At 73.4% G+C, this 43,600-nt stretch carries 43 protein-coding genes; 29 read left to right on the top strand and 14 right to left on the bottom strand.

Going from position 1 to position 43,600, the window contains the following annotated elements; translation table 11 throughout:
- Nucleotides 1-51 precede the first annotated feature (51 nt).
- From ACWGB8_RS19635 to ACWGB8_RS19625, 3 genes are all read right to left on the bottom strand, one after another.
- Nucleotides 52-267 carry an acyl-CoA carboxylase epsilon subunit gene (locus ACWGB8_RS19635; RefSeq protein ID WP_452214781.1) on the bottom strand — a complete coding sequence of 72 codons (216 nt, stop codon included), beginning with the start codon at nt 265-267 and terminating at the stop codon, nt 52-54.
- A gap of 57 nt (nt 268-324) precedes the next feature.
- Nucleotides 325-1,926: an acyl-CoA carboxylase subunit beta gene (locus ACWGB8_RS19630; RefSeq protein WP_452214780.1), complete on the bottom strand. Its 1,602-nt coding sequence runs from the start codon at nt 1,924-1,926 to the stop codon at nt 325-327.
- A 440-nt stretch (nt 1,927-2,366) separates the two neighbouring features.
- The gene (locus ACWGB8_RS19625) at nt 2,367-2,759 is read right to left on the bottom strand and encodes a PLDc N-terminal domain-containing protein (RefSeq protein ID WP_452214779.1); all 393 of its coding nucleotides are present in this window, start codon (nt 2,757-2,759) and stop codon (nt 2,367-2,369) included.
- 100 nt (nt 2,760-2,859) lie between these two features.
- Between ACWGB8_RS19625 and ACWGB8_RS19620 the strand changes: the two genes are divergently transcribed.
- Nucleotides 2,860-4,311, top strand: a complete 1,452-nt coding sequence (locus tag ACWGB8_RS19620; RefSeq protein WP_452214778.1) for a menaquinone biosynthesis decarboxylase — start codon at nt 2,860-2,862, stop codon at nt 4,309-4,311.
- On the top strand, nt 4,308-5,213 hold the full coding sequence (gene mqnP / locus ACWGB8_RS19615) for a menaquinone biosynthesis prenyltransferase MqnP (protein WP_452214777.1): 906 nt from the start codon (nt 4,308-4,310) through the stop codon (nt 5,211-5,213). Before ACWGB8_RS19620 ends, mqnP begins: the two co-directional genes overlap by 4 nt.
- An 81-nt stretch (nt 5,214-5,294) precedes the next feature.
- Here mqnP and ACWGB8_RS19610 read toward each other — a convergent pair whose 3' ends face one another.
- Complete coding sequence (locus ACWGB8_RS19610; RefSeq protein WP_452214776.1) at nt 5,295-5,960, bottom strand: DUF998 domain-containing protein; 666 nt, start codon at nt 5,958-5,960, stop codon at nt 5,295-5,297.
- A 314-nt stretch (nt 5,961-6,274) separates the two neighbouring features.
- Here ACWGB8_RS19610 and ACWGB8_RS19605 point away from each other — a divergent pair, with 314 nt between their 5' ends.
- The 6 genes from ACWGB8_RS19605 to ACWGB8_RS19580 all read left to right on the top strand — a co-directional run bounded on the left by ACWGB8_RS19605 (nt 6,275) and on the right by ACWGB8_RS19580 (nt 9,876).
- A complete protein-coding gene (locus ACWGB8_RS19605; protein WP_452214775.1) occupies nt 6,275-6,565 on the top strand; it encodes a hypothetical protein in 291 nt (96 codons plus the stop codon).
- Entirely contained in the window at nt 6,562-6,954 is a 393-nt protein-coding gene (locus ACWGB8_RS19600) for a hypothetical protein (protein WP_452214774.1), read from the top strand. The genes ACWGB8_RS19605 and ACWGB8_RS19600 overlap by 4 nt, the downstream gene beginning before the upstream one ends.
- Before the next feature lie 146 nt (nt 6,955-7,100).
- On the top strand, nt 7,101-7,934 hold the full coding sequence (locus ACWGB8_RS19595; protein ID WP_452214773.1) for a helix-turn-helix domain-containing protein: 834 nt from the start codon (nt 7,101-7,103) through the stop codon (nt 7,932-7,934).
- Entirely contained in the window at nt 7,921-8,118 is a 198-nt protein-coding gene (locus ACWGB8_RS19590) for a DUF397 domain-containing protein (protein WP_452214772.1), read from the top strand. The genes ACWGB8_RS19595 and ACWGB8_RS19590 overlap by 14 nt, the downstream gene beginning before the upstream one ends.
- Nucleotides 8,119-8,189: 71 nt before the next feature.
- The gene (locus ACWGB8_RS19585; protein WP_452214771.1) at nt 8,190-8,780 is read left to right on the top strand and encodes a hypothetical protein; all 591 of its coding nucleotides are present in this window, start codon (nt 8,190-8,192) and stop codon (nt 8,778-8,780) included.
- Between the two features lie 160 nt (nt 8,781-8,940).
- Nucleotides 8,941-9,876, top strand: coding sequence for a hypothetical protein (locus ACWGB8_RS19580; protein ID WP_452214770.1), 936 nt, complete (start codon nt 8,941-8,943; stop codon nt 9,874-9,876).
- A gap of 152 nt (nt 9,877-10,028) precedes the next feature.
- Here ACWGB8_RS19580 and ACWGB8_RS19575 read toward each other — a convergent pair whose 3' ends face one another.
- Nucleotides 10,029-10,679, bottom strand: a complete 651-nt coding sequence (locus ACWGB8_RS19575; RefSeq protein WP_452214769.1) for a hypothetical protein — start codon at nt 10,677-10,679, stop codon at nt 10,029-10,031.
- A 51-nt stretch (nt 10,680-10,730) separates the two neighbouring features.
- On the opposite strand from ACWGB8_RS19575, the gene ACWGB8_RS19570 reads away from it, so the two are divergent.
- Both ACWGB8_RS19570 and ACWGB8_RS19565 read left to right on the top strand, forming a co-directional pair.
- Nucleotides 10,731-11,099, top strand: coding sequence for a VOC family protein (locus ACWGB8_RS19570; RefSeq protein WP_452214768.1), 369 nt, complete (start codon nt 10,731-10,733; stop codon nt 11,097-11,099).
- 97 nt (nt 11,100-11,196) lie between these two features.
- A complete protein-coding gene (locus ACWGB8_RS19565) occupies nt 11,197-11,619 on the top strand; it encodes a hypothetical protein (RefSeq protein ID WP_452214767.1) in 423 nt (140 codons plus the stop codon).
- A 17-nt stretch (nt 11,620-11,636) separates the two neighbouring features.
- Here the strand turns inward: ACWGB8_RS19565 and ACWGB8_RS19560 are convergent, their stop codons facing one another.
- The 5 genes from ACWGB8_RS19560 to ACWGB8_RS19540 form a co-directional block, all read right to left on the bottom strand.
- The gene (locus tag ACWGB8_RS19560; RefSeq protein ID WP_452214766.1) at nt 11,637-12,401 is read right to left on the bottom strand and encodes a helix-turn-helix domain-containing protein; all 765 of its coding nucleotides are present in this window, start codon (nt 12,399-12,401) and stop codon (nt 11,637-11,639) included.
- Between the two features lie 53 nt (nt 12,402-12,454).
- Nucleotides 12,455-12,985 carry a GNAT family N-acetyltransferase gene (locus ACWGB8_RS19555; protein WP_452214765.1) on the bottom strand — a complete coding sequence of 177 codons (531 nt, stop codon included), beginning with the start codon at nt 12,983-12,985 and terminating at the stop codon, nt 12,455-12,457.
- Nucleotides 12,986-13,144: 159 nt separating this feature from the next.
- The gene (locus ACWGB8_RS19550) at nt 13,145-15,304 is read right to left on the bottom strand and encodes a hypothetical protein (protein ID WP_452214764.1); all 2,160 of its coding nucleotides are present in this window, start codon (nt 15,302-15,304) and stop codon (nt 13,145-13,147) included.
- 253 nt (nt 15,305-15,557) lie between these two features.
- A complete protein-coding gene (locus ACWGB8_RS19545; RefSeq protein WP_452214763.1) occupies nt 15,558-16,268 on the bottom strand; it encodes an MOSC domain-containing protein in 711 nt (236 codons plus the stop codon).
- Between the two features lie 149 nt (nt 16,269-16,417).
- Complete coding sequence (locus ACWGB8_RS19540) at nt 16,418-17,164, bottom strand: cyclase family protein (protein ID WP_452214762.1); 747 nt, start codon at nt 17,162-17,164, stop codon at nt 16,418-16,420.
- A 165-nt stretch (nt 17,165-17,329) separates the two neighbouring features.
- Here ACWGB8_RS19540 and ACWGB8_RS19535 point away from each other — a divergent pair, with 165 nt between their 5' ends.
- From ACWGB8_RS19535 to ACWGB8_RS19510, 6 genes are all read left to right on the top strand, one after another.
- Nucleotides 17,330-18,016, top strand: coding sequence for a UbiX family flavin prenyltransferase (locus ACWGB8_RS19535; RefSeq protein WP_452214761.1), 687 nt, complete (start codon nt 17,330-17,332; stop codon nt 18,014-18,016).
- A 119-nt stretch (nt 18,017-18,135) separates the two neighbouring features.
- On the top strand, nt 18,136-18,597 hold the full coding sequence (locus tag ACWGB8_RS19530) for an Lrp/AsnC family transcriptional regulator (protein ID WP_452214760.1): 462 nt from the start codon (nt 18,136-18,138) through the stop codon (nt 18,595-18,597).
- Between the two features lie 5 nt (nt 18,598-18,602).
- Nucleotides 18,603-19,565: a threonine ammonia-lyase gene (locus tag ACWGB8_RS19525; protein WP_452214759.1), complete on the top strand. Its 963-nt coding sequence runs from the start codon at nt 18,603-18,605 to the stop codon at nt 19,563-19,565.
- Nucleotides 19,566-19,617: 52 nt separating this feature from the next.
- Entirely contained in the window at nt 19,618-20,781 is a 1,164-nt protein-coding gene (gene mqnE / locus ACWGB8_RS19520) for an aminofutalosine synthase MqnE (RefSeq protein ID WP_452214758.1), read from the top strand.
- A gap of 115 nt (nt 20,782-20,896) precedes the next feature.
- A complete protein-coding gene (locus tag ACWGB8_RS19515) occupies nt 20,897-22,114 on the top strand; it encodes a L,D-transpeptidase family protein (protein WP_452214757.1) in 1,218 nt (405 codons plus the stop codon).
- Between the two features lie 121 nt (nt 22,115-22,235).
- Nucleotides 22,236-23,180: a beta-ketoacyl-ACP synthase III gene (locus ACWGB8_RS19510; RefSeq protein ID WP_452214756.1), complete on the top strand. Its 945-nt coding sequence runs from the start codon at nt 22,236-22,238 to the stop codon at nt 23,178-23,180.
- Between the two features lie 274 nt (nt 23,181-23,454).
- On the opposite strand, the gene ACWGB8_RS19505 is transcribed toward ACWGB8_RS19510, so the two are convergent.
- Nucleotides 23,455-24,102: a TetR family transcriptional regulator gene (locus ACWGB8_RS19505; RefSeq protein ID WP_452214755.1), complete on the bottom strand. Its 648-nt coding sequence runs from the start codon at nt 24,100-24,102 to the stop codon at nt 23,455-23,457.
- A 426-nt stretch (nt 24,103-24,528) separates the two neighbouring features.
- Here ACWGB8_RS19505 and ACWGB8_RS19500 point away from each other — a divergent pair, with 426 nt between their 5' ends.
- Nucleotides 24,529-26,937, top strand: a complete 2,409-nt coding sequence (locus tag ACWGB8_RS19500) for an outer membrane protein assembly factor BamB family protein (protein WP_452214754.1) — start codon at nt 24,529-24,531, stop codon at nt 26,935-26,937.
- An 82-nt stretch (nt 26,938-27,019) separates the two neighbouring features.
- On the opposite strand, the gene galE is transcribed toward ACWGB8_RS19500, so the two are convergent.
- Together galE and ACWGB8_RS19490 are read right to left on the bottom strand one after the other, a co-directional pair.
- On the bottom strand, nt 27,020-28,003 hold the full coding sequence (galE, locus tag ACWGB8_RS19495; protein WP_452214753.1) for a UDP-glucose 4-epimerase GalE: 984 nt from the start codon (nt 28,001-28,003) through the stop codon (nt 27,020-27,022).
- A 395-nt stretch (nt 28,004-28,398) separates the two neighbouring features.
- Complete coding sequence (locus ACWGB8_RS19490; protein ID WP_452214752.1) at nt 28,399-29,607, bottom strand: sensor histidine kinase; 1,209 nt, start codon at nt 29,605-29,607, stop codon at nt 28,399-28,401.
- Nucleotides 29,608-29,882: 275 nt separating this feature from the next.
- Here ACWGB8_RS19490 and ACWGB8_RS19485 point away from each other — a divergent pair, with 275 nt between their 5' ends.
- The 11 genes from ACWGB8_RS19485 (at nt 29,883) to htpX (ending at nt 41,112) form a co-directional block, all read left to right on the top strand.
- Nucleotides 29,883-30,299, top strand: a complete 417-nt coding sequence (locus ACWGB8_RS19485; protein ID WP_452214751.1) for an NADH-quinone oxidoreductase subunit A — start codon at nt 29,883-29,885, stop codon at nt 30,297-30,299.
- Nucleotides 30,290-30,973 (top strand): NADH-quinone oxidoreductase subunit B, encoded by a 684-nt coding sequence (locus ACWGB8_RS19480; RefSeq protein ID WP_452214750.1) that lies wholly within the window; start codon nt 30,290-30,292, stop codon nt 30,971-30,973. Before ACWGB8_RS19485 ends, ACWGB8_RS19480 begins: the two co-directional genes overlap by 10 nt.
- Entirely contained in the window at nt 30,970-32,103 is a 1,134-nt protein-coding gene (locus ACWGB8_RS19475; protein WP_452214749.1) for an NADH-quinone oxidoreductase subunit C, read from the top strand. The genes ACWGB8_RS19480 and ACWGB8_RS19475 overlap by 4 nt, the downstream gene beginning before the upstream one ends.
- Nucleotides 32,100-33,059: an NADH-quinone oxidoreductase subunit NuoH gene (gene nuoH, locus ACWGB8_RS19470; RefSeq protein WP_452214748.1), complete on the top strand. Its 960-nt coding sequence runs from the start codon at nt 32,100-32,102 to the stop codon at nt 33,057-33,059. Before ACWGB8_RS19475 ends, nuoH begins: the two co-directional genes overlap by 4 nt.
- Complete coding sequence (locus tag ACWGB8_RS19465; RefSeq protein WP_452214747.1) at nt 33,056-33,655, top strand: NuoI/complex I 23 kDa subunit family protein; 600 nt, start codon at nt 33,056-33,058, stop codon at nt 33,653-33,655. Before nuoH ends, ACWGB8_RS19465 begins: the two co-directional genes overlap by 4 nt.
- Nucleotides 33,652-34,431: an NADH-quinone oxidoreductase subunit J family protein gene (locus ACWGB8_RS19460; protein ID WP_452214746.1), complete on the top strand. Its 780-nt coding sequence runs from the start codon at nt 33,652-33,654 to the stop codon at nt 34,429-34,431. The genes ACWGB8_RS19465 and ACWGB8_RS19460 overlap by 4 nt, the downstream gene beginning before the upstream one ends.
- Nucleotides 34,431-34,799 carry an NADH-quinone oxidoreductase subunit NuoK gene (gene nuoK / locus ACWGB8_RS19455; protein ID WP_452214745.1) on the top strand — a complete coding sequence of 123 codons (369 nt, stop codon included), beginning with the start codon at nt 34,431-34,433 and terminating at the stop codon, nt 34,797-34,799. Before ACWGB8_RS19460 ends, nuoK begins: the two co-directional genes overlap by 1 nt.
- Complete coding sequence (locus ACWGB8_RS19450) at nt 34,796-36,778, top strand: NADH-quinone oxidoreductase subunit 5 family protein (protein ID WP_452214744.1); 1,983 nt, start codon at nt 34,796-34,798, stop codon at nt 36,776-36,778. Before nuoK ends, ACWGB8_RS19450 begins: the two co-directional genes overlap by 4 nt.
- Before the next feature lie 72 nt (nt 36,779-36,850).
- Nucleotides 36,851-38,455 (top strand): complex I subunit 4 family protein, encoded by a 1,605-nt coding sequence (locus tag ACWGB8_RS19445; protein WP_452214743.1) that lies wholly within the window; start codon nt 36,851-36,853, stop codon nt 38,453-38,455.
- Nucleotides 38,456-38,529: 74 nt separating this feature from the next.
- Nucleotides 38,530-40,077, top strand: a complete 1,548-nt coding sequence (locus tag ACWGB8_RS19440; protein WP_452214742.1) for an NADH-quinone oxidoreductase subunit N — start codon at nt 38,530-38,532, stop codon at nt 40,075-40,077.
- 171 nt (nt 40,078-40,248) lie between these two features.
- Nucleotides 40,249-41,112, top strand: coding sequence for a zinc metalloprotease HtpX (gene htpX / locus ACWGB8_RS19435; RefSeq protein WP_452214741.1), 864 nt, complete (start codon nt 40,249-40,251; stop codon nt 41,110-41,112).
- A gap of 32 nt (nt 41,113-41,144) precedes the next feature.
- Here htpX and ACWGB8_RS19430 read toward each other — a convergent pair whose 3' ends face one another.
- Nucleotides 41,145-42,605: an aminotransferase-like domain-containing protein gene (locus ACWGB8_RS19430; RefSeq protein WP_452214740.1), complete on the bottom strand. Its 1,461-nt coding sequence runs from the start codon at nt 42,603-42,605 to the stop codon at nt 41,145-41,147.
- Here ACWGB8_RS19430 and ACWGB8_RS19425 point away from each other — a divergent pair.
- Complete coding sequence (locus ACWGB8_RS19425) at nt 42,604-43,545, top strand: DMT family transporter (protein ID WP_452214739.1); 942 nt, start codon at nt 42,604-42,606, stop codon at nt 43,543-43,545. The two genes, ACWGB8_RS19430 and ACWGB8_RS19425, sit on opposite strands and share 2 nt — an antisense overlap.
- The last annotated feature ends 55 nt before the right edge of the window (nt 43,546-43,600 follow it).

Here is a 43,600-nt window from a genome sequence, read left to right as displayed (position 1 = left end):
CGGCCGGCCACCCCGGGGGTGGCCGGCCGTACGCCGGGTGGCGCGCGCCGGTCAGGCGGCCTGCTGCCAGCTGAACGGGGAGAAGTACGCCGGACGGCGCTCCAGACGCTGCCAGTTGGCGATCGGCTCGATCGGGGCGGCTGCGGCGGCGGCCAGCTGGGCGGCGGCGGCGCGGGCCGCCAGGACGGCGGTCAGGGCGGCGAGTTCCTCGTCGCTCAGCGAGCCGCGGACGATGCGGACGAGCGGTTGGTGCGCGGAGTCGGTCATGGCCTTCGGTTTCTCCCCCGGTGTCGTATGCGGTGAGCGTGCGGCTGGACTGCGGTGCTACATCGGCGGGTTGCCGTGCTTGCGGCTGGGCAGGTCGGCGTGCTTGGTGCGCAGCATCGCGAGCGCGGAGGCCAGCACCTGCCGGGTCTCGGCCGGGTCGATGACGTCGTCCACGAGACCGCGCTCGGCCGCGTAGTACGGGTGCATCAGCTCGGTCTTGTACTCCTTGATCTTCTGGGCCCGCATGGCGTCGGGGTCCTCGGCGCCGTTGATGTCGCGGCGGAAGATCACGTTGGCGGCGCCCTCGGCGCCCATGACGGCGATCTCGTTGGTCGGCCAGGCGTACGAGAGGTCGGCGCCGATGGAGCGGGAGTCCATCACGATGTACGCGCCGCCGTACGCCTTGCGCAGGATCAGCTGGATGCGCGGCACGGTGGCGTTGCAGTACGCGTACAGCAGCTTGGCGCCGTGCCGGATGATGCCGTCGTGCTCCTGGTCGACGCCGGGCAGGAAGCCGGGCACGTCGAGCATGGTGACCAGCGGGATGTTGAAGGCGTCGCACATCTGGACGAAGCGCGCGGCCTTCTCGCTGGCGTTGATGTCGAGGACGCCGGCCAGCGACTGCGGCTGGTTGGCGATGATGCCGGTGACGTGGCCGTCGATCCGGGCGAGCACGCAGAGCACGTTGGTGGCCCAGCGCTCGTGGACCTCGAGGTACTCGCCGTGGTCGACGATCTCCTCGATCACCTTGCGCATGTCGTACGGGCGGTTGCCGTCGGCGGGCACCAGGTCGAGCAGCTCGTCGTTGCGGCGCTCGACCGGGTCGTCGCTGACGACGGACGGCGGCATCTCGCGGTTGTTCTGCGGCAGCAGCGAGAGGAGGTAGCGGACCTCCTCGATGCAGGACTGCTCGTCGTCGTAGGCGAAGTGGGCCACGCCGGAGACGCCGGAGTGGACGTCGGCGCCGCCGAGCCCGTTCTGGGTGATCTTCTCGCCGGTGACGGCCTGCACGACGTCCGGGCCGGTGATGAACATCTGCGAGGTCTCGCGGACCATGAAGATGAAGTCGGTGAGCGCGGGCGAGTACGCGGCGCCGCCGGCGCACGGGCCGAGCATCACGGAGATCTGCGGGATGACGCCGGAGGCCCGGGTGTTGCGCTGGAAGATGCCGCCGTAGCCGGCCAGGGCGGTGACGCCCTCCTGGATGCGGGCGCCGGCGCCGTCGTTGAGGGAGACCAGCGGGGCACCGGCCGCGATGGCCATGTCCATGATCTTGTGGATCTTCTGCGCGTGGGCCTCGCCGAGCGCGCCGCCGAAGATCCGGAAGTCGTGCGCGTAGGTGAAGACCGTCCGGCCGTGCACGGTGCCCCAGCCGACGATGACGCCGTCGGTGTGCGGCTTCTTGGCCTCCAGGCCGAAGCCGGTGGCGCGGTGCCGGCGCAGCGGCTCGACCTCGTGGAAGGAGCCCTCGTCGAGCAGCAGCTCGATGCGCTCGCGGGCGGTCAGCTTGCCCTTGGCGTGCTGGGCCTCGGTGGCCTTCTCGCTCGGTCCGCGGCGGACCTGCTCGCGGAGCTCGTGGAGCTCGGCGACCCGCCCGCGGGCGTCGGCCGGGATCTCGGGGATCTGGTCGCCGACCGGCGCCTCATGCACAACCGTCATCTCGAACCACTCCAAGGGTGAGGGAACTGTCCGACAGCCAACGTCTGGTGCTCTGCCCCCGGCTGCGAATCACTTCTTCACTTATGACTGTACGAGGGGCTGCCTGCTGGATTCGGCGTCGATTCCGTACAAGGTCGGGTTCGTTTACCTGTGAGGGCTGCACAGAATCCGCCCCTCGCCGCCCTGTGCGGACGGTTGCTGTTCGAATACTCAGTGCGACCGATCAGATGGTTGTCCTATTCCTGAAGGCGTTGGAAATGTGCAGGTCAGAGGTGGTTCACCGGAGGCTACCCGGCGGCCCCGGAGTCCGGCTCGGGTCCGACTTGAGCCGACCGTGACCGCGCCGATGCAGACCGGAGAGCGCCCGGTTCTCGTAGGGAAGCACCAAAAATGGCGCAGCCCACCTGGATGGTTCCAGGTGGGCTGTCCGGGGGAGGGGGTCAGCTCTTGCGGCCGTCTTCCGGCTCGTCCCCGCCCCGCAGCTCCTCCTCGCGGCGGCGCAGATCCGCCTCCCACTGCTTGAGCATCTCCTCGTGCTGCTTGTCGTCCTTCTTCAACGACGCCAGGAACTCCGGGTCGTCGTCCGGCGCCAGCGGGCGGCCCTGCGGGCGCCCGTACCCCGGCGCGCCGCCCTCGCCGGCCGGACGGACGGCGCCCCGCTGCTTGCCCGCCGCCAGCCAGGCGATCGAGCCGACCAGCGGGAACAGCAGCACGATGATCACCCAGACCACCTTGGGCAGGTGCTTCACCTCGTCCTCGGGGGTGGTCAGGCAGTCGATGAACGCCCACACCCACAGGGCGAGCGGGAGCACGACGGTCAGAATCCTCAGCACGGCAGCGATCTCCCCCGGGCGGCGGCGGGTTTCTGGGCGAAGGTGGTTTCACAGGGCCCCTTGACCGGGCCAGGCTATCGGGTGCCGGATACTGACAGGCATGGCATACGACGATCTCCGCTCGTTCCTGCGGGCACTCGACCGTGAAGGCGACCTCAAGCGCATCAAGGCGGAGGTGGACCCCCACCTGGAGATCGGCGAGATCGTCGACCGGGTGCAGAAGGCCAAGGGCCCGGCCCTGCTCTTCGAGAACGTCAAGGGCTCGGACATGCCGCTGGCGATGAACGTCTTCGGCACCGAGCGCCGGCTCGCCAAGGCCCTGGGCCTGAAGGGCCCCGAGGAGATCTCCGACAAGATCTCCGGCCTGCTGCGGCCGGAACTGCCGCACGGCTTCACCGGCTTCCGGGACGCCTTCGGCAAGCTCGCCTCGATGGCGCACGTGCCGCCGAAGCAGGTCAAGGACGCGCCCGTGCACGAGGTCGTGCTCACCGGCGACGACGTCGACCTGGACCGGCTGCCCGCCCTCTTCACCTGGCCGCAGGACGGCGGTGCGTTCTTCAACCTGGGCCTGACCCACACGAAGGACCCCGACACCGGCATCCGCAACCTCGGCCTGTACCGCCTCCAGCGGCACGACAAGCGGACCATCGGCATGCACTGGCAGATCCACAAGGACAGCCGCAACCACTACGCGGTCGCCGCCAAGCGCGGCGAGCGGCTGCCCGTCGCGATCGCCTTCGGCTGCCCGCCCGCCGTCACCTACGCCGCCACCGCCCCGCTGCCGGGCGACATCGACGAGTACCTCTTCGCCGGGTTCGTCGCCGGCGAGCGGGTGCGCATGGTCGACTGCAAGACCGTCCCGCTGCAGGTGCCGGCCGACGCCGAGGTCGTCCTGGAGGGCTGGCTGGAGCCCGGCGAGATGCTGCCGGAGGGCCCGTTCGGCGACCACACCGGCTTCTACACCCCGCAGGAGCCGTTCCCGGCCCTGACGATCGACTGCGTGACAATGCGCCGCCGCCCGATCCTGCAGTCCATCGTGGTCGGCCGCCCGCCGACGGAGGACGGCCCGCTCGGCAAGTTCACCGAGCGCTTCTTCCTGCCGCTGCTGAAGATCATCATCCCGGACATCGTCGACTACGACCTGCCCGAGGCCGGCGGCTTCCACAACTGCGTGATCGTCTCGATCGACAAGAAGTACCCCAAGCACGCCCAGAAGACGATGCACGCCATCTGGGGCGCCCACATGATGTCGCTGACCAAGCTGATCATCGTGGTCGACGCCGACTGCGACGTGCACGACTACCAGGAAGTCGCCTGGCGGGCCTTCGGCAACGTCGACTACAGCCGGGACCTCACCGTCGTCGAAGGCCCCGTCGACCACCTCGACCACGCCTCCTACCAGCAGTTCTGGGGCGGCAAGGCCGGAATCGACGCCACCCGCAAGCTCCCCGAGGAGGGCTACACCCGCGACGGCGGCTGGCCCGAGATGGTCGAGTCCGACCCGGCCACCGCCGCCCTGGTCGACAGCCGCTGGAAGGAGTACGGGCTGTGAGCACCGCGGCAGCCCTCCCCGAGGTACCCCCGGGGAAGGTCAAGTCCTTCCTGAAGCTGGTGATGATCGAGCACTCGGTCTTCGCCCTGCCCTTCGCCTACATCGCCGCCCTCACCGCGATGTTCCTCGCCGACGAGCGGGTGCACTGGGGCGAACTGTTCCTCGTCACCGTCTGCATGGTCGGCCTGCGGACCTTCGCGATGGCCGCCAACCGGATCATCGACCGCGAGCTCGACGCCCGGAACCCGCGCACCGCCGGCCGCGAACTGGTCACCGGCGCCGTCTCCCTGAAGACCGCGTACACCGGCTCCGCCGTCGCCCTCGTCGTCTTCGTCGGCGCGGCGGCCCTGCTCAACCCGCTCTGCCTGGCCCTCGCCCCCGTCGCCGTCGTCCCGATGGTCGTCTACCCCTACGGCAAGCGGTTCACCGACTTCCCGCAGGCGATCCTCGGCCTCGCCCAGGCCATGGGCCCGATCGGCGCCTGGCTCGCCGTCACCGGCACCTGGTCCTGGGACGCGGTCGTGCTCGGCCTCGCCGTCGGCATCTGGATCGGCGGCTTCGACCTCATCTACGCCTGCCAGGACGCCGAGTCCGACCGGGCCGAGGGAGTGCGCTCGGTGCCGGCCCGCTTCGGCATCCCCGCCGCCGTGTGGGGCGCCCGCGGCTGCCACGTCCTCACCACGCTGCTGCTCGGCTGGTACGCCGTCCGCACCGGGGCCGGGCCCGCCTTCTGGGTCGGGCTCGCGGTCGTCGCCGGGGCCTTCCTGTACGAGCACAGCATCGTGAAGCCGCACGACCTGTCCCGGCTCAACCGGGCGTTCTTCTCCACCAACGGGTTCGTCGGCATCTCGCTGTTCTGCTTCGCGCTGCTGGACCTGCTGCTGCGGGGGCTCGGCGTCTGACCGCCCCCACGCGCGCCGTTGCGAACCTTCCGACCCCGTCGGGCCCTCCGGTCCGGCGGGGTCGGGCGTTTCCCTGCCCGCTCAGGAGGAGAGCCGGGACGTAACCGCGCTGATCGCGGCCAGGCCGAGCCCCGCGCCCAGGGTGAACGCCAGCACCGTCGCCGACGACCCGGCGAACCCGGCCAGCACCGCCACCGGCAGCACCCGGCAGGCCACCGCCCAGCCGCGTCGGCGGGAGGCGGCGAAGTGCCGGGCCAGCACCAGGAACAGCGCGCACAGCGCCAGGTAGCCGACCGTCCCGGCGGCCATGTGGACGGCGCCGTGCGCACTCATCGTCCCCGCCGCCCCCTCCGGCGTCCCGGCCGGGAAGCCCGCCCCCGCATCGGCCGCGAACACCCCGCTCACCAGGAACGACACCCCGAACAGCGCGAGCAGCCGGGGCGCCCACGTCCCGCCTGGCCCACCCGCGAGAGCACGGCGCACGCCGACCGCCCCCGCGATCAGCAGACCCCCGGTGAGCAGGAACGACGCCTGCTGGATCCAGCCGAGGTCGCCCTGGCTCAGCTGGCTCAGCGCGTTCCGGGAGAAGTCGAACCCCTCCCGGGTCAGCCCCTGGGCAACGCCGACGGTCAGGAACAGCGGCCCGGCCAGACCACCCGCGGCCAGCAGCGTCCGGGTGGCCTGCCGGGACGGGGTGACGGCGGTGGTGGTGGAGGCGGTCACGGTGGTGGTGGCGGTGTGGGTCATGTCGGCTTCCCTCGCTCTGCGCTGCGGTGTCGTGAAGAGGACCGGACCGGGGAGGAGGACTCATCGGCGAGTGGATGTGTCCTGCGTCACAGGGAGTGCGACTGTCTCGTCTCAGCAGAACGCCGGGGCAGCCGGGCGCCCGGTCGCCGCTTTTCACCAGCACCGGGATGGCGCCTCCGTTGCCGCGGCGGGGGAACCGGCGGCAGGGTGCCCCGCGGCGTTGCGATGGCGACGCGCCGGCTGCCGAGCAGCGGCATTTCCGCAGGCAACCCGATCAGTACACCACTGGTGTACCAGCGGTGTACGATCGTGGTATGGCTGATGCGACGATCAAGGTTTCCTCTGATACGCGTGACCGCCTGGCCGCTCTTGCGGCGTCCCGCGGCACCACGATCGGCGCCCAGGTGGCCCTGCTGGTGGAGGCGCAGCCCACCGCGGAGCAGATCGCGGAGCGCGTGGCCGAGGGCCGCCGGCTGCTGCGGGAGCACTTCGGGATGACGCTCGCCGACACCGAGCTGGACGAGGGCCCCGACCTCCTGCAGCGGGTCTACGACATCGCCGCGGCGGATGCGCGCGCCAAGGTTGCCCCGAGGCGCAGCGCGTGATCGTTCTGGATTCCAGCGCCCTGTCCGCGCTGGCCGCAGGCCACCAGCGCCTGCACCGGATCGTGGACTCCGCCCTGCACAGTACGTTCCGGCATCTGTTGGTGCCGGTGCTGTGCCTGGTGGAGGCCGAGATCAAGGACGAGGGGACGGCGCACGCGGTCCTGGCGCTGCCCTCTGTGGAGTTCGAGCCGCTGGACGCGAGTACCGCCGTGGTGGTGGCGACGATGGTCCGTGACGGCTACGGGGGCCAGGGTCTGGCGCACGCGATCACCGCGAGTCTGCCCACCCCGGTGCGCCCGCAGCAGCACCTGATCCTGACGGCCCGGCCGGATCTGTATCCGCCCGGGATCGTCGCCGTCAGCATCGACGACCCGCGTCTGGAGCCGTAGGTTCCGCCGCTGGTCGACGAGCGAATGTGTCCTGCGCCATGGTGAGTGCGACTGTCGGACTATTACCGTTTGTGCCCCGAGCGTCGCGCTCAGTGGCTACTGTCGGGTCCCTGGAGCGGGTCTCGCCGAAGGGACAGTGGGCACACATGGCCAAGGAGATCGACTCGTCGTTCGCGCCCCGCGTCTTCTGGGGCACCGAGATCAAGCGCCTCCGCGAGGAAGCCGGACTCACCCAGGAAGCACTGGGCAAGCTGGTCTTCTGCTCGGGCGCCTACATCGGGCAGTTGGAGGTGGCCATCCGCAACCCGCAGGAGGACATGTCCAAGCGCCTGGACGAAGTGCTCAAGACAGGAGGGCACTTCATGCGGGTGTACGAGATGGTGATGCGCTCCTCGCGGTACGCGGACTACTTCGTGAACGTGGTTGGACTGCAGTCGATTGCGCTGACGATCAGCGAGTTCTCCCCGCTTCTCGTGCCCGGCCTGGTGCAGACGCCGGACTATGCGCGTGCGTTGTTCGAGTCTGCTCAGCCGCTTCGGAGCGTGGCCGAGAACGAGGACTTGGTCGCCGCGCGATTGGCGCGCGCTGAGTTGCTCGACAGGGCAAGTGCGCCCATGTATTGGGTGGTTCTGGACGAGGCGGTGCTTCGCAGGCCGGTCGGCGGACCGAAGGTGATGGCCGGGCAGTTGAGCCACCTTGCGCAGCTGATTCGCAACCGCAAGGCGCTCATTCAGGTCGTCCCGTATTCTGCCGGCGCTCATGCACTGATGGTGGGCTCGCTTTGCATGATGACCTTCGAGGACGCGCCTCCGACGGCCTATGACGAGGGTCTGTACTCGGGCACCTTGGTTGATGATCCGGCGCTGGTCGACCGATGCGCCCTGTCCTACGATCTGGTCAGGGCTGCCGCGTTGTCGCCGGAGGCGTCCCTGTCCCTGATCGAATCGGCGGCGGAGGACTACGGGAATGCACCGGACTGAGCAATGGCGTAAGAGCAGTTTCAGTAGTGGCAACGAGAGCAACAACTGCATTGAGGTGGACGACGCGAACCCGGGTGTCGTGCGTGACTCCAAGGATCCGCAGGGGCCGCGTCTGAGCTTCGAGCCTTCCGCTTGGCAGGCGTTCGTGGCCGCTGCCGGCCGGGGTGAATTCGGCGCCATCTGAAGCGAGTTCGTTGCCCAGTTGGGGCGGCATCGGGACAGACAGGTGTCAGCCCCCGCTCCTACCGTGGGTGGATGGCAGCTGACAGTGGGGGTACTACGCGGCGGTTCGGTCTGCTGTACGTCGCGCTGAATGTGGTGGCGGCCGGGCTCTGGGTGCTGGCGCACTTCGGGTCGGAGGTCCTGGCGGGCGCCGGGTTGTGGGGCGAGCGCGGCATGCTGAAGGTGACGTCGTGCGTGGACCGCACGTACACCACCGACCGCGGTGGCAGCGGGTCGACGCATCACTGCTTCGGCACCTTCACGCCCGACGGGGGCGGCAAGGAGGTCACGGGTGTCGAGGTGCGGGGCGGGTCCGGCGATACGTACCTGAAGTCGCCCTCGTGCAAGGGCCTCAGCAAGCCGTGGTGGTGCGGAGGCGAGAACTCGGACACGGTCAGGGCCCGGTACGTCCACGGCGACGCCTGGATCTGGGGCGGGGGCGTGGTGCTCCCGACCGGGGTCGCGCTGATGGGCGTCGCCGCGGTCGGTGCGGGCCTGCTGATCGCCTCCCGCACTCTCAAGGAGCCGCGGCCGGGCTGGCTGGCCATCGTCCCGAAGGTGCTCTGGGGGCTCGTGGTGTTCGGCTTCCTGCTGACCATGCTGGCCATGGTGATGGAGAGCTAGCCGTCGGGCGGCGGGTTGACGTGGCGTTATAGCACGGTCCGCACACGGGCTACCGCGCTGCGTGATGACTGTGCTACGTTCCGTTAAGAGCAAGCGCAAAGGAAGACCCCGGCGGTGTTAGCGCACCCCGGGGTCTGGCATCAGGAGCGATCAACTCCCCATGCAGATTCATCGTAGCGCGCACGAGCGCGCCTTCACCGTTCTTCCGAACGGCCTGTTGCAGAACCGCGGTCTCAGCTACACGGCGCGCGGACTGCTCGCCGACCTCCTCTCCCGCCCCGACGGCTGGCGCGAGGACGGGCGGCAGATGGCGGACAGCAGTCCGCAGGGGCGTGCGGCGATCCGACGGGCCATCAAGGAGCTCACCCAGGAGGGGCACTACCGCGTCGTCGTCGTCCGGCTGCCCGACGGCACCCTGCGTTCCGAGGTGCACGTCTACGACGTGCCGTGGGGCGGCCGTGGCGGCTGGGGTGCGGTACCGGGTGTCGAGCCCCCGGAAGCCGGTGGAGGGAGCGCCGGGCCGCGTGTCGCCCCTGAAGTAAAGGACCGGGAGAAAGAACCCACCCTCCCCGCCGACCCGTCCGACCTGCCGGACCGGCCGGAACTCCCCGACCTGCCGGAACCCCCAGACCCGCCCGACGAGGGCCTGCGCGGCGCGGTCGCCGCGCTGTACCGGGCGATCCGCCCGGAGCCCCGGTTGCGGATCGGCGAGGCCGAGGCCGCGGCGCTCGCCCCGCTGGTCGCCCGGTGGCTGGAGCGCGGTGCCACCGGGGACGATCTCGCCCGGGCCCTGCTGCCGGGGCTGCCGGACTTTGTGCGCTCCCCGGCCTCCCTCCTGCGCAGCAGGCTGGAACGCAAGCTCCCGCCGCTCAAGGCGCCTCCGGTGGCCGAACCGGCCCGGCCGCGTCCGGTGCTCCTCGAATGCCCCGAGTGCCGCGACCCGGTGCCCCGTCCCGGCCTCTGCCGCCCCTGCGCCGGTGTCGCCGCCAGACCCGCCCCTGCGGTCGGCGGCGGTGCCCCCTTCGCCGCCGCGGGCGCCGCCCGGGCCCGCGCAGCCCTCCTCGGCCTGGGCCGCGCTCCGGCACCGGCGTTCTGATGCGGCGGATCGGGGCGGAGGACGAGGACGCCTGGCTGAACCGGCTGGCGGACGAGGCGGAGGGCTTCGAGGGGTGGGTGACGCTCGACGGGATGGCGGCGATGCTGTGCGACCGGACCGGACCTGGAAGACCGGATCGGCCCGGGCCGGGTTCAGGCCTGCGGGAGGCTGGGGGCGTCGGGGTGGTAGTGGCGCTGGCGCTGGACGGTTGCGGTGGCGAAGTCGCCGGTGCCGTTGAGGACCTCGCCGGTGCCGAGGCGGATGCCGTGGGCGCGGCCGAAGCCCTTGAGGACGGCGCCGCGGTGGTCCGGGTCGGGGTGGGTGTGCGGTCGGCCCGCGGCCAGGTCGACGGCCCTGGCGGAGACCGGGCCGTCGACCTGGCTGCCGGCGCCGAGCCGACCGGGGCCGATCACCTCGGCGCCGCCGGAGATCCGTACCCCGTCGCCGATCGCGATCGCCGTCCCGTCGCCGGCCGCCGTGATCCGGGCCCCGCCGTCGCCGATCTCGGCGTCCCGGCCGATGCTGACGGCCGCGCCGCCGGTGGCGCGGATCCGGGCGCCGCCGTACAGCGTGGTGCCGGGGCCGATGCTGCACAGGCTGTCGCCGTCGCACTCGACGACAGCGCCGGGGCGGAGCGTGACGCCGGGGTGCAGCTCGGCCCGCCGGGAGACGAGCACCGAGAACGGGTCGAGCACGGCGGTGCCCGTGTCGGCGAGGTCCAGCAGTTCGGTGGGCGTGAGCAGTCCGCGTTCGCGGCGCAGCCGGTCGAGGCGCTCCCAGGGCGATGCGGTTCCGTTGATCATTGACCCATCGTCGACACCGGCGGCAGCCGGTGTCCAACCGAAGGAGTGCCCGTGATCGGCAGACTGCAGTGCATCGTCCTCGACTGCCCCGACCCGTCCGTGCTGGCCCGCTTCTACGCCGGGCTGCTCGGCGGCGAGGTGGACCGTCCCGACCCGCGCTGGTCGCTGGACGCGCACTGGTCGACCCTGCACACCGACTCCGGCGAGGTGGTCTGCTTCCAGCGCGTGGAGGACTTCCGTCCGCCGCAGTGGCCGGACCCGGGCCACCCGCAGCAGCTCCACCTCGACGTGGACGTGGACGACCTCGACGAGGCCGAGCGGCAGGTGCTGGCCCTGGGGGCAGCGAAGCTCGGCGACGCCGGTTCGTGGCGGATCTACGCGGACCCGGTCGGGCACCCGTTCTGCCTGATCGGCGAGTGACGGCCCCAACCGCTCATTCCCTGCGGGGAATTGTTGCGCGCCGCGGCGGTCGGCAGGCTCTACCGGGACAGGGACGCACCGACCGGAGGAGCCCGACATGATCACCGACATCGACCCCCGTGCACTGGCCGACCGCTACGCGGCGCTGTGGAACGAGCCGGACGCGGGGGTCCGCCGCAAGGCGATCGAGGCGCTGTGGGCGGAGGACGGCGTCCACCTGCTCCAGCCGCCGGAAGACATCCGGGAGCGGGCGGCCGGCCTCGGCTTCGACCGGTCCGTGCTGGAGGCCCGCGGGTACGCGGCGCTGGAGGTGCGGGTGGCGCGCGCGTACGAGGAGTTCGTGGCCCCGGGGGAGTACGTCTTCCGGGCGGTGGGCGAGGCGGTGCTGCTGCGGGACGTGCTGGCGTTCGGCTGGGAGATGGCCCGGACCGCCGACGGTGAGGTGGTCGGCGGCGGTCGGGAGTTCGTCGTCCTCGACGGCGACGGCCGGATCCGGGCGGACTACCAGTTCCCGGCCTGACCGGGGTCGGCCGCGGCTCAGTCCGCCGCGTCGCTGTACGCCTCATCGCCGTACGCGCGGAGGGCCGCGGCCGTCGCCTCGTCCACCGGGAGGAAGGCCTCCAGCTTCAGTTCGGCGAGCGTGACGTCGACCGCGGTGGCGAAGGTGGTGATCGTCGTCATCAGGTGCAACTCCCCGCGGGAGGTGCGCAGTCGCAGCGGGACGGCGAAGCCCAGGTGGTCGGCGGACGGTTCCGGCGGCTGCGGGACGTACGAGGCGAGTTCGTCCCGCAGCTCGGGGAGGTGGCCGAGCCGCTCCACGATGTGCCGGGCCCACTCGGCGAGGTTGCCGATGCGCGGGGCGAGGCCGTCGGGGTGCAGGGCCAGCCGGTAGGCGTTGGCACCGGGGCCGACCAGCTCCGCCGCCGCGCCCTCGGTGAGCAGGCCGAGGGCCGCATTGGCGGCGATGATGGTGCCGTACCGGTCCACCACCAGGGCCGGGTACGGGAGATGGCCGTGCAGGATGCGGTCGAGTGCGGTCCGCACGGGTTCGAGGGCCGGGTCGTCGAGGTCGCTCTCGGGGTACGCGGGGGCGTAACCGGCCGACAGCAGCAGCTGGTTGCGCTCCCGCAGCGGCAGTTCCAGCGATTCGGCGAGCCGGACGACCATGCTGCGGCCGGGAGCCGAGCGGCCCGACTCGATGAAGCTCAGGTGGCGCTGGGTGGTGCCGGCCCGCAGGGCGAGGTCCAGCTGGCTGAGGCGGCGGTGGGTGCGGCGTTCGCGGAGGGCGCTGGGAAAGTCCACGCCCCCTGTTCTAGCCGGGCCGTGGGGGCGGCGGCCACCTCAGGGGGGACCCGTCAGGTGCGGCGCTCCTGCCATTCCTCGACGAGCAGGCCGAGCACCACCTCGTCCACGAAGCTGCCGCAGACCCAGGCGTTGCGGCGGAGCACGCCCTCGCGGGTGAAGCCGGCGGCCTCGGCGGCGGCGAGCATCGGGTGGTTGTCGGCGAGCGTCTCCAGGCCGAGCCGGTGCAGCCCGCGCACCTCGAAGCCGTAGCGGCAGAGCGCGGTGACCACCTCGACGGCCAGGCCCCGGCCGCGGAAGGCGGGGAGCAGGGCGAGGCCGAGGTGGGCGCTGCGGTTGTGGGGGTCGATGCCCCACAGCAGGGCCTCGCCGGCCAGCTCGCCGGTGGCGCGGTCGAGCACGGAGAAGAAGGCGGCGTCCGCGGCGTCGGTGTCCGCGTACGGGGAGCGCGCGACCGGCAGGGGCTGCCAGGGGCGGGTGTCGGCCCGGGAGCGGGTGGCGACGTCCTCGTACAGCCCGGCGTGCAGGATCGGGACGTCGTCCTCGTGGCGGGCGCGCAGGGTGACCCTCTCGGTGTGCAACATGTGACGTTTTATAGGCGATGTCGGCGCCGCTCTCAACGGATTTACCCCTGCGCCGCGGTGCGTTCGGCGCCGGCCGGGCTGGAACGCGCCGGACCCCGGCTCCGGCGCGGGGCGCCGGGACCGGGGTCCGGGTGGAGGGGTGTGCGGGAGGCCTGCGGATCAGACGGTGCCGCGGCGCCGGCGGCGGGCGGTGAACAGCGCGCCGATACCGGCCAGGAGCAGCGCGGCGGCGCCCATCGCGGTCTTCTCCATGCCGTCGGAGCCGGTGCTGGCGAGCGAGCCGTTGGCCGCGGTGGCGGTGGCGGTGGCGGTGGTGCCGGTGCCCGTGGAAGCGGTGGTGCCGGTGGTGCCGGAGCCCGTGGTGGTGGTGAGGCCGGCCTGCACCACGCCGCCGGGGGTGCCGATGGCCTTGCCGACGACCTTGATCGGGGTGCCGGGCGGGTACTGGCCGGTGCCGGCGCCGTTCGGGCCGGCGTTGATCACCACGCCGGCGGCGACGTAGGTCTCGCCGAGCACGGCGTCGGCCGGGAAGGAGAGCCGCAGGCGCTTGGTGACGGTGCTGGTCGGGGCGACGTCCGCGTCCACGCCGTTGACGTGGAAGTTCAGCGGGACGGTCGCGTCGCCGGTGGGCACGGCGCGCACCTGCTCCCAGCTGCCGTCGGCCTTGCGGATCTCCAGGCGGGCCTTCGGGTTGGCGGCCCCGAGGAGGGCGGTGACGTTGCTGTAGGCGGAGGGGCTGTTGTTGGTGACGGCGTAGTCGAACTCGACCGGGGCGCCGCCCGCAACCACCTCGGCGGGCAGCCCCTGGACGGCGAGGCCCAGCCGCATGACCTCGATGTCCTTGCTGGCCCCGAAGAGGATGCCGTCCTTGGCGGTGCTGATGTCGGAGAGGAGGTGGAGCGGCTCGTTGACGTGGGTTGCGCCGCTGTCGCCGTTGTGGGCGGTGCCCATCGGGAGGCCGAGGCGCAGCTTGACGGTCCGGCTGCCCCCGGCCGGGACGGCCAGGCCCTCGATGTGGCCGACGAAGTGGGGGCGCTCCTCGAAGTCGTAGGGGGCCAGCCGGACGTCCTTCCAGGCGCCGTCGGCGTCCTGGTACTGCAGGACGGTGGAGTCGCCCTTGGCCGCGCCCGGGTAGGTGGTGATCACCCGGAGGTCGAACTTCACCTCGGTGGCGCCCGGGTTGGTGATGGTCTCGGTGAACTCCACCGGTCCGCCCGCGAACCCGACGGCGGACGGTGCGTTGATCGCCAGCTGCGGACCGGCGGCGTCGACGACCTCGATCGGCCGGCCCTGGCGGCCCGCGAGGGTGCCTCGGCCGTCCGGGGACTCGTTGATCTTCGCGTACGAGTTGAGGTAGGTGGTGCCGCGGGTGGCGTCCTCGGCGAAGGTCAGGCGCAGGCGGGTGCGGACCGTGGTGGACGGCGCGATGGACGCGTCGACCGCGCCGATGTTGTAGCGGACCAGGACGTTCGGCTGGCTGATGGTGGACGGGACGGCGACCCAGGTGCCGTCGGCCTTCCGCATCTCCAGGCTGGTCTTCAGGTCGGCGTAGAGGATGCTGGTGACGTTGCTGTAGGCGGAGGGGCTGTCGTTGCCGACGACGAGGTCGAACTCCGCCGGCTGCCCGGCGGCCGCCTGGGCGGGCAGGTCCTCCAGCTCGACGCTCAGCGACCGGACCTTGATGTCCTTGGTGTCCTCGGCGTGGACGGTGGTCTCCGCCGCGTCGACGAGGGCCGAGTGCAGCTTGAGCGGCTGGTTGAAGCCCATCACGTCGTTCTGGCCGTTGTGCGGGGTGCCCATCGGGACGCCGATGCGGAACTGGAAGGTCTTGGTGGCGCCGGCCGGGACGGTCAGGCCGGTGGCCTTGCCGCGGAGGTTGTAGGTGTTGCTGTCCTGCGAGAACGTCAGCGGGACGGGCTTCCAGGTGCCGTCGGCGTCCTTGACGTCGATGGCGAAGGCGGAGTTCTGCCGGGCGTGCACGTTGCTGGCGTTCAGCTTGAGGGTGTACGACGCCTCGGCGTCGCCCGGGTTGGTGACGGTCTCGGTGAACTCCACCGGTCCGCCCGCGAAGCCGACCACGGCCGGGGTCTTCACCGTGAGGGACGGCTTGCCGCTCTTCGCGGCGGCCGCAGCGGTGGGCTCGGCGGAGGCGGAGGCGGCCGAGGTGGTCGGCGCGGCCGTGGCGGTGGCCACGGCGGCCGGGGCGTCCGCGGCGAAGGCCGGGGCGGAGACCAGCACCGAACCGGTGGCGAGGACGACGCCGAGGGTGGCGGCGGTGAGCAGGGCGGAGCGGGAACGACGGGTGCGCGCAGCGGACATGGAAAATACCCCCCGGGGTGTTTTCGGCGACGGAAGGATGCCGTCGCCGGGTACGGATGCGATGGTCGGACCAGTGGTCGGGGTGCCTCCCCCGGCGCCCTCGACGGTCCGGTTCGGCGGGCTTCCCCGCCGCTCACTTACACAGACGCCTGGGGCGCCTGGGGGTTGCAGGTGAGTTTCAAAGAATTTTCGAGAATCTTTGAAACGGCTCTGACCTGCGCTTTTGTGGCCCAACCCGGGGCGGGTGGGCAACTCAGCCCAACGTCAGCTCGTCCCCGACGGTCAGCCGGCCCGGTGCGGAGACCTCGGCCAGGGCGTCCAGGAAGCCGTCGTGCGCGTGGACCACGGCCTTGAGGATCTCGGGGGCGTGCGGCAGGCCGGGCTGCGGGGCGGTGGTCATCGCACAGCGCTCGCTGGCCCGGCGGAAGGCGAGCCGGATGCCCGAGGGGCTGTGCCCCTCGCGGCCGAACCAGCCGTCCTCGGTGAACGGCGGGGTGCCCGGCGGGGTGCGCAGCAGGACGTTGGGCCGGAAGCGGCGGACGTCGACGACGGCGGACGGTGCGGCCTCGCGCACCCAGTCCAGGGTGGCGGTGGTGAGGACGCTCACCGGCAACTGGTCGAAGTGCGAGACGGCGTCCTCGCGGGCCAGTTCGACGTCGGGGCGCTGGAGGTAGGCGCGCAGGAAGGCGGTCGGGTCGGCGACGGCGCGGCCGAGCGGGTCGAACAGTTCGGGGCCGTCGAGCCGTCGGCCGAGGCGGGAGGAGAGGCGGAGCAGGCCGTCCATCCGGCGGAAGCGCCGGGTGTTCTTGCCGGAGCCGAGCTTGCCGGCGCTGTCGCGGACGGCGTAGAGGCGGTCGCCGGCGAGGCCGCGGACCTCCACCTCGACGGAGTCGAGCTGCTCGCCGCCGGTGGACTTCACGGGGTAGCGCCAGAGCTGCTCGATCACTCCGATGATCTCTGCCATGGCCGGAAAGCGTAGCGGCGCGCTCTTGAGTTGGTCTAGACCAAGGCGGGGCTGCCCGAAGGACCTCCACCGGATTGCCCCGCCGCTCTCACCGCCCTGCCTCCGGGAGCCCGTTCAGCCCCACCGGCCCCTGCCTCGGCGCTCGCCGCTCAGCCGAGCCGCGCGACCGCCCGGACGGGCGCGCCGTCGGCGGCGACCAGCCGCAGCGGGAACAGCGACACCTCCACCGGCAGGCCCGCCTCCTGGGCGGCCAGCAGCGGGCGCAGGTCGGTCAGGTTCTCCGCGATCACCCCGCCCTCGGGGGCGCCGAGCAGCACCCGGTGCGCGGCCAGGCCGGGCTCCTCGGCGCCGGCGTGCGGATCGTGCTCGTCGGTGAGGTCGGCCAGCAGGGCGGCCACGGCGGGATCGCCCGGCCCGGGATCGGGCGTGGGGTCGACGCTCAGCGCGTCCACCCCGACCGTCCGCACCCCGGCGGCGACGATCGCCTCGGCGGCCTCCGGGGTGAGGCTGGGGTGGGCGAGGTAGGCGTCCGTGCCCCAGTGCCGGGTCCAGCCGGTGGCGATCAGCAGGACGGTGCCGGGGCCCGCCAGCTCCAGGGCGGGGGCCAGCTGGGCGGCGGTGATCCCGGCGCGCGGCTCCAGCCCGCGCAGGTCGGCGACCACGGCCGGGCCGGTGAAGCGCTCCAGCGGCAGCCCGTCCAGGGTCGGCCAGGTGACGTCCACGTGGTACGGCGCGTCGACGTGCGTCCCGGACTGCGAGCCGAGGTGCAGGGCGAGCACGTTCACCCCGGCGGAGGCCGTGGTCAGCGCGGGCTCCAGCACCACCGCGGGATCACCGGGGTAGACCGGCATCGCGGTGGTCACCGGATGCGTGAGATCGACGAGGGTCGCAGCCATGCGCCCATCCTCGCAGCCGCCGACCCCCGACGGGCCCGGGTCACGGGGTCCGGGTCACGGGGTCCGGGTCCGGGCCGGGCCGCGGGTCCGGGCCACGGGGTCGGCCCGGTACGGCCGGGGCGGTGTGCGGCGGGGCGGCCCGGTGCGGGCGTATAGAAAGGTGCCATGGGAACAGCAGCGCAGCAGCCGGTACGTCAGCCGTGGGTCGTCGGGGTGTCCGGGGCGTCCGGGACGCCGTACGCGGCCTCGGTGATCCGGGGGCTGCTGGCCGCCGGGGAGGCGGTGGACCTGGTGGTGAGCCGGGCGGCCCGGCTGACCATCCTGGACGAGACCGGGATCTCCTTCCGGGACGCGCACTGGCGCGCGGACCTCGCGCAGTGGCTGGGCTCCGACGTCGGCCTGGACGACGTCCGCTACTGGCCCGCGGGGGACTTCGCCGCGGGCCCGTCCAGCGGCTCGTACCCGGCGAAGGGAATGCTGGTGGTGCCGGCCACCACCGGCGCGGTCGCCGGGATCGCCCTCGGCCTCAGCAAGGACCTGCTGCAGCGGGTGGCGAGCGTCACCCTCAAGGAGCGGCGCCCGCTGGTGGTGTGCGTGCGTGAGACGCCACTCAACGGGGTGACGTTGAAGCACTTGGTGGAACTCGACGCGCAGGGCGCGGTCGTCCTCCCCGCCTCGCCCGGTTTCTACGCCGGCGGCTCCACCGTGCGCGAGCTGGTGGACTTCGTGGCCGGGCGGGTGCTGGACGCGGTCGGCGTACCGCACCGGCTGTACCTGCGCTGGGAGGGCGAGCTGGGTGCGGCGGCCCGTCAGGTGCCCGGCGGCGCAGCGGCGTCGGGCGAGGGTGCGTGAGGAGGCCCGGCGCGGGAGAGTATGTTCTCTGCGATATCCGGGTTGGTCTGCGCACGGCGCCTTTGAATCCGGATAATGATCTGTGGGTCTGGTGAGGTTCGGAAGGACGCGGACGGTATATGGACACGGTGGACAGACAGCTCATCCAGGCACTCCGGGAGAACGGCCGCGCGTCCTACGCCGAGCTGGGCCGACTGGTCGGACTGTCCGGCCCGAGCGTGACGGACCGGATCAACCGGCTGGAGCAGGCCGGGGTCATCACCGGCTACCGCGCGACGGTCAACCCGGCCTCGCTCGGCTTCGGCGTCACGGCGCTGATCGGCCTGCAGCTGACCGACGCGGCCGACCACGAGGACGTCGCGTTCCGGCTGAAGGACCTCGGCGAGGTCGAGGACTGCTGGTTCATCGCCGGTGACGACTCGTACATGCTGAAGGTCCGGGTCTCCGACGTGGAGGGCCTGGAGTCGGTGGTGAAGCGGATCTCCGGGACGAAGGGCGTGGCCCGCACCCGCACGACGGTCGTACTGTCGACCAAGTGGGAGAGCCGGGTCAGCGACCTCCCCCTGGCCGAAGGAGAGTAACGGCGATGGCACTGGTCGGACTGGAGGAGCTGCGCGCCGCCCGGCAGCGGATCGCGGGCGTGGCCGTACGGACCCCGCTCGTCCCCGCCCCCTGGGCGGCCGACGGAGAGCGCCGGCTCTGGCTGAAGCCGGAGAACCTCCAGCCGACCGGGGCCTTCAAGACCCGCGGCGCCTACAACCGGCTGGCGGCGCTCACCGAGGCCGAGCGGGCCCGCGGGGTGGTCGCCCAGTCGAGCGGCAACCACGCCCAGGCGGTCGCCTACGCGGCCAAGCTGCTCGGCATCAAGGCCGTCATCGTGATGCCGGACACCTCGCCGGCTGTCAAGGTCGAGAACACCCGGGCGTTCGACGCCGAGGTGCTGCTGGTCGGCCCGCACGAGCGGGACACCGTGCCGGGCGAGCTGGCCGAGAAGCACGGCTACGTCTGGGTGCCGCCGTACGACGACCCGTTCATCATCGCGGGCCAGGGCACGGTCGGCCTGGAGATCGCCGAGGACGCCCCGGCCGAGCTGGACACCGTCCTGGTGCCGGTCAGCGGCGGCGGGCTGATCTCCGGGACGGCGGCGGCGCTCAAGCTCACCCGCCCCGGGGTCCGGGTGGTCGGCGTCGAGCCCGAGCTCGCCGCGGACGCGCAGGCCAGCCTGCGGGCCGGGAAGCGGCTCGCCTGGCCGGTCGAGGACACCTACCGCACCCTCGCGGACGGGCTGCGCACCCCCTCGGTCGGGGTGCTGCCCTTCGAGCACCTCACCGCCTACGTGGACGACATCGTCACCGTCACCGAGGACGAGATCCGCGCCACCGTCGCGCTGCTGGCCCGCCGGGGCCGGATCGTGGCGGAGCCCTCCGGGGCGGTCGCCCCGGCCGCGTACTTCCACCGCGCGCAGGAGGTCGGCGGCTCCTGCACGGCAGCCGTGGTCAGCGGCGGCAACATCGAACCGGCACTGCTCGCAGAGCTGCTGTCGGCATAGGCGTAGTCTCGGATCCGGCATTGATTCGAAGTCGGAGGAGGCGGGGCACCGCATGGACGCAGGGCTCAAGCGCGAGCTGGAGGCGAAGGTCTACGCGGGTGAGCGGCTGACCCGGGAGGACGGGATCGCGCTCTACGCGAGCGACGACCTGGCCTGGCTGGGCGGTCTCGCCCACCACGTGCGGACGCAGAAGAACGGCGACGTCGTCCACTTCAACGTCAACCGCCACCTCAACATGACCAACGTCTGCAGCGCCTCCTGCTCGTACTGCTCGTTCCAGCGCAAGCCGGGCGAGAAGGACGCGTACACCATGCGCATCGAGGAGGCCGTGCGGCTGGCCAAGGCGATGGAGGTCGACTCCCTCACCGAGCTGCACATCGTGAACGGCCTGCACCCCACCCTGCCGTGGCGCTACTACCCGCGCTCGCTGCGGGAGCTGAAGGCGGCCCTGCCGAACGTCTCGCTGAAGGCCTTCACCGCCACCGAGATCCACTGGTTCGAGCGGATCAGCGGCCTGCCGGCCGACGAGATCCTCGACGAGCTGATCGACGCCGGCCTGGAGTCGCTGACCGGCGGCGGCGCGGAGATCTTCGACTGGGAGGTCCGCCAGCACATCGTCGACCACGACACCCACTGGGAGGACTGGTCGCGCATTCACCGCCTGGCGCACAGCAAGGGCCTCAAGACGCCCTCCACGATGCTCTACGGCCACATCGAGGAGCCCCGCCACCGGGTCGACCACGTGCTGCGGCTGCGCGAGCTGCAGGACGAGACCGGCGGCTTCCAGGTCTTCATCCCGCTGCGCTACCAGCACGACTTCCACGACTCCAAGGACGGCGTCGTGCGCAACAAGCTGATGGCCCGCACCGAGATGGCCACCGGCGCCGAGGCACTGAAGACCTTCGCGGTCTCCCGGCTGCTCTTCGACAACGTGCCGCACGTCAAGGTCTTCTGGGTGATGCACGGCGTCACCACCGCCCAGCTGGCGCTCAGCCACGGCGCCGACGACATGGACGGCTCGGTGGTCGAGTACAAGATCACCCACGACGCGGACAACTTCGGCACCCCGAACAAGCTCGGCCGCGACGACCTGCTCGGCCTGATCCGCGACGCCGGGTTCCGCCCGGTGGAGCGCAACACCCGCTACGAGGTCATCCGCGAGTACGACGGACCGGACCAGACGCGCCGCGAGACCCCGCAGGCCATGCGCCTCTGACCAGGACTCCGACCGCCCCCCGCCCCGCCCGCCGGGTGCGGGGGGCGTTTCTTCACCGGGCCCGCACAAGGTTCCGTATTTCCCAAGGCGCCCGCTCTTTGGCAGGATCGGCCGCATGTCCGGTACCCATGGCGCCAGCGCGTACCCCTCGTACGATCCGATGTACGAGCCGATGCCCGAGGGCGGCGGGCCGGTGCACGAGGCCCCCTGCGGCTCGGTGTACGACACCGGGTACGGCGCCGGGTACGACGCGCAGCAGGCCCCGTACGACCTCCACGAGCAGTCGGTGTACCCGGACCGGCAGCCCTTCGGCGTGCCGCAGCAGGCCGGGTACCAGGACCGCGGCGACTGGGCCCAGGAGGGCTGGGACGCCTACGACGACCCCTTCGGTGCGCACCGGCCGGAGCCGGACCCGGTGGTCCTCGCGGCCTCCGCCGAGGCCGCCGCGGCCGTCCCCCTGGAGGGCCGGGCCCGCGGCCACCGCCGCAAGCCCAAGAAGAAGCGCCACGGCAAGGCCGTCACCGCCGGCACCGCGCTGCTGCTCGCCGCCACCGCCGGCTGGTACGCCGTCGGCCAGGACGGCGACCGCGCGGGCGTCACCACCGCCGACGGCCCCGGCCCGGACCCGGTCGCCGCCCCGGACGCGCAGCCGAGCGCCCCCGCCGCCGCCCCGCAGGCCGCCGCCGACGTGCACACCGAGGCCCCCCGGGCCGACCGCGGCGAGGCCCGGGCGGACGGCTCGGTGCCCTCGATACCGGGCGTCGGCCCGGCCTTCCTCGCGAAGATACCCGCCGACACCACCCAGGTGGTGCTCGCCTCCGGCCAGGAGAAGAACGCCAACCGGTCCACCGTCACCCTGTGGACCCGCACCCCCGAGGGCCGCTGGACGGCCGGCGAGAGCTGGCAGGGCCACAACGCCTACCGGGGCTGGACCACCGACCACAACGAGGGCGACCTGCGCAGCCCCATCGGTGTGTTCTCGCTCACCGACGCCGGCGGCCGCAAGGCCGACCCCGGCAGCAAGCTCCCGTACGACAAGGACCCGCTGTTCGTCGTCTCCGGGACGGGCTTCGCCGGCGAGCCGCTGGCCGGCTCCTTCGACTACGTCGTGGCGATCAACTACAACCGGGTGGCGGGCAACTCCCCGCTCGACGCGCGCCGGCCCAACGGCTCGCGCAAGGGCGGCGGCATCTGGCTCCACGTCGACCACGGCGGCCCCACCCACGGCTGCATCTCGGTGCCCGAGGCGAACATGGCCGAGCTGATCCGGCTGCTCGACCCGGCCGCCAAACCGGTCATCGTGATGGGCGACGCCACCTCGCTCGCAGCCTGATCACCAGCCGAACCATCCCGGCGGCGCAAGGGGTGTTGTTCGCCCCCTACAGCATCCAGGGGTGGATCCTGTCAGCGCTCCCACCCGCCGGACCAGCGGGTAACCGGGTTGAGTGGGCAGTATGAGCGGTTCTCGCATTGTGGCACTCGGCCACTACCAGCCCCCCAAGGTCCTCACCAACGACGATCTGGCGACGCTGGTGGACACCAGCGACGAGTGGATCCGCAGCCGGGTGGGAATCCGGGCCAGGCACATCGCCGAGGGTGAGACCCTCGTCGACCTGGCTGCCGAGGCTGCCCAGAAGGCCCTCGCCAACAGCGGGCGGTCGGCGGCCGACGTCGACCTCGTAGTGGTCGCCACATGCACCGGCGTCGAGCGCAGCCCGCACACCGCCGCGGCCGTCGCCGCCCGGCTCGGCGTGCCCTCGCCCGCCGCGTACGACATCAACACCGTCTGCTCGGGCTTCTCCTACGCGCTGGCGACCGCCGACCACGCGATCCGGGCCGGTGCGGCGCGGCTCGCCCTGGTCATCGGCGCCGAGCGGATGTCGGACACCCTCGACTGGACCGACCGGTCCACCTGCGTGATCTTCGGCGACGGCGCCGGCGCCGCGGTGGTCGAGGCCCAGGCGGAGGGCGAGGAGCCGGGCATCGGCCCGGTGGTCTGGGGCACCGAGCCCGAGAAGTCCGACGCCGTGGTGATCCGCGGCTGGGACCCGGTGATCAGCCAGCAGGGCCAGTCGGTGTTCCGCTGGGCCACGACGCAGATCGCCCCGCTGGCCCGCCGCACCTGCGAGCAGGCCGGGATCGACCCCTCCGAGCTCAAGGGCTTCGTGCCGCACCAGGCCAACCTGCGGATCATCGACGCCATCGCCGCCAAGCTGGGCGCCCCGGACGCGGTGGTCGCCCGCGACGTGGTCGAGTCCGGCAACACCTCGGCCGCGTCCATCCCGCTGGCCTTCTCCAAGCTGGTCGAGCGCGGCGAGCTGCACTCCGGCGACCCGGTGCTGCTCTTCGGCTTCGGCGGCGGCCTGGCGTACGCCGGACAGGTCGTGCGCTGCCCCTAGGGGAACAGCCGAACGCTGCGAGGGCCCGTGGAGGGCCGTGGAGGGCCGCTGAGGAGCCCGGAGGCCGGGGAAGGGCCTCCGGTGCCGTCCGGACGGCCCCGGAAGCGCACATGCCGGTGGGCGGGACACCCGGGAAGGGTGCCCGCCCACCGGCATGTCTGGCGCGCGGCGCGGTACGTCGGCGGACCTCCCCCGAGGACACGGCCGCCGTCCGTCGTCCCCGGACAGGAGGCCGGGGCTGCGCGCGGAGCGGATGGGGTGGAGTAGGGACGGTCTACCGGGGCGGCTTCTTGCCGGTGACACCCAGGTACACCAGGGGAGCGAGGTTGGGCTTGAGGTCCTTGACCTTGACGCCCCAGGAGGTGAAGGCCTTCTGGTGCTCGGCCGCCGAGGCGAGCAGCGAGACCAGCGACCCGGCGACGGCCGCGGCGTCGAGCGTCTTGTCGGCCTGGCCCTTCGCCTGGAGTTCCTTGATGGACTCCGCGAGCGGCTTGGCGACCGCGTTGAGGACGGTCATGCGGATCTTGAAGAACCGCTTGTCGCCCTCGGCTGCACCGAGCGTGACCACTCGCAGAATGGCATCGTTCTTGCGCCAGAAGGCAAGGAATCCGTCGACCAGTTCTTCCGAAGTGGCCGGTCCGGACTTCCCTGCCCAGGATTTGCCGGACACCAGCTCTTTGAGGGTGTCGGCGTCCTTGGCCATTTCCTCGGCGATTTCGAGGACGGCGCCCTCGACATCCGGGAAGTACTGGTAGAAGGTCGCGGGGGAGGTACCCGCCATACGGGCGACGTCGATGACCTTGACGTCCCGATAGGGCGACGTGCTGAGCATCTCGCGGAGGCAGTCGAGCAGCTTCTGCCGCGTCTCCTGTCCGCGTCGCCCGGCGACGCGACCGTCGACGGTGCGAACTTGTCCTGTCATGCCGTCAGCTTACCGCGGCACGATCTTGGCGCGATTCGGTGATGCGACTATTACTCCGCCCGGGGGTTGGTATAGGGGCCGGATCCAGTTCGGACGGATATTCACCGGACTCCGTTGTTGCCCCCCCGTGTGCTTTTGACCCCACAGCGTGACGGCGAGTCCGCTGAGGGTTGATGGCGTGACGGAGCGTGACGATCCGGTGGGGGTTCCGGGGCGGGCCGTGGAGGGGTTCCGGGGGTGTCGTGCGCAAGCCGACGGCGGAGCTGACGTCAGAATCCGGCCGTTCGCGTCGCACTGATCGGACGCCGGGCGCCCCGGCGCTCCCGCGCGCCGGGGCGGGGGAGGTTGGAGATGGGCCCGGCGGCATTGGACAATCGCTGGGGCGCACCCCGTCGCGGGTGCGGAAGACGGGGAGGTGGCAGCGGAGTGGACCAGCTGACGGCGCACGATCCGAGGCGGATCGGGCCCTTCGAGGTGCTGGGGCGGCTCGGCGCGGGTGGGATGGGGCTGGTCTACCTGGCGCGGTCCGCGTCCGGTCGGCGAGTGGCCATCAAGACCGTCCGGGGGGAGCTGGCCGAGGACGAGCTGTTCCGGGTCCGCTTCGCCCGGGAGATCGCCGCGGCCAAGACGGTCGGCGGCTTCTACACCGCCGCGGTGGTGGACGCCGACGCGGACGCCCGGGTGCCGTGGCTCGCCACCGCGTACGTCCCGGCGCCCTCCCTGGAGGACCTGGTCGCCGAGTGCGGGCCGCTGCCGGTGGGCGCGGTGCGCTGGCTGGTGGCCGGCATCGCCGAGGCACTGCAGTCCATCCACGCCGCCGGGCTGGTCCACCGCGACCTCAAGCCCTCCAACGTGCTGGTGGTCGAGGACGGCCCGCGGGTGATCGACTTCGGCATCGCCGCCGGAGTCTCCAGCACCCGCCTCACCATGACCAACGTCGCCGTCGGCACCCCGGCGTACATGTCGCCCGAGCAGGCCCGCGACAGCCGCGGCGTCACCGGCGCCAGCGACGTCTTCTCGCTCGGCTCGCTGCTGGTCTTCTGCGCCACCGGCCATCCGCCCTACCGGGGCGCCAACCCGGTCGAGACGGTGTTCCAGCTGCTGCGCGACCAGCCGGACCTCTCCGGACTGCCCGCCGAGCTGGCCGACCTGGTCCGGGCCTGCATGCGGCCCGCACCCGAGCACCGGCCCACCCCGGCGCAGATCCAGACCGAACTCGCCCCGCACCTGTTCTCCCGGGACGACGCCTCCGGCGAGGCCGGCGACTGGCTGCCGGCCAACGCGCTGGAGCTGATCGAGCGCAAGCGCGGACGCCGGCCCAGCCCGCCGCCCGTGGCGCCGCAGCCCGCGCCGCAGGCCCCCGCCGACGCCGCGCCGGTGCGCCCGCCCGCGCCGCAGCCCGCCCACCAGCAGGGCCGCCCGCACGCGGCGCCCCCGCTGCCGCCGCAGCGCCCCGGCCCGGCCGACCCGCGCACCCAGCACCCCGGCGGCCACCCGCTGCCGAACACCGGGCCGGTGCACGCCGCACCGCGGCCGCCCGGGCCGGACACCGAGGCCGCCACCGAGAAGATCTCCGCCCGCGGCCACCGCGCCCCGGTCGCCGGGGCGGGCGCCGCCGAGGTGCGGCTGGCCGGCGCCACCGTGGGGATAGGGCCGGGGCCGCGCGCCGAACAGGCCGCGCCCGGTGCCGCGCCCGCCGAGACCGACTGGGTCCGCCGCTCCACGCCGCCGCCGGTGCAGGTGCCGCGCTGGCGGCCGTGGCGGTTCCGGATGTCCAACGACGTCTGGGGCACCCCGGTGGTCGCCGACGGCACGCTGTTCGTCTCCAGCTTCGAGGTGCACGCCCTCGACATCGGCTCCGGCCAGCGGCGCTACAAGACCCGGGACGTCGCCTGGGCGCTCGCCGTCGACTCCGGCCGGGTGCACGCCGCCGACGGCCCGCACCTCTACACCGTCGACGTCGCCGACGGCACCGAGCGCTGGCGCCACTCGCTGGACGGCTGGGTCTACTCGCTGGACGCCGCCGACGGCGTGCTCTGCTGCGGGATCCGCGGCGGCGGCATGCAGCTGCGCTCCGCCGCGAACGGCGCCGAGCTGTGGCGCGCCGACGACGCCCAGCAGGACTACGAGAACCCGCAGTCGGGCCCGGCCCTGGTGGCCGGCTCCGCCTACTACTCCGGCGGCGGGCGGCTGCGCTGCGTCGACCCGCGCGGCGGCGGCCTGCGCTGGTCCGTCCAGGTCGGCGAGGAGGTGCCCGCCCGGCCCGCCGAGCGCGGCGGCGTGCTCTACGTGACCGCCGGCACCCGGGTGTACGCGCTGGACGCGGCCACCGGCGCCGAGCGCTGGCGCTTCGACTCGCCGGTGGTGCTGTTCACCCCGCCCGCGCTGGACGGCGGCGCGGTCTACGTCGCCGACTACCTCGGCACCGTCTACGCCCTGGACGCGGCCACCGGCCGGGACCGCTGGCGCGCCGTCACCGGCACCCGGCAGGGCGCCGAGCCGGTCGTCGTCGCGGACGGCATGGTGCTGGTCGGCAGCGGTGACGTGCTGTACGCCTTCGAGGCGGGCACCGGCCGGGAGCGCTGGCGCTACACGGCCCGCGGCGAGATCGTCGGCTCGCCCGCGGTCGCGGACGGCCTGGTCCACCTCGGCAGCCGGGACCACTCGCTGCACACGCTCGACCTGGCCACCGGTCAGCTGCGCTGGGAGCTCGGCACCAAGGGCGAGCTCACCGGCTCCCCGGTGGCGGTCGGCGGGCGGGTCTTCGTCGGCAGCAAGGACCGCTGCGTCTACGCCCTGGACGCCTTCTACGGCACGGCGGTGCCGGCCCAGTGATGCGCTGAGCGACGGATGACGCGCTGAGCGACGGAGGGGCGGGTGCCGACCGGCACCCGCCCCTCCGCCTGCCCGGCACCGGTCAGCCGCGGGCCTCCGGGTGGCGGCTGCACCAGCCCTCCCACGCCGAGGACACCATCTCCTGGACGCCGTACCGGGCGCTCCAGCCCAGCTCCTTGCGGATCAGGTCGGCCGAGGCGACCACGCGGGCCGGGTCGCCGGCGCGGCGCGGGGTGACCTCGCCGGTCGCGTCGCGGCCGGTGACCTCGCCGATCACGTCCAGCATCTCCTTGACCGAGACGCCCTCGCCGCGGCCGATGTTGAGGATCAGCGAGGTGTCGCCGGCCGGGTCGGCCGCCAGCCGCTTGGCGGCGGCGACGTGCGCCGAGGCGATGTCGGAGACGTGGATGAAGTCGCGCACGCAGGTGCCGTCGGGCGTCGGGTAGTCGGCGCCGAAGATCCGCGGGGCCTCACCGGCGGTGAGCCGCTCGAAGACCATCGGGATCAGGTTGAACACACCCGCGTCGGACAGCTCCGGCGAGGCGGCGCCGGCCACGTTGAAGTAGCGCAGCGACACGGTCGACAGGCCGTGCGCCTTGCCCACCGCGGAGACCAGCCACTCGCCGGCGAGCTTGGTCTCGCCGTACGGGCTCATCGGGGCGCAGGGGGTGGACTCGGTGACCAGGTCGACGTCCGGCATGCCGTAGACGGCGGCGGAGGAGGAGAAGAGGAAGCGCGTGACGCCGCCCTCGACCGCGGCCTCCAGTACGGTCTGCAGGCCGATCACGTTCTCCCGGTAGTAGAAGAACGGCTGCTCGACCGACTCGCCGACCTGCTTCTTGGCGGCGAAGTGCAGGATGCCCTGCACGCCGTGGTCGCGGATCGCCGCGTCCAGGACGGTCCGGTCCAGGATCGAGCCCTCGATCAGGGCGACCCCCTCCGGCAGGCGGGTGGCATCGCCGGTGCTGAGGTCGTCCAGCACCGCGACCTGCTCGCCCGCGTCGAGCAGCTGGCGCACCACGTGTCCGCCGATGTATCCGGCACCGCCGGTAATCAACCAAGTCATGGCCGAATCCTAGGCGCTCCGGGTTTCTCCCCCGCGCTCGGGCGAGTCGCCCCAGTGAATCGGACATATAGGTGAAATGCTGCCCAAACTCGATGTGTGTCGGAGGAAGTGGAGCCAGCCCAGGTGAGCCGCAAGAAGGAACCCACCCGCCCGCACCCGGCCGGACCCCGGCCGACCGGGCCCAAGGTCCGCGGCGGCCGGCTGCCCGTTCCCGGTACGCCGTAGCCGCCCCGGCCCCGGCCGGGGCGGCCCCAGCCCCCGGGCCGTCCGCCCGCCCACCGCGCAAGGGTCGCGCGGGCGGCCGGCCGTCGGGGACGGCGGCCGGGGCCTCGTCACTGCCTTGACGAGGTCCCGGCTCCGTCGTCCCCGCCCGCTGTGCTCCCGCCCGCCGTGCCTCAGCGGCGGGCGGCGCGGGTGCGCCAGGGCAGCTCGACGGTCACCGTGGTCGGCCCGCCGACCGGGCTCTCCACCAGGAACACGCCGTCCACCGCCCGGATCCGATCGGCCAGCCCGGCCAGCCCACTGCCCGGGTACGGGGCCGCCCCGCCCTTGCCGTCGTCCCGGACCAGCAGCATCAGCTGGTCGCCGGAGCGCCACACGTCCACCGTCGCGGACCGCGCACCGGCGTGCTTGGAGACGTTGGTCAGCAGCTCGCTGACCGTGAAGTAGGCGATGCCCTCCACCGCCGAGTCCGGCCGCTGCACCGCGCCGTCGTCCCCCTTCAGCTCGACCTGCACCTTCACCCCGCCGGGCACCGTGCAGCGGGCGGCCACCGCGGAGAGCGCCGCGTCCAGCCCGCGGTCGGTCAGCACCGCCGGATGGATCCCGCGGGCGAGGTCGCGCAGCTCCTGGAGGGCCAGCTTCACCTCGCCGTGCGCGTCGTCCACCATCCGGGCCGCCGCCTCCGGGTCCTCGGTGAGCTTCTCCTTCGCCAGGCCGAGGTCCATGGCCAGCGCCACCAGGCGGGCCTGGGCGCCGTCGTGCAGGTCGCGCTCGATCCGGCGCAGGTCGGCGGCGGCGGTGTCGACGACCGTCCCCCGGTCGTCCTCCAGCTCGCGCACCCGCGCCGAGAGCGCCCCCGGGCTGAGCAGCGCCTCGATCAGCATCCGGTCGACCGCCGCCTGGAAGCCCACCACCCACGGCAGCGCCGGCCACCCGGCCACCGTGCACAGCAGCGTCACACTGAAGCTGAGGAGGCCCCACGGCAGCAGCAGCACGCAGTACAGGGCGGAGCGCCAGCTCAGCGAATCGGTGAGGTGCGCGATCGCGTAGCCGGCCACGCCGGGCCGCGGCCGGTGCACCGGCCCGGGCTCCGGGAGCTCGGCCCCGTACGCGGAGCGCGCCCGGCGGCGGGCGAACCCGCCCAGGGCCCGGCAGCCCGCCAGCCCCAGCGCCAGCAGCGGCAGGCCGATCACGGTGATCGCCAGCCCGAGGCCGACGCTGAGCGTCGTCACGGTGAAGAGGAAGGCCGCGATCCCCAGCGGGAGGTTGAGCATCAGCTGCCCGGCCTGGTGCCACATCCGCGCCCCGTACAGCGGGGTGCGCTCGCCGTTCGCGTCCCGCGGCCGGATGGCGTCCGCGGTGCGGCGGTGCAGTGACTTCATCTGGATCTACCGTCCCTCTCGGTCGAGCTGGTGATCCAAGCTTCCCCGGCGGGCCCCGCGCCGGACCATGGGGGTGATACGTCTTCCCGGTCGGGGGTTATCCCCACCCCCGCCCGGGACGGGCCGTCCACGAGTTGTCTTGCGGATCGGTCGGGGTGCGGAGGCACGGTGGCGGTGCACTTAGACTGCCGCATTGGCGATGGTTATGACTGCGTAAAGAAGCGCCGCGGAGCCGGCCCGACAGGGCGGCGGGCGGCGGATGTGGAGGCGAGGGCATGGAGGGGCAGCGGGCAGCTGCGGTCGCGGCCGACCCGGCGGTCGGCAGCGGCTACTTCGACGCGTACGCCGCGATGGGCCTGCTCGCCGTCGTCGGCGTGCTGTTCCTCACCGTGGCGTTCACCGCCAACCGGCTGCTGCGGCCGGTGGTGTACTCGCCGGAGAAGCTCCTCGCCTACGAGTGCGGCGTCGACCCGGTGGGGGAGGACTGGGCGCACACCCAGATCCGCTACTACGTGTACGCCTTCCTCTACGTGATCTTCGCGGTCGACGCCATCTACCTGTTCCCGTGGGCGACCGTCTTCGCCTCCGCCGGCTACGGCGCCGCGACGCTGATCGAGATGTTCGTCTTCATCGGCTTCCTCGCGGTCGGGCTGCTCTACGCCTGGAAGAAGGGCGTTCTGGAATGGACGTGACGCACAACCACGCGCACGGTTCGGACGGCCCGGTCCCGCTGGGCATCCCGGACCCGGCGCGCCCCGGTGCCGCCGCCGAGCGGCGCGGCATCGGCCCGCTGGCCCGGCTCGCCCCGGACCCGGTCAAGGTCGTCCTCAACTGGGGGCGCCGCTACAGCCTCTGGTGCTTCAACTTCGGCCTCGCCTGCTGCGCGATCGAGTTCATCGCCGCGTCGATGGCCAAGCACGACTTCATCCGGATGGGCGTCATCCCGTTCGCGCCCGGCCCCCGCCAGGCCGACCTGATGATCGTCTCCGGGACGGTCACCGACAAGATGGCCCCGGCCGTGAAGCGCCTGTACGAGCAGATGCCCGAGCCGAAGTACGTGATCTCCTTCGGTGCCTGCTCCAACTCCGGAGGCCCGTACTGGGACTCCTACTCCGTCACCAAGGGCGTCGACCAGATCATCCCCGTCGACGTCTACGTGCCCGGCTGCCCGCCCCGGCCCGAGGCGCTGCTCCAGGGCGTGCTCAAGCTCCAGGAGAAGATCGCCGCCGAGTCGCTGCCCGCCCGCTACACCGCGCCCGCCGCCGCACTGCGCCGCCCGCTGGTGGCCGGCCCGGCCGCGACCGGCCCCGCGCAGGCAGGCCCGGCCCCGACCGGCCCCGCCGCGACCGAAGGGGGGGCCTCGTGACCACGGCCGAGCAGTACGCGGCGTCGGTGGGGGAGTGGGCCACCGGCGCCGAGGCGTACGGGACCGTCACCGTCGACGTGCCCGCCGAGCACTGGATCGAGGCGCTGACCGCCGCCCGGGACACCCTCGGCCTCACCTTCTTCGACTGGCTGAGCGCCGTCGACGAGCTCGCCGACGGCTTCTCCGTCGCCGCGCACCTGGCAGCCGTGGACGCTCCCGGCGTCCGCCACCTGGTGGTGCGCACCCGCGTCCCGCGCGAGGGGGCCGCCCTGCCGACCGCCGTCCCGGTGTACGCGGGCGCGGCCTGGCACGAGCGCGAGACCCACGAGATGTTCGGCATCGACTTCCCCGGACACCCGTACCTGGCGACCCTGCTGCTGCCGGACGGCTTCGAGGGCCACCCGCTGCGCAAGGAGTTCGTGCTTGCGGCCCGGGTCGCCAAGGCCTGGCCGGGCGCCAAGGAGCCGGGCGAGTCCGACCACGGCGACGGGCCGGCCCGGCGCAAGATGCAGCCCCCCGGCGTGCCGGACCCCAACGAGTGGGGCCCGCTCAAGGGCACCCTCCCGCCGGTCGCCGAGCGGCCCGCCCGCGGTGCCCGCGCGGCGGGCGCCGCCCGCACCCCGCGGGCGGCCGGTGCTGCGGCCGGTGCTGCGGCGGCCGAGGGCGGCGCCCCGGTGCGGGCGGACCGGCCCCGGCGGACCCGTACGGTCGGCGAGGGCTCGGTGAGCCAGGCGCCCGCCGCGGGCGAGGCGGCTTCCGCGGGCGAAACGGCTGCCGGGGCTGCGGCTCCGGCGGCGGAGGGCGCTCCCGCGGTGCGGGCGGACCGGCCGCGGCGCACGCGTTCGGTCGGCGAGGGCTCGGTGAGCCAGACGGCCGCCGCGGGCGAGGCGGCTGCCGCGCCCGAACCGGCTGCCGAGAGCGCCGGTGAGCGGACCGCGCCGGCCCGGACGCAGTCCTCCGACGCCCCCTGGCACAACCCGGTGCCCGCCCACGGCCCCGCGGCGGAGCCCGCCCCGGCGGAGCCGAAGCCGGAGCCCGAGCCGAAGCCCGAGTCGGCGAGCAAGCCGGAGCCCGGGTCCCCCGCCGAGGGCGGTCGGGACTCCGGGGACACGGACGGAGACAGCGCGTGAACCTGTTCGACACGGTGCTGCGCTGCGTCGCCACGCTCGTCGCCTTCCTCACCCTCCCGCTGGTCATCGGCCAGACCGAGCACAAGGTCATGGCGCACATGCAGGGCCGCCTCGGCCCGATGTACGCCGGCGGCTTCCACGGCTGGGCCCAGCTGGTCGCGGACGGCGTGAAGTTCGCGCAGAAGGAGGAGATCGTCCCCGCCGGGGCCGATCGCCGGATCTTCCAGCTCGCGCCCGCCGTCTCGCTGCTGCCGTACCTGTTCGTGCTGCTGGCGATCCCGGTCGGCCCGGACGGCCTCGTCGGCCAGGCCGTGGACGCCGGGCTGTTCTTCGTGCTGGCCGTCATGGGCATCGGCGTGATCGGCAAGCTGATGGCCGGCTGGGCGTCGGCGAACAAGTTCTCGCTGCTCGGCGGCCTGCGTACGGCCGCGCAGCTGATGTCGTACGAGCTGCCGATGGTGCTCGCGGCGGCCTCGGTCGCGATGGCGGCGGGCACCCTCTCGCTGCCCGGGATCGTGGACGCCTGGGAGTGGTACTGGCTCCCGTGGCAGCTGATCGGCGCCTTCGTGTTCTTCACGGCCGGCCTGGCGGAGCTCCAGCGCCCGCCGTTCGACATGCCGATCGCCGACTCGGAGATCATCTTCGGTGCGTACACCGAGTACACCGGCCTGCGCTTCGCGTTCTTCCTGCTCTCCGAGTACGTCGGCATCCTGGTGGTCTCCGCGCTGACCGCGGTGCTCTTCCTGGGCGGCTGGCACGGCCCGCTGCCGGACGAGCTCGGCTGGCTGTGGACGCTGCTGAAGACCTTCGCGCTGGCGTTCGTGGTGATCTGGCTCCGGGTGACCTACCCGCGCCTGCGCGAGGACCAGCTGATGCGCTTCGCGTGGACGGTGCTCGTCCCCCTCGCCCTCGTCCAGCTCGCCCTCACCGGCATCATCAAGGTGGCGATCGCATGAGCTTCCCCGGCTCCGGCCTGGCCAAGGGCCTCGCCGTGACCCTGCGGACGATGACGAAGAAGACCGTCACCGCGCAGTACCCCGAGGTGCAGCCCGCCCTGCCGCCGCGTTCGCGCGGGGTCATCGGGCTGCTGGAGGAGAACTGCACGGTCTGCATGCTCTGCGCCCGCGAGTGCCCGGACTGGTGCATCTACATCGACTCCCACAAGGAGACGCTGCCCGCCGCCGACCCGAACGCCCGCGCCCGCACCCGCAACGTGCTGGACCGCTTCGCCATCGACTTCTCGCTCTGCATGTACTGCGGGATCTGCATCGAGGTGTGCCCGTTCGACGCGCTGTTCTGGTCGCCCGAGTTCGAGTACGCGGAGACCGACATCCTGGAGCTGACCCACGAGCGGGACAAGCTGCGCGAATGGATGTGGACGGTGCCGGCGCCGCCGGCCCTGGACCCGGCGGCCGAGGAGCCCAAGGAGATCGCCATGGCGCGCAAGGCCGCGGAGAAGGCCGCCGCTGCAGCCGCGGCCGCCGCCGAGGCCGCCGCCGCGCAGACCGCCCCCGAGGCGGGCCCGGCCCCGGAGGCAGGTGAGTCGCAGTGACGTCCGCCCTGCTCGCCGCGACCGGCTCGCTGGAGCCGGCCGCCCGTTCGTTCCTCTCCCCGACCGGGGTCGAGATCGTCTTCCTGCTCGTCGGTATCGCCGTGCTCGGCTCGGCGGTCGTCTCGGTGACCACCAAGCAGCTGGTGCACGCCGCCCTCTGGCTGGTGGTCGCGCTCGGCGGGCTCGCCGTGGAGTTCCTGCTGCTCACCGCCGAGTTCATCGCCTGGGTGCAGGTGCTGATCTACCTCGGTTCGGTGGTCGTCCTGGTGCTGTTCGGGCTGATGCTCACCAAGGCGCCGATCGGCCGCTCGCCGGACGCCGACTCGGGCAACCGCTGGGTCGCCCTGGTGGTGGCGCTGGCCTCCGCCGGGGTCCTGGTGACCCTGGTGGTGGACGCCTTCCGCACCTCCTGGATCGACCTCGGTGCGGGCGGCGGCTCGGCCGCGGTCACCGGGGCCAGCCTGTTCCGCCACTGGGTGCTGCCCTTCGAGGCGCTCTCGGTGCTGCTGCTCGCCGCGCTGGTCGGCGCGATCGTGCTGTCGCGCGGTTCGAAGGGGCGCGTCCCGGCGCCGCGGGCGGGCCGGCTGCGGGCGGGCCGCCCGGTCGGCTCCAACGGCACGGTCGCCGCGACCGTCCCCCGCCCGGCCCCCGGCGCCCCGGCCGGGCCGGCCGCCGCGTCCGACGCCCCCGCGTCCGACGCCCCCGCGTCCGACGCCCCCGGGCCCGGTGCCGCCGCGCCGTCCGCTGCCGCGCCGAACCCCGCGCAGGAGAGCTGATGCACCTCGCCTACCCGGTCGTCCTCGCCGCGCTGCTGTTCAGCGTCGGCGTGTACGGCGTGCTCGCCCGGCGCAACGCCGTCCTGGTCCTGATGTCCGTCGAGCTGATGCTCAACGCCGTCAACCTCAACCTCGTCGCCTTCGACGCCTGGCTGCGCGACACCCTGCACGCCGGCCAGGCGCTGACCCTGTTCACCATCACCCTCGCCGCCGCCGAGATCGGCCTCGGCCTCGCGATCGTCCTGCTGCTCTTCCGGGCCCGGGGCACCGCCGACATCGACCGGGCGACCGCGCTCGGCGACCCGTCCGAAGCCATCGAGGAGGCGCCGGCCGGAGCCGAGGCGCTGAAGGGCCAGGCCGCCGCATGAACCTCGCCCTGCCCGTCCTCGTCCCCGTCCTGCCCGCGCTCGGCGCCGCCGCCACCCTGGCGGTCGGCCGGAAGGCGCCCGGACTGACCCGGCCGCTGGCGATCGTGCCGGTCGCCGTCTCGGCCGTGCTCGCCCTGGTCGTCGCGCTGCAGCTCGGCACCGGCCAGGCCCTGGACGCCTCCACCCGGCTCATGCCGACCGGCGGCCCGGAGATCTCGCTCTCCCTCCACCTGGACGGCTACAGCTCGCTGATCTCCGTCCTGGTCGGCCTGGTCGCCACCTGCGTGCAGGTCTACTCGACCGCGTACCTCAAGGACGACCCGCGTTACCCGTCGTACGCGGCCCTGGTCTCGCTCTTCACGGCGGCGATGTTCCTGGTCGTCTACTCGGGCGACCTGATCGTGCTGCTGGTCGGCTGGGAGGTCATGGGCATCTGCTCGTACTTCCTGATCGGCCACCACTGGGAGACCGCCGACGCCCGCTCGGCCTCGCTCAAGGCGTTCCTGGTCACCAAGCTCGGCGACGTGCCGTTCCTGTTCGGCATCTTCCTGCTGGGCGCGGACGCGGGCAGCTTCGGGATCGGCGACGTCCTGGACGCCGCCACCGAGGGCCGGCTCGACCACCCGACGCTGACCGCGCTGCTGCTGCTCGCCGGCGTGGCCGGCAAGAGCGCGCAGTTCCCGCTGCACACCTGGCTCCCCGACGCGATGGCCGGCCCGACGCCGGTCTCCGCCCTCATCCACGCGGCCACCATGGTCGCGGCGGGCATCTACCTGGTCGCCCGGCTGCTGCCGGTCTTCCTGCAGTCCGGCGCGGCCCTGGTGGTCCTCGCCGTGATGGCCGCCGTCACCATGATCGGCTCGGCGCTCTGCGCGCTCGCCCAGGACGACCTCAAGCGGGTGCTCGCCTACTCCACCGTCGGCCAGCTCGGCTACATGGCCGGCGCCCTCGCCTCCGGCGACCGCGAGGCCTCGGTCTTCCACCTGGTCAGCCACGGCGCCTTCAAGGCCCTGCTCTTCCTCGCGGCCGGCGTGGTGATCCACGCCGCGCACACCAACTCGATCTCCGCGATGTCCCGCATCCCGGGGCTGCGCAAGAAGGTCCCCGACGCCTACTGGACGATGGGCATCGCGCTGGTCGCCCTGATCGGCCTGCCGCCCTTCTCCGGCTTCTTCAGCAAGGAGGCGGTGCTCACCGCCGCCGAGCACGCGGCCACCGGCGAGGCGCTCACCAACGGGGTCGGGCCGGCCTCCGCGGTACCTCAGGCGGCCGGCTGGATCGTGCTGGTCGCCGCCGGGTTCACCGCGCTGCTCACCGCGGCCTACGCCGCACGGCTGTTCCTGGTCGCCTTCCACAGCCCGGCCTCCGCCGCCGCGCCGGCCGCCTCCGCCGCCGGGGCCACCGCCCCGACCGGACCCGAGCCGGACGCGCCGTACTCGCCCGAGGTGGACGAGGCCGACCCGGCCAGCGCCGAGCCGCCCGCAATGCGCTGGCCGCTCTGGGTGCTGGCCGTCCCGACCATGGGCTTCGGCGTCGCCGGCCTGCGCTCGGACTGGCTGCCCGCCCTGCTGGACGGCGGCTCGCTGCGGCCCTCGGCCGCCACCGCCGTGATCGCCACCGGCCTCGCCGCGGTCGGTGCGCTGCTGGCGTACGGCGCCTGGCGCTCCGCCACCGCCCGGCCCGGGGCGGCCGCCGCCGACCCCGGCCGCGCCCTGCTCGGCCCGCTGTTCGGGCCCGCCCGGCACGGCTTCGGCCTGGACCGCCTCTACGGCACGCTGTTCGTCCGCCCGGTGGCCGGCGCCGCGCAGCTGGTCCGCTTCCTCGACCGCGAGGTCGTCGAGACGTACGTGCGCGGCACCGGGGTCGGCGCCCAGCTGCTCGGCCGGGCCGTCCGGCTCGCGCAGACCGGCAACGCGCAGACGTACCTCAGCGCGCTGCTCGCCGGCGTCGTCCTGCTGGCCGTCCTGGTGGCGGTGTAGCCGGATGGACCGCCACTCCTCGTCCCCGATCCACCCCGTCCGTCCGGCCGGCGCAGTCCCTGGGAGCATCCGGTGAACGCAGTCCTCATCGCCCTCCTGGCGCTGCCGCTGCTCGGTGCGGCACTCACCCTGGCACCGGTGTTCGGCCCGGACGGGCCGACCGCCGACCGGCGGGCGCTGCGCCTGGGCACCGTCGTCACCGGCGCGGTGCTCCTGCTGACGCTGGTGCTCGCGGCCGGCTTCGACCACGACGAGCCCGCCCGGATGCAGGCCACCACCGACGTGGCCTGGATCCCGGCCGTCGGGGTCCGCTTCCACCTGGGCGTGGACGGCATCTCGCTGCCGCTGCTGGTGCTGACCGCGCTGCTCACCTTCCTCTGCGCGATCTACTCGGAGCGCCGCCTGCCGAGCGGCGAGGGCGTCCCCTCGGCGAGGGCCTTCGCCGGGCTGTTCCTGCTGCTCGAAGTCGGCATGCTCGCCACCTTCGCGGTGCTGGACCTGGTGCTCTTCTTCCTGGCCTTCGAGATCGTGCTGATCCCGATGTACTTCCTGATCGCCCGCTGGGGGAGCGGGGCGAAGGTGCCGGCCGCCAACCGGTTCATCCTCTACACGCTGCTCGGCTCCGCCGTGATGCTGCTCGGCTTCCTGCTGATCGGCGGCAAGACGGGCACCTTCGACATGCAGGCCCTGGCCGCCGCCCAGGGCACCGGGCTGAGCCACACCACCCAGGTGGTCGCCGCGCTGGCGATCATGATCGGGCTGGCGGTCAAGGCGCCCGCCTGGCCGCTGCACAGCTGGCTCCCGGACGCGCACACCGCGGCGCCCACCGTCGGCTCCGTGCTGCTCGCCGGCGTGCTGCTGAAGATGGGCACCTACGGCCTGGTCCGCGTCCTCCTCCCGGTGGTCCCGGACGGCACCGCGACGCTCGCCCCGTACCTGGGCGCGTTCGCCGCCGTCGGCATCGTCTACGGCTCGCTGGCCTGCCTGGCACTCGCCCACCCGTCGCCCACCGCCACCCTTCTGAGGAACCGCTTCGCGCCCTCCGATTCCGGGGCCAAGGGCGACCTCAAGCGCCTGATCGCCTACTCCTCGGTCGGCCACATGGGCTTCGTCCTGCTGGGCATCGCCTCGCTCACCCCGGTCGGCGTCAACGGCGCGCTGTTCGCCAACATCGCGCACGGCCTGATCACCGGCCTGCTGTTCTTCGTCGTCGGCGCGCTCAAGGACCGCTACGGCACGGCCGACCTCGACACCCTCGCCGGCAGCACCGGCGCCGCGCTCTACGGCCGGGCCCCCCGCCTGGGCGTGCTGCTCGCCTTCGCCGCCGTCGCCAGCCTGGGCCTGCCCGGCCTGGCCGGCTTCTGGGGCGAGCTGCTCGCCATGTACGGCGCGTTCGACCCGGCGGCCGGGCTCTCCCGGCCCGCCTTCGTCACGTACATGGTGCTGGCCGGCCTCGGCACCCTGCTCACCGCCGCGTACCTGCTGATCGTGGTCAAGCGCGTCTGCATGGGCGACCCGGAGCAGCCCGCCCCGGTGGACGGCCCCGCCGACCTGCGCCCGTACGAGGCCGTCAGCTGGACGCCGCTGGCCGCGCTCACCCTGCTCGCGGGACTCTGGCCCGCGCTCCTGCTCGGACTCTCCGACCCGGCCGTCAAGCACCTCCTCGGAGGTGGCTGACCGTGCCCGGCACCCTGCAGCTCGCCACAGCGCCCGGATCCGCATTCGGACCTCACTCCACGGGGCAGCCCACTGTGACCTCCCTCGCCGTCGCCGACCCGGGCAGCCTCATCCAGTCCGTGGACTGGGTGGCCGTCGCGCCCCCGCTGATCGCCGCCCTCGCCGCCATCGGCGTGCTGGTCACCGACCTGTTCCTGCCCGAGCGGCGCAAGAAGCTGCTCGGCTGGCTCACCGTCGGCGGACTCGCCCTCGCCCTCCTGGCGCTCCTCCCGCTCACCGGCGGCTCGCCGCGGACCACCTTCTGCGTGCAGGGCACCGCCGGGCTCACCGGGAACACCGGCTGCTCCTACGTCGCCGACCACTTCGCCCTGGTCTTCCAGCTGCTCGCGCTCGGCGGCGCGCTGATCGCGGCGCTGCTCTCGGTGCACACCGTCGACGAGGAGAAGCTGCCCGGCGGCGAGTACTGGTTCCTGCTGCTGGCCAGCGCCACCGGCGCCGCCCTGCTGCCCGCCTCCCGCGACCTCGCCACCCTGGTGATCGCCCTGGAGGTCGCCTCGCTGCCGGCCTTCGCTCTGGTCGCCCTGCGCCGGGACGGCCGGGGCGCCGAGGCCGCACTGAAGTTCTTCGTCTCCTCGGTCACCGCGACCGCCGTGATGCTGCTCGGCGTCGGCTTCCTGTACGCCGCCACCGGCACCCTCCACCTGGCCGCGATCCCCGAGGGCCTGGACCGGGCGCCCGAGCAGCTGCGGACGCTCGCCGAGGCCGGCGCCGTGCTCACCCTGGTCGGCTTCGCCTTCAAGGTCGCCGCCGTCCCCTTCCACTTCTGGGTGCCCGACACCTACACCGGCGCGCCGCTGCCGGTGGCCGGCTACCTCTCGGTGGTCGGCAAGGCGGCCGGCCTCTCCGGCCTGGCGCTGGTCACCACCGTCGCCCTCCGCCCGTACGCGCACACCTGGGGCCTGGTGCTGGCCGTGCTCGCCGCGGTCACCATGACCGCCGGCAACGTGGGCGCGCTGCGCCAGCGCTTCGACACCGCCCACAGCGCGGTGCGCCTGCTCGCCTGGTCCTCGGTCGCCCAGGCCGGGTACCTGCTGGTCCCGCTGGCCGCCGCCGGCTACGCGCCGACCGCGACCGACCCGCTCGGCGCCACCGCCGCGTACGCGCTGATCTACGGCGTCGTCAACCTGGGCGCCTTCGGGGTGGCCGCGGCCGTCGGCCGCACCGACGGCAGCCGGATCGAGGACTTCCGCGGCCTGTACGCCCGCAGCCGCTGGACGGCGCTGGCGCTCGCCTTCTTCCTGCTCTGCCTGGCCGGACTGCCGCCGGGCGTGATCGGCCTGTTCGGCAAGGTGGTGGTCTTCCAGGCCGCCGTGGACGCCGGACTGGGCTGGCTGGCCGTGGTGATGGCCGCCAACGTGGTCGTCGCGCTGTACTACTACCTGCTCTGGACGGCGAAGCTGTTCGCGCCGCAGGAGCCGGCGGCGGACGGCGGCGCGGCCGCCCGGGTGCTCCGGATGCCGGTGCCGCTGGCCGCCACGCTCGGCCTCACCGCCTCCGCCGCGGTGGTGCTCTCGGTGGCCCCGCAGCTGGTGCTCCAGGTGGTCGGCGGCCGCCTGTTCTGACGGCGCGGCCGCCCCGCCGACCGGCCGTCCGGCGCTTCCTGGCTGCTCAGACGGGCCATGACAGAAAGTCGCGGCGGGTCACAAGGGAACAAGGGTGCCGTCCCCGCCCGTTGATCGGGCACAGGGACGAGGCAGAAAGGGCTTCCCCGCCGCACCTTTGGAGGGCCTGCCGTGCACCGCCGGCACAACGGACTGAGGACCGCCGTACTGCTCGGCGGCCTTTCGGCGCTGATCCTCGTGATCGGCAGCTTCTTCGGCCGCACGGGCCTGCTGATCGCGCTGGTCGTCGCCCTCGGCACCAACGCCTACGCGTACTGGAACAGCGACCGGCTGGCCCTGCGCGCGATGCGGGCCCGCCCGGTCAGCGAGATCGAGGCGCCCGGGCTGTACCGGATCGTCCGGGAGCTCTCCACCTCCGCCCGGCAGCCGATGCCCCGGCTGTACATCTCCCCGACCCCCGCGCCGAACGCCTTCGCCACCGGCCGCAACCCGCGCAACGCCGCCGTCTGCTGCACCGACGGCATCCTGCAACTGCTGGACGAGCGCGAGCTGCGCGGCGTGCTCGGGCACGAACTGAGCCACGTCTACAACCGGGACATCCTGATCTCCTCGGTCGCCGGGGCACTCGCCTCGGTGGTGATGTTCCTGGTCAACTTCGCCTGGCTGATCCCCTTCGGGCGCAGCGACGACGACGAGGGCCCCGGCCTGTTCGGGATGCTCGCCATCATGATCCTCGGGCCGATCGCCGCCGCGCTGATCCAGCTGGCGGTCAGCCGCTCCCGCGAGTACCAGGCCGACGCCGACGGCGCCCGGATCACCGGGGACCCGCTCGCCCTGGCGAGCGCCCTGCGCAAGCTGGACGCCGGGACGAAGCGGCTCCCGCTGCCGCCGGAGCCGCAGCTGCAGACGGCCAGCCACATGATGATCGCCAGCCCGTTCCGCCCCGGCGAGGCCGGCGCCAAGCTCTTCTCCACCCACCCGCCGATGGCCGAGCGGATCGCCCGCCTGGAGCGGATGGCCGGCCACCGCGGCTGAGTCGTCGGGGACGGCAGGCCGGCCCGGCCCCGTCACCCGCCCTCGTACGCCAGGCGCAGCCGCCGGACGCCCTCCGCGACCCGGCCCGCGCTGTCCACCGCCGCATAGCTGAGCCGCAGGTGCGGCCCCGGCGGCTCGGCGGCGTAGTACGGCCGACCGGGCGTCACCGCCACCCCCAGCCGCAGGGCGGCGGCGGCCAGCGCGGCCTCGTCGGTGCCGTCGGGCAGCCGCAGCCACAGGTGGTAGCCGCCGGGCCGGCCCGGCACGGCCAGCGCGGGCAGCTCCCGGGCGAGGGCCGCGGTGGCGGCGATCCGCCGGTCGCGCAGCTCGCTGCCCAGGGTGCGCAGGTGGCGGGCCCAGCCGGGGTCGGCGACCAGTTCGAGGGTCGCCTCCTGGAGCGGCCGGGGCACGAAGAAGCTGTCCACCACCTGGGTCGCGCGCAGCCGCTCCAGGGCCGGGCCGCGGGCGGTGATCGCGCCCACCCGCAGGCTCGGCGAGGTCGCCTTGGTCAGCGAGCGGACGTGCACGACCGCGCCGTCCGGGTCGTCGGCGGCCAGCGGCCGGGGCAGCGCGGGCGAGTCGGCGTGCACCAGTCGCCGGGCGAAGTCGTCCTCGACCACGAACGCCCCCGCGGTGCGGGCGATCCGCAGCACCTCGGCCCGGCGGGCGGGGGAGAGCACCGCGCCGGTCGGGTTCTGGAACAGCGGCTGGCAGACCAGGACGCGCGCCCGGCTGGCGTCGAAGGCCGCGGCCAGCAGGTCGGTGCGCACCCCGTCCGCGTCCACCGGGACGGGCACCGGCCGCAGCCCCGCGGCCCGGGCGACCGCCAGGGTGCCCGGGTAGGTCGGCGACTCGACCAGGACGGGCGAGCCCGGCGCGCACAGCGCGCGCAGGGCGACCGCCAGCGCGCTCTGCCCGCCGGCCGTGACCAGGACGTCCCCGGTGCCGATCGGCCCGCCGGGGCCGCCGATGTCCCGGGCGAACCAGGCCCGCAGCTCGGTCAGCCCCTCCACCGGCGGGCGCCCCCAGGCCCCCGGCCGGCGGGCCGCGCGGGCCAGTGCGGCGGCCAGCAGCCGCTCCGGCTGGAGCGAGGCGTGCGGGTAGCCGCCGTACAGGTCGATCACGTCCGGCGCGGGCGGGGTCAGCGTGTTGATCAGCGGCCGGGCGTCGGAGTCCGGGGTGCGCGGTCCGGCGTCGGCGCTCAGCGCGACCTCCTGCCAGGACAGGTCGCCGGGCCGCTCCGACGGCAGTGCGGCGGTCGCCGGTGCGGTGGCGGCGGCGAAGGCGGCGGACCGGAAGACGCCCGCGCCCGGCCGCGACACGACCAGGCCCTCGGCGGCCAGCACGGCGATCGCCCGCGAGACCGTCACCGGGCTCACCTGGTGGCGTTCCATCAGGGCCCTGCTGGACGGCAGCTTTCGTCCCTCCGGATAGCGCTCCACCTCGTGGCGAAGGCTGTCGGCCAGCTCGGTGACACTGCTACGTTCGTTCATGAAGGCACAAGATAGCGCTACCCTGTCGGCGGCGATAGCACCGCGGAGCCCCGCCCCGAGCCGCGTCCCGACCGCCCCCGCCACGGCGACCGGCGGCACCGCCCTCGCCGCACTCGGCGTCCTCTCCTTCTCCTTCAGCTTCCCCGCCACCGCCTGGGCGCTGACCGGCTTCGGCCCGTGGAGCTCCACCGGCCTGCGCGGCGCCCTGGCCGGCCTGCTCGCCGCGCTCTGCCTCGCCGCCGCCCGGGTGCCGCTGCCCGAACGGCGCCACTGGCCCGGCCTGCTGGTCGTCTCGGCCGGCTGCGTGCTCGGCTTCCCGCTGCTCACCACGCTCGCCCTGCAGACCTCGTCCACCGCGCACTCCGCGGTCGTCATCGGCGTCCTGCCGCTCGCCACCGCCGCCGTCGCCGCGCTGCGCACCGGCCACCGGCCGTCCCGGACGTTCTGGGGCGCGGCCCTGGCCGGGGCGGCGGCCGTGCTCGCCTTCACCCTGCTGCAGAGCCACGGCCGGCCCGGCCTCGCCGACCTCTACCTGTTCGCGGCGCTGCTGGTCTGCGCGGCCGGGTACGCGGAGGGCGGCCGGATCTCCCGGGAACTGCCCGGCTGGCAGGTGATCGGCTGGGCGGTGGTCGCCGCGCTGCCGGTGACCGTGCTGATCAGCGCGGTCGCGCTGCCCGTCGAGCCGGTCCGGATCGGTGCGCAGGCGCTCGCCGGACTGGCGTACACGGCGGCGGTCTCGCAGTTCGGCGGCTTCGTGGTCTGGTACCGCGGGATGGCGGAGATCGGCGTGCCGAGGGCCAGTCAGCTGCAGCTCGCCCAGCCGCTGCTGACCCTGGTGTGGTCGGTGCTGCTGCTCGGCGAGAGCCTGCCGGCGGCGGCCCCGGCGACGGCGGTGGCGGTCCTGGTCTGCGTCGCGGTCACCCAGCGGGCCCGCAGCTGAGCCCCCGACCGGCGACCGGCGCCCGGGACCCCGCCGTCGGGGTCCCGGGCACCGG

Source organism: Kitasatospora sp. NPDC054939, from assembly GCF_053610105.1.
Note: the sequence above shows the minus strand (reverse complement) of the source record. Positions and strands in the feature narration are given on the sequence as shown.

Coding starts and splice junctions, on each gene's coding strand:
- ACWGB8_RS19635 (WP_452214781.1), bottom strand. CDS start 267: ATGACCGACTCCGCGCACCAACCGCTCGTCCGCATCGTCCGCGGCTCG.
- ACWGB8_RS19630 (WP_452214780.1), bottom strand. CDS start 1,926: ATGACGGTTGTGCATGAGGCGCCGGTCGGCGACCAGATCCCCGAGATC.
- ACWGB8_RS19620 (WP_452214778.1), top strand. CDS start 2,860: ATGGCATACGACGATCTCCGCTCGTTCCTGCGGGCACTCGACCGTGAA.
- ACWGB8_RS19610 (WP_452214776.1), bottom strand. CDS start 5,960: ATGACCCACACCGCCACCACCACCGTGACCGCCTCCACCACCACCGCC.
- ACWGB8_RS19605 (WP_452214775.1), top strand. CDS start 6,275: ATGGCTGATGCGACGATCAAGGTTTCCTCTGATACGCGTGACCGCCTG.
- ACWGB8_RS19595 (WP_452214773.1), top strand. CDS start 7,101: ATGGCCAAGGAGATCGACTCGTCGTTCGCGCCCCGCGTCTTCTGGGGC.
- ACWGB8_RS19590 (WP_452214772.1), top strand. CDS start 7,921: ATGCACCGGACTGAGCAATGGCGTAAGAGCAGTTTCAGTAGTGGCAAC.
- ACWGB8_RS19585 (WP_452214771.1), top strand. CDS start 8,190: ATGGCAGCTGACAGTGGGGGTACTACGCGGCGGTTCGGTCTGCTGTAC.
- ACWGB8_RS19580 (WP_452214770.1), top strand. CDS start 8,941: ATGCAGATTCATCGTAGCGCGCACGAGCGCGCCTTCACCGTTCTTCCG.
- ACWGB8_RS19575 (WP_452214769.1), bottom strand. CDS start 10,679: ATGATCAACGGAACCGCATCGCCCTGGGAGCGCCTCGACCGGCTGCGC.
- ACWGB8_RS19565 (WP_452214767.1), top strand. CDS start 11,197: ATGATCACCGACATCGACCCCCGTGCACTGGCCGACCGCTACGCGGCG.
- ACWGB8_RS19555 (WP_452214765.1), bottom strand. CDS start 12,985: ATGTTGCACACCGAGAGGGTCACCCTGCGCGCCCGCCACGAGGACGAC.
- ACWGB8_RS19550 (WP_452214764.1), bottom strand. CDS start 15,304: ATGTCCGCTGCGCGCACCCGTCGTTCCCGCTCCGCCCTGCTCACCGCC.
- ACWGB8_RS19545 (WP_452214763.1), bottom strand. CDS start 16,268: ATGGCAGAGATCATCGGAGTGATCGAGCAGCTCTGGCGCTACCCCGTG.
- ACWGB8_RS19540 (WP_452214762.1), bottom strand. CDS start 17,164: ATGGCTGCGACCCTCGTCGATCTCACGCATCCGGTGACCACCGCGATG.
- ACWGB8_RS19535 (WP_452214761.1), top strand. CDS start 17,330: ATGGGAACAGCAGCGCAGCAGCCGGTACGTCAGCCGTGGGTCGTCGGG.
- ACWGB8_RS19530 (WP_452214760.1), top strand. CDS start 18,136: ATGGACACGGTGGACAGACAGCTCATCCAGGCACTCCGGGAGAACGGC.
- ACWGB8_RS19525 (WP_452214759.1), top strand. CDS start 18,603: ATGGCACTGGTCGGACTGGAGGAGCTGCGCGCCGCCCGGCAGCGGATC.
- mqnE (WP_452214758.1), top strand. CDS start 19,618: ATGGACGCAGGGCTCAAGCGCGAGCTGGAGGCGAAGGTCTACGCGGGT.
- ACWGB8_RS19515 (WP_452214757.1), top strand. CDS start 20,897: ATGTCCGGTACCCATGGCGCCAGCGCGTACCCCTCGTACGATCCGATG.
- ACWGB8_RS19510 (WP_452214756.1), top strand. CDS start 22,236: ATGAGCGGTTCTCGCATTGTGGCACTCGGCCACTACCAGCCCCCCAAG.
- ACWGB8_RS19505 (WP_452214755.1), bottom strand. CDS start 24,102: ATGACAGGACAAGTTCGCACCGTCGACGGTCGCGTCGCCGGGCGACGC.
- galE (WP_452214753.1), bottom strand. CDS start 28,003: ATGACTTGGTTGATTACCGGCGGTGCCGGATACATCGGCGGACACGTG.
- ACWGB8_RS19490 (WP_452214752.1), bottom strand. CDS start 29,607: ATGAAGTCACTGCACCGCCGCACCGCGGACGCCATCCGGCCGCGGGAC.
- ACWGB8_RS19485 (WP_452214751.1), top strand. CDS start 29,883: ATGGAGGGGCAGCGGGCAGCTGCGGTCGCGGCCGACCCGGCGGTCGGC.
- ACWGB8_RS19480 (WP_452214750.1), top strand. CDS start 30,290: ATGGACGTGACGCACAACCACGCGCACGGTTCGGACGGCCCGGTCCCG.
- ACWGB8_RS19465 (WP_452214747.1), top strand. CDS start 33,056: ATGAGCTTCCCCGGCTCCGGCCTGGCCAAGGGCCTCGCCGTGACCCTG.
- nuoK (WP_452214745.1), top strand. CDS start 34,431: ATGCACCTCGCCTACCCGGTCGTCCTCGCCGCGCTGCTGTTCAGCGTC.
- ACWGB8_RS19450 (WP_452214744.1), top strand. CDS start 34,796: ATGAACCTCGCCCTGCCCGTCCTCGTCCCCGTCCTGCCCGCGCTCGGC.
- ACWGB8_RS19425 (WP_452214739.1), top strand. CDS start 42,604: ATGAAGGCACAAGATAGCGCTACCCTGTCGGCGGCGATAGCACCGCGG.
- ACWGB8_RS19430 (WP_452214740.1), bottom strand. CDS start 42,605: ATGAACGAACGTAGCAGTGTCACCGAGCTGGCCGACAGCCTTCGCCAC.